The organism is Pseudomonas sp. DWP3-1-2, assembly GCF_049896285.1.
GTDB lineage: Bacteria > Pseudomonadota > Gammaproteobacteria > Pseudomonadales > Pseudomonadaceae > Aquipseudomonas.
Genome location: NZ_JAFCTZ010000013.1, coordinates 1 through 56880, shown reverse-complemented (window position 1 = coordinate 56880; position 56880 = coordinate 1). Strand labels below are relative to the sequence as shown.

57 protein-coding genes and 4 tRNA genes (1 of these 61 only partly in view) are annotated in these 56880 nt (G+C 55.8%); 7 read left to right on the top strand and 54 right to left on the bottom strand.

From position 1 onward, the window contains the following. Positions 1-3801 carry the 3' portion of a DEAD/DEAH box helicase gene (locus ACP7B0_RS21185; protein ID WP_426143604.1) on the top strand. The gene continues 525 nt to the left of window position 1, outside the view, so the window shows 3801 of its 4326 coding nt (coding positions 526-4326); its start codon lies off the left edge, out of view; it ends in the stop codon at positions 3799-3801. Between the two features lie 327 nt (positions 3802-4128). On the opposite strand, the gene ACP7B0_RS21180 is transcribed toward ACP7B0_RS21185, so the two are convergent. After that, the gene (locus ACP7B0_RS21180; protein ID WP_426143671.1) at positions 4129-6282 is read right to left on the bottom strand and encodes a mechanosensitive ion channel family protein; all 2154 of its coding nucleotides are present in this window, start codon (positions 6280-6282) and stop codon (positions 4129-4131) included. A gap of 208 nt (positions 6283-6490) precedes the next feature. Between ACP7B0_RS21180 and ACP7B0_RS21175 the strand changes: the two genes are divergently transcribed. The 4 genes from ACP7B0_RS21175 (at position 6491) to ACP7B0_RS21160 (ending at position 10805) form a co-directional block, all read left to right on the top strand. Beyond that, entirely contained in the window at positions 6491-8842 is a 2352-nt protein-coding gene (locus tag ACP7B0_RS21175; protein WP_426143602.1) for an FdhF/YdeP family oxidoreductase, read from the top strand. 57 nt (positions 8843-8899) lie between these two features. Continuing rightward, a complete protein-coding gene (locus tag ACP7B0_RS21170) occupies positions 8900-9379 on the top strand; it encodes a DUF1348 family protein (RefSeq protein WP_426143601.1) in 480 nt (159 codons plus the stop codon). 335 nt (positions 9380-9714) lie between these two features. Beyond that, the gene (locus ACP7B0_RS21165; RefSeq protein ID WP_426143599.1) at positions 9715-10119 is read left to right on the top strand and encodes a hypothetical protein; all 405 of its coding nucleotides are present in this window, start codon (positions 9715-9717) and stop codon (positions 10117-10119) included. Then, entirely contained in the window at positions 10116-10805 is a 690-nt protein-coding gene (locus tag ACP7B0_RS21160) for an RES family NAD+ phosphorylase (protein ID WP_426143597.1), read from the top strand. Before ACP7B0_RS21165 ends, ACP7B0_RS21160 begins: the two co-directional genes overlap by 4 nt. A gap of 40 nt (positions 10806-10845) precedes the next feature. On the opposite strand, the gene ACP7B0_RS21155 is transcribed toward ACP7B0_RS21160, so the two are convergent. Further along, entirely contained in the window at positions 10846-13230 is a 2385-nt protein-coding gene (locus tag ACP7B0_RS21155; protein WP_426143595.1) for a TIM-barrel domain-containing protein, read from the bottom strand. Then, positions 13227-14549, bottom strand: a complete 1323-nt coding sequence (locus tag ACP7B0_RS21150) for an MFS transporter (protein WP_426143593.1) — start codon at positions 14547-14549, stop codon at positions 13227-13229. The genes ACP7B0_RS21155 and ACP7B0_RS21150 overlap by 4 nt, the downstream gene beginning before the upstream one ends. Positions 14550-14759: 210 nt before the next feature. Here ACP7B0_RS21150 and ACP7B0_RS21145 point away from each other — a divergent pair, with 210 nt between their 5' ends. Then, positions 14760-15827, top strand: a complete 1068-nt coding sequence (locus ACP7B0_RS21145) for a LacI family DNA-binding transcriptional regulator (RefSeq protein ID WP_426143591.1) — start codon at positions 14760-14762, stop codon at positions 15825-15827. A 222-nt stretch (positions 15828-16049) separates the two neighbouring features. Here ACP7B0_RS21145 and ACP7B0_RS21140 read toward each other — a convergent pair whose 3' ends face one another. Next, positions 16050-16586, bottom strand: coding sequence for a single-stranded DNA-binding protein (locus tag ACP7B0_RS21140; protein WP_426143589.1), 537 nt, complete (start codon positions 16584-16586; stop codon positions 16050-16052). A gap of 9 nt (positions 16587-16595) precedes the next feature. Then, positions 16596-17990, bottom strand: coding sequence for an MFS transporter (locus tag ACP7B0_RS21135; RefSeq protein ID WP_426143587.1), 1395 nt, complete (start codon positions 17988-17990; stop codon positions 16596-16598). 179 nt (positions 17991-18169) lie between these two features. Between ACP7B0_RS21135 and uvrA the strand changes: the two genes are divergently transcribed. Further along, positions 18170-21004 (top strand): excinuclease ABC subunit UvrA, encoded by a 2835-nt coding sequence (uvrA, locus tag ACP7B0_RS21130; protein WP_426143585.1) that lies wholly within the window; start codon positions 18170-18172, stop codon positions 21002-21004. Between the two features lie 113 nt (positions 21005-21117). Here the strand turns inward: uvrA and bfr are convergent, their stop codons facing one another. The 49 genes from bfr to birA all read right to left on the bottom strand — a co-directional run bounded on the left by bfr (position 21118) and on the right by birA (position 56648). Next, positions 21118-21582, bottom strand: coding sequence for a bacterioferritin (bfr, locus tag ACP7B0_RS21125; protein WP_426143583.1), 465 nt, complete (start codon positions 21580-21582; stop codon positions 21118-21120). Between the two features lie 156 nt (positions 21583-21738). Further along, positions 21739-23187 carry a catalase gene (locus ACP7B0_RS21120; protein ID WP_426143582.1) on the bottom strand — a complete coding sequence of 483 codons (1449 nt, stop codon included), beginning with the start codon at positions 23185-23187 and terminating at the stop codon, positions 21739-21741. 235 nt (positions 23188-23422) lie between these two features. Further along, complete coding sequence (gene rplQ / locus ACP7B0_RS21115; RefSeq protein ID WP_007896790.1) at positions 23423-23809, bottom strand: 50S ribosomal protein L17; 387 nt, start codon at positions 23807-23809, stop codon at positions 23423-23425. A 42-nt stretch (positions 23810-23851) separates the two neighbouring features. Continuing rightward, on the bottom strand, positions 23852-24853 hold the full coding sequence (locus tag ACP7B0_RS21110) for a DNA-directed RNA polymerase subunit alpha (RefSeq protein WP_003176403.1): 1002 nt from the start codon (positions 24851-24853) through the stop codon (positions 23852-23854). Between the two features lie 22 nt (positions 24854-24875). Then, entirely contained in the window at positions 24876-25496 is a 621-nt protein-coding gene (gene rpsD / locus ACP7B0_RS21105; protein WP_037017742.1) for a 30S ribosomal protein S4, read from the bottom strand. Positions 25497-25514: 18 nt separating this feature from the next. After that, positions 25515-25904: a 30S ribosomal protein S11 gene (gene rpsK, locus ACP7B0_RS21100; RefSeq protein WP_002555466.1), complete on the bottom strand. Its 390-nt coding sequence runs from the start codon at positions 25902-25904 to the stop codon at positions 25515-25517. A 30-nt stretch (positions 25905-25934) separates the two neighbouring features. After that, on the bottom strand, positions 25935-26291 hold the full coding sequence (gene rpsM / locus ACP7B0_RS21095; protein ID WP_002555467.1) for a 30S ribosomal protein S13: 357 nt from the start codon (positions 26289-26291) through the stop codon (positions 25935-25937). 128 nt (positions 26292-26419) lie between these two features. Further along, the gene (gene rpmJ, locus ACP7B0_RS21090; RefSeq protein ID WP_002555468.1) at positions 26420-26536 is read right to left on the bottom strand and encodes a 50S ribosomal protein L36; all 117 of its coding nucleotides are present in this window, start codon (positions 26534-26536) and stop codon (positions 26420-26422) included. 28 nt (positions 26537-26564) lie between these two features. After that, a complete protein-coding gene (secY, locus tag ACP7B0_RS21085; protein ID WP_426143581.1) occupies positions 26565-27893 on the bottom strand; it encodes a preprotein translocase subunit SecY in 1329 nt (442 codons plus the stop codon). After that, the gene (gene rplO, locus ACP7B0_RS21080; protein WP_020290695.1) at positions 27894-28328 is read right to left on the bottom strand and encodes a 50S ribosomal protein L15; all 435 of its coding nucleotides are present in this window, start codon (positions 28326-28328) and stop codon (positions 27894-27896) included. Between the two features lie 3 nt (positions 28329-28331). Then, positions 28332-28508 carry a 50S ribosomal protein L30 gene (gene rpmD, locus ACP7B0_RS21075; RefSeq protein ID WP_003186033.1) on the bottom strand — a complete coding sequence of 59 codons (177 nt, stop codon included), beginning with the start codon at positions 28506-28508 and terminating at the stop codon, positions 28332-28334. 2 nt (positions 28509-28510) lie between these two features. Then, a complete protein-coding gene (gene rpsE, locus ACP7B0_RS21070; RefSeq protein ID WP_003186035.1) occupies positions 28511-29011 on the bottom strand; it encodes a 30S ribosomal protein S5 in 501 nt (166 codons plus the stop codon). A gap of 3 nt (positions 29012-29014) precedes the next feature. Next, positions 29015-29365, bottom strand: coding sequence for a 50S ribosomal protein L18 (gene rplR / locus ACP7B0_RS21065; protein WP_020290696.1), 351 nt, complete (start codon positions 29363-29365; stop codon positions 29015-29017). Positions 29366-29375: 10 nt separating this feature from the next. Next, complete coding sequence (gene rplF, locus ACP7B0_RS21060) at positions 29376-29909, bottom strand: 50S ribosomal protein L6 (protein ID WP_081569208.1); 534 nt, start codon at positions 29907-29909, stop codon at positions 29376-29378. Between the two features lie 12 nt (positions 29910-29921). Then, positions 29922-30314: a 30S ribosomal protein S8 gene (rpsH, locus tag ACP7B0_RS21055; RefSeq protein WP_426143578.1), complete on the bottom strand. Its 393-nt coding sequence runs from the start codon at positions 30312-30314 to the stop codon at positions 29922-29924. A gap of 214 nt (positions 30315-30528) precedes the next feature. Beyond that, positions 30529-30834, bottom strand: a complete 306-nt coding sequence (rpsN, locus tag ACP7B0_RS21050; protein WP_004883679.1) for a 30S ribosomal protein S14 — start codon at positions 30832-30834, stop codon at positions 30529-30531. 13 nt (positions 30835-30847) lie between these two features. Beyond that, entirely contained in the window at positions 30848-31387 is a 540-nt protein-coding gene (gene rplE / locus ACP7B0_RS21045) for a 50S ribosomal protein L5 (RefSeq protein WP_065833639.1), read from the bottom strand. Positions 31388-31407: 20 nt separating this feature from the next. Then, positions 31408-31722, bottom strand: a complete 315-nt coding sequence (gene rplX / locus ACP7B0_RS21040; RefSeq protein ID WP_020290701.1) for a 50S ribosomal protein L24 — start codon at positions 31720-31722, stop codon at positions 31408-31410. An 11-nt stretch (positions 31723-31733) separates the two neighbouring features. Then, on the bottom strand, positions 31734-32102 hold the full coding sequence (rplN, locus tag ACP7B0_RS21035; protein ID WP_002555479.1) for a 50S ribosomal protein L14: 369 nt from the start codon (positions 32100-32102) through the stop codon (positions 31734-31736). A gap of 23 nt (positions 32103-32125) precedes the next feature. Then, positions 32126-32392 (bottom strand): 30S ribosomal protein S17, encoded by a 267-nt coding sequence (rpsQ, locus tag ACP7B0_RS21030; RefSeq protein WP_020290702.1) that lies wholly within the window; start codon positions 32390-32392, stop codon positions 32126-32128. Between the two features lie 2 nt (positions 32393-32394). Continuing rightward, positions 32395-32586 (bottom strand): 50S ribosomal protein L29, encoded by a 192-nt coding sequence (gene rpmC / locus ACP7B0_RS21025; RefSeq protein ID WP_002555481.1) that lies wholly within the window; start codon positions 32584-32586, stop codon positions 32395-32397. After that, positions 32586-32999 (bottom strand): 50S ribosomal protein L16, encoded by a 414-nt coding sequence (gene rplP / locus ACP7B0_RS21020; RefSeq protein ID WP_003444372.1) that lies wholly within the window; start codon positions 32997-32999, stop codon positions 32586-32588. The genes rpmC and rplP overlap by 1 nt, the downstream gene beginning before the upstream one ends. A gap of 12 nt (positions 33000-33011) precedes the next feature. Next, a complete protein-coding gene (rpsC, locus tag ACP7B0_RS21015; RefSeq protein ID WP_003176422.1) occupies positions 33012-33698 on the bottom strand; it encodes a 30S ribosomal protein S3 in 687 nt (228 codons plus the stop codon). A 13-nt stretch (positions 33699-33711) separates the two neighbouring features. Beyond that, positions 33712-34044, bottom strand: coding sequence for a 50S ribosomal protein L22 (rplV, locus tag ACP7B0_RS21010; protein WP_020290703.1), 333 nt, complete (start codon positions 34042-34044; stop codon positions 33712-33714). 13 nt (positions 34045-34057) lie between these two features. Further along, positions 34058-34333, bottom strand: a complete 276-nt coding sequence (rpsS, locus tag ACP7B0_RS21005; protein WP_426143576.1) for a 30S ribosomal protein S19 — start codon at positions 34331-34333, stop codon at positions 34058-34060. Between the two features lie 16 nt (positions 34334-34349). Beyond that, entirely contained in the window at positions 34350-35174 is an 825-nt protein-coding gene (rplB, locus tag ACP7B0_RS21000) for a 50S ribosomal protein L2 (RefSeq protein WP_020290704.1), read from the bottom strand. 14 nt (positions 35175-35188) lie between these two features. After that, positions 35189-35488 carry a 50S ribosomal protein L23 gene (gene rplW, locus ACP7B0_RS20995; protein ID WP_002555488.1) on the bottom strand — a complete coding sequence of 100 codons (300 nt, stop codon included), beginning with the start codon at positions 35486-35488 and terminating at the stop codon, positions 35189-35191. Beyond that, entirely contained in the window at positions 35485-36087 is a 603-nt protein-coding gene (gene rplD / locus ACP7B0_RS20990; RefSeq protein ID WP_231653214.1) for a 50S ribosomal protein L4, read from the bottom strand. The genes rplW and rplD overlap by 4 nt, the downstream gene beginning before the upstream one ends. Positions 36088-36099: 12 nt before the next feature. After that, positions 36100-36735, bottom strand: coding sequence for a 50S ribosomal protein L3 (gene rplC, locus ACP7B0_RS20985; protein ID WP_123720594.1), 636 nt, complete (start codon positions 36733-36735; stop codon positions 36100-36102). A gap of 81 nt (positions 36736-36816) precedes the next feature. Then, positions 36817-37128, bottom strand: a complete 312-nt coding sequence (rpsJ, locus tag ACP7B0_RS20980) for a 30S ribosomal protein S10 (RefSeq protein WP_003186070.1) — start codon at positions 37126-37128, stop codon at positions 36817-36819. 139 nt (positions 37129-37267) lie between these two features. Further along, positions 37268-38461 (bottom strand): elongation factor Tu, encoded by a 1194-nt coding sequence (gene tuf / locus ACP7B0_RS20975; RefSeq protein ID WP_426143575.1) that lies wholly within the window; start codon positions 38459-38461, stop codon positions 37268-37270. 32 nt (positions 38462-38493) lie between these two features. Further along, entirely contained in the window at positions 38494-40596 is a 2103-nt protein-coding gene (gene fusA / locus ACP7B0_RS20970; RefSeq protein WP_426143573.1) for an elongation factor G, read from the bottom strand. Between the two features lie 30 nt (positions 40597-40626). After that, complete coding sequence (gene rpsG / locus ACP7B0_RS20965; protein ID WP_002555493.1) at positions 40627-41097, bottom strand: 30S ribosomal protein S7; 471 nt, start codon at positions 41095-41097, stop codon at positions 40627-40629. A 123-nt stretch (positions 41098-41220) separates the two neighbouring features. Then, positions 41221-41592, bottom strand: coding sequence for a 30S ribosomal protein S12 (gene rpsL, locus ACP7B0_RS20960; RefSeq protein ID WP_002555494.1), 372 nt, complete (start codon positions 41590-41592; stop codon positions 41221-41223). Positions 41593-41793: 201 nt separating this feature from the next. Beyond that, a complete protein-coding gene (gene rpoC, locus ACP7B0_RS20955; RefSeq protein WP_426143572.1) occupies positions 41794-45993 on the bottom strand; it encodes a DNA-directed RNA polymerase subunit beta' in 4200 nt (1399 codons plus the stop codon). Between the two features lie 63 nt (positions 45994-46056). Beyond that, the gene (rpoB, locus tag ACP7B0_RS20950) at positions 46057-50130 is read right to left on the bottom strand and encodes a DNA-directed RNA polymerase subunit beta (RefSeq protein ID WP_426143571.1); all 4074 of its coding nucleotides are present in this window, start codon (positions 50128-50130) and stop codon (positions 46057-46059) included. A 220-nt stretch (positions 50131-50350) separates the two neighbouring features. Beyond that, on the bottom strand, positions 50351-50716 hold the full coding sequence (gene rplL, locus ACP7B0_RS20945; protein WP_426143570.1) for a 50S ribosomal protein L7/L12: 366 nt from the start codon (positions 50714-50716) through the stop codon (positions 50351-50353). Between the two features lie 78 nt (positions 50717-50794). Further along, entirely contained in the window at positions 50795-51295 is a 501-nt protein-coding gene (gene rplJ, locus ACP7B0_RS20940) for a 50S ribosomal protein L10 (protein ID WP_426143569.1), read from the bottom strand. Between the two features lie 195 nt (positions 51296-51490). Beyond that, positions 51491-52186 (bottom strand): 50S ribosomal protein L1, encoded by a 696-nt coding sequence (gene rplA / locus ACP7B0_RS20935; RefSeq protein WP_426143567.1) that lies wholly within the window; start codon positions 52184-52186, stop codon positions 51491-51493. Continuing rightward, on the bottom strand, positions 52186-52617 hold the full coding sequence (gene rplK / locus ACP7B0_RS20930) for a 50S ribosomal protein L11 (protein ID WP_002555500.1): 432 nt from the start codon (positions 52615-52617) through the stop codon (positions 52186-52188). Before rplK ends, rplA begins: the two co-directional genes overlap by 1 nt. Before the next feature lie 118 nt (positions 52618-52735). Then, a complete protein-coding gene (nusG, locus tag ACP7B0_RS20925; RefSeq protein WP_020290714.1) occupies positions 52736-53269 on the bottom strand; it encodes a transcription termination/antitermination protein NusG in 534 nt (177 codons plus the stop codon). Positions 53270-53278: 9 nt separating this feature from the next. Then, a complete protein-coding gene (gene secE / locus ACP7B0_RS20920) occupies positions 53279-53647 on the bottom strand; it encodes a preprotein translocase subunit SecE (RefSeq protein WP_426143565.1) in 369 nt (122 codons plus the stop codon). Positions 53648-53693: 46 nt separating this feature from the next. After that, positions 53694-53769 (bottom strand) — tRNA-Trp (locus ACP7B0_RS20915). A gap of 303 nt (positions 53770-54072) precedes the next feature. Further along, positions 54073-54148 (bottom strand) — tRNA-Thr (locus ACP7B0_RS20910). Between the two features lie 26 nt (positions 54149-54174). Beyond that, a tRNA-Gly gene (locus tag ACP7B0_RS20905) sits at positions 54175-54248 on the bottom strand. A 25-nt stretch (positions 54249-54273) separates the two neighbouring features. Further along, a tRNA-Tyr gene (locus tag ACP7B0_RS20900) sits at positions 54274-54358 on the bottom strand. 143 nt (positions 54359-54501) lie between these two features. Then, a complete protein-coding gene (locus ACP7B0_RS20895) occupies positions 54502-54942 on the bottom strand; it encodes a hypothetical protein (RefSeq protein WP_426143564.1) in 441 nt (146 codons plus the stop codon). 7 nt (positions 54943-54949) lie between these two features. Continuing rightward, positions 54950-55699 carry a pantothenate kinase gene (locus ACP7B0_RS20890; RefSeq protein ID WP_426143562.1) on the bottom strand — a complete coding sequence of 250 codons (750 nt, stop codon included), beginning with the start codon at positions 55697-55699 and terminating at the stop codon, positions 54950-54952. Continuing rightward, positions 55689-56648, bottom strand: coding sequence for a bifunctional biotin--[acetyl-CoA-carboxylase] ligase/biotin operon repressor BirA (gene birA / locus ACP7B0_RS20885; RefSeq protein WP_426143670.1), 960 nt, complete (start codon positions 56646-56648; stop codon positions 55689-55691). The genes ACP7B0_RS20890 and birA overlap by 11 nt, the downstream gene beginning before the upstream one ends. Positions 56649-56880: the final 232 nt, after the last annotated feature.

Sequence of the window (56880 nt, the reverse complement as noted above, 5' to 3'; positions counted from 1 at the left end):
GTCGATGAGATTCACGCCATCGCCGCCAGCAAGCGCGGCAGCCATCTGGCGTTGAGCCTTGAACGGCTGCAAGGCTTGTGCAGCCGCCCTTTATTGCGCATCGGGTTGTCCGCCACCCAAAAACCCATCGAGCGGGTCTCGCGCTTTCTGGTGGGGGCCGACCCGGTCACACGACCCTGTGCCATCGTCGATATCGGCCACGCCCGCCCACGGGATTTGGGCATTGAAGTGCCGCCCGTGGCGCTGGGCCCGGTCATGGCCAACGACGTCTGGGAACTGGTGTACGACCGCCTGGCGGCGCTGGCTCGGGAGCATCGCACCACGCTGATCTTTGTAAACACCCGGCGCATGGCCGAACGCATGGCCCGGCATCTGAGCGAACGTCTCGGCAAAGAAGCGGTGGCCGCCCACCACGGCAGCCTGGCCAAGGAACAGCGTCTGGATGCCGAACAACGCCTCAAGCGCGGCGATCTGCAAGTGCTGATCGCCACCGCTTCGCTGGAGCTGGGGATTGATATCGGCGATGTGGATCTGGTCTGCCAGATTGCGTCGCCGCGCTCCATCTCGGCGTTTTTACAGCGAGTCGGCCGTTCCGGGCACCACGTGGGCGGCACGCCGAAAGGTCGTTTATTTGCCACGTCCAGAGACGATCTGATCGAATGCGCCGCGTTGCTGGACTGCGTGCGTCGAGGCGAGCTGGACATCCTGCACATCCCCCAGGCGCCGCTGGATGTGATGGCCCAGCAAATCGTTGCCGAAGTCAGCTGCCAGGAATGGCAGGAACAAGCGCTGCTGGACCTGTTTCGTCAGGCTTCACCTTATGCAGCGCTGGACGCCGACCATTATCAGGCACTCCTGAGCATGCTGGCCGAGGGCTACACCGGTCGGCAGGGCGTGCGCAGCGCTTATATCCACCGCGATGCGCTGACCCGGACCTTACGCGGCCGACGCGGCAGCAAACTGACGGCCGTGACCAGCGGCGGCACGATTCCGGACAACGCCGACTACAGCGTGATCCTTGAACCCCAGGCGTTGAATATCGGCACGGTGAACGAAGACTTCGCGGTGGAAAGCATCGCCGGAGATGTCTTCCAGCTGGGTAACACCTCGTATCGCATCCTGCGCGTTGAAAGTGGCCGTGTGCGCGTGGAAGACGCCCAGGGCCAGCCGCCGACCATTCCATTCTGGCTCGGGGAAGCGCCGGGGCGCAGTGCTGAACTGTCATTGGCCGTTGCGCGCCTGCAAGGGGAGATCGACGCACGCCTCGGCGCTCATCCGGGGGACTTGCAGCCCTGCATCGACTGGCTCATAGATACCCTTGGGCTGAATCTGCCCAGCGCCGAACAACTGGTGGATTACCTGGCGCGCACCCGCTCGGTGTTAGGCGCACTGCCCTCTCAAGACACGCTGATCATGGAGCGTTTCTTCGATGAATCCGGCGGCACCCAGCTGATTATTCATACGCCGTTTGGCAGCCGCATCAATCGCGCCTGGGGCCTGGCGCTGCGCAAGCGCTTTTGCCGCACGTTCAATTTCGAGCTGCAAGCGGCAGCCAGCGAAGATGCCATCGTGCTGTCACTGTCCACCAGTCACAGCTTTGAACTGGACGAAGTCTGGAAGTATTTGCACGCCAACAGCGCCGAACACTTGCTGATACAGGCGGTGCTGGACGCGCCGCTGTTTGGCGTGCGCTGGCGCTGGAATGCGGGCACCGCGCTGGCGTTGCCGCGCTACTCCGGCGGGCGCAAAGTGGCCCCGCAACTGCAACGCATGAAAAGCGAGGACTTGATCGCTACGGTTTTTCCAGACCAGATCGCTTGCCTGGAAAATCTGGTGGGCGAACGGGAAGTCCCTGATCATCCGCTGATTGAGCAGACCCTCGATGATTGCCTGCACGAAGCCATGGACGCCGAAGGCTGGCTGGCATTGTTGCGGCGCATGGAGCGTGGCGACATTCGCCTGATTGCCCGGGACTTGCCGGCGCCCTCGCCGCTTGCTGCGGAGATTCTCAATGCGCGGCCTTATGCATTCCTCGACGACGCACCGCTGGAAGAGCGCCGCACGCAAGCGGTCCTAAACCGCCGCTGGAGCGATCCGCAGACCTCGGATGATCTGGGCGCGCTGGACGCTGAAGCCATCTCGGCTGTTGGCGAAGAAGCCTGGCCGCAGCCGCAGACCATCGACGAGATGCACGAAGCGTTGATGAGCCTCAGTTGCGTCGGCCATGCAGAAGCCCAGGCGCGACCGTCATGGCTGGAGTGGCTGGAAAAACTGGCGCGCTCCGGCCGTGTCACCCGGCTGCAGGTCAGCGCCGACCACGCGCTTTGGGTGCCGCTGGAACGTTTGACGTGCCTGCGCGCTGTTTATCCACAGAGTGAAATGCACCCGCCATTGGAGGCCCTGCCCGGCTTTGATCAAGAATGGGAACGCGATGAAGCGATTGTCGAAGTCATTCGGGCGCGCCTGAGCGGGTTCGGGCCATTGCCGGTGACCGAGATTGCTGCGCCCCTGGCGTTGAGCGCCAGCAGCGTGGCTCAGGCGTTGGCGCGCCTTGAAAGCGAAGGTTATGTGTTGCGCGGGCGCTTCAGCCCCGGCGCCACCGACGATCAATGGTGCGAGCGGCACTTGCTGGCGCGCATCCATCGCTACACCGTCAAACGTCTGCGCCGGGAAATCGAACCGGTTTCGTTGCAGGACTTCATGCGCTTTCTGTTCGATTGGCAGCATTTGTCCACCGCCACTCGCAGCCAGGGCCAGGCCGCGCTGCCGCACATCATTGCTCAGCTCGAAGGTTTCAGTGCCGCTGCAGGCGCGTGGGACAGTGATTTGCTGCCCGCACGACTCAAGGATTTTTCGCCCGGCTGGCTGGATGAAATCTGTCGCTCCGGCAAAGTGGTCTGGACGCGAATCGCCCCGCGCAGCAAAACCGGAGCGGCAGCGCTGCGCAGCACACCGATTGTGCTGTTGCCGCGCAATCAGGTGAACCTGTGGAGCGGGCTGACCGAGCCATCGGCCGTGACAGACCTGTCGCTCAAAGCGCAGAAAGTGCATGCCGCGCTGGCCAGTCAGGGAGCCCTGTTTTTCGACGAACTGGTGACCGAAGCGCACCTGCTGCGCGCCGAGCTGGAAATCGCCTTGCAGGAATTGGTCGCCGCCGGGCTGGTCAATGCCGACAGCTACGCCGGTTTACGCGCCCTTATCACACCCGCCAGCAAGCGGTCGGCCCATACCAGCCGGCGCAACCGGGGGGCGTTTATAGGCGGTATGGACGACGCGGGACGGTGGGCGTTGATCAGACGCGCGCCAGCGGAGACCATCGTGGCCGAGAACAAACGCCCACAAGCCACTGACCCCGCGACGCTGGAGCACATTGCGATGACGTTGCTGCGCCGTTACGGCGTGGTGTTCTGGCGTTTGCTGGAGCGTGAAGCCGATTGGCTGCCGAGCTGGCGTGAACTGCTGCGCACCTTTCATCGTCTGGAAGCACGCGGGGAAATACGCGGCGGGCGTTTTGTCAGCGGGTTAGCGGGCGAGCAGTTTGCGTTGCCCGAAGCAATTCCCGTCCTGCGGGAAATCCGCAAGCGCCCGCTGGATGGCAGTCTGATCAGCTTGAGCGGTGTGGACCCCTTGAATCTGGCGGGCACCTTGCTGCCCGGACAGAAAGTGCCCGCATTGGTGGGCAGTCGCCTGGTTTACCGCGACGGCATCCCCGCCGCCGCGATCATTGCGGGCAAACCGGTGTATTGGCTGGAGCTGGAGGGCGAAGCACTGGCGCAGCTTCGGGAGCGATTGTTGCGTTAGGGGTTTCGCCAACACATCCCAGGGCTCTGTTGGAGCGAGGTTTGCCGCGAAGGCGTCTTCAGCGAGTAATAGGTGTCTACGGACCTCTCAACTCCGTGGGACCGGCTTTAGCCGGGAAGAGGCCGGTATGTTCGCTGCATTTGTTGCGTCAAGGATGCAGCCTTCCCGGCTAAAGCCGGTCCCACGACAATCTAGACAGCAGTCATTCGTTGTGGCTTTCCTTATCAGTCAAGCGCTTGCCCGCGAAGGCGATGCATCGGGTCATTAGCGGCTGCGAATGTACCGACCTCTTCGCGGGCGAGCCTCGCCCAATGGAGCCGAGCAGGGCTACACCGCAGGACTCTCCGACCCATCCCGATTCACCACATTAGGCTTGGCCGGCGCTGGCTGACCGTCACCTTCAATAGCCAATTGCGGTCCGGCACCTGCATACGGACTGACCACGGGCTGAGGATAAGTCTGGGCGAAACGGACATCAGGGGCCTTATCCACAAGCTTTTTCAAGCGCTCGTTGAATGCCCTGCCCACGGCATACTGCCCGCCCGAGACCGTGCGGAACTGCGCGGTCAACACGACGCCATTCAGATCCATGTGGTCCACGCCAAACACCTCCAGCGGACCTTGCAGGTTGCTTTTGAGCAACACGTCGTCCGTGATCGACTGCCCGGTTTCGCGGATCAAGGACAGCGCGCTGTCGATGTCGGTGTCATAGGTGAACTGCACGGAGAAGAACGCATAGGCGAACTGGCGTGACTGGTTGGTAACGGCCTTGATCTGACCGAACGGCACCGAATGCACAAAGCCCTTGCCGTCGCGCAAACGCACGGTGCGGATGGTCAGGCTTTCAACGGTGCCGGAATGCCCGGTGGACAGCACGACCCAGTCACCGACGGAAAAGGTGTCCTCGATGATGATGAACAACCCGGTAATCACGTCCTGAACCAACTGCTGCGAACCAAAACCGATGGCCAGGCCGACGACCCCGGCACCGGCCAGCAGCGGTGCGACGTTGATACCCAGATTGGCCATGGTCGTGATTGCGCAAATCACCACCAGGACGATTTTTATGGCATTGCGCAGCAGCGGCAGGATGGTTTTGATGCGGGTGCTTGGCTGCCGGGAAGAACGCTGATTGAGCGGGGTGTTCAACGCCCCCTGAATAGCCGTGTCCAGCACCACCCAAAGCAGCCAGGTCACCAGAAAAATCAGGCCGATGCTACTCAGGGAATCACTGATGACGCGCCCCACGCTGTTGCGCTGGGCAAACTCGAACAGCGAAAAACCCCAGATCCGACCCAGTATTTCGATGAAGCTGATCGCCAGTACGATGCGCGCCAAGGCGTGCAGCAAACCGAGCAGCCGCTCTTTATAGACATGCCCGCTTCGTTCCGGCCGCGCCGCAGGTTTGAACAGGTGCTGGAAAACCGTACTGAGAAACACCGTGGCGATCAGCAACACGGTCGTGAACAATGCACAGCGCAAGGCTTTCTGGCTGTCTTCGCCGGCGCCGATCAAGTTGATCGCCGACACCAGGATCATCAGCAGAATCGGCAGGTACCACAGATTGGAAAACACCTTGAGCGACTCTTGCAGCGCTGGCTGATTCAAACGGCTGCGCAAGGGGCGATTGCGAATCAAGTGCGCAATGGGACGCCGGACCTTGATGATCAGCATGCAAAACACCACTGACGCCACCAGCCCCGTGAACACCGCGACGCTGGTGGCGACATTGTTACCCAACTGGCGGCCGATCTGCGGGCTGGTCAGCGCATCACTCAACGCGGCCAGGAAGCCGACAATAAACAACGGCTGCGGGCTGTAGCGCCGAATCATACGCACCGCAGCACGCTTGTGGCCGGCATTGAACATAACGATCACGCACAGCAGCACCGAGGTGGAAACGATGCCGCTGCTGGTGGAATACGTCAGACAAAGCGCCAGCGCTCGCCCCACGGAGGCGTCCAGGAAATGGCTGACATAAAGGGTCAGCGGCAGACAGACAATGGCCGGCAGCGTGTACGGCAGAACATAGCTGAGCAAGGCTTGACTGCGCTGACGGACCGAGAGGAAGGGCCGTCGGTTAAGGCGAATGGCGAGAAAGCCGCCCAATGTCGTGAGGATCGCAAAGGCACCGATCCACACCACCGACAGCGTCAGGAAATCCCCGGCCACCCCCCACTGCGAGCGTGAGGACGGTTTGGTGACCAGATTCCCCAATTCATTCGCGGCGCGATCGGCCCGCAGACGCCAGGAGTCGAGCAAATGACCGTCAAGATCAAGCTGGTCCTGAACATCATCGATGCCTGAACTGATAGCGCCTAACAAGCCTCCCTGAACCAGGATTTCCGGCGCGGCGGGTTCGATCGTGGCAGGGGCCGCACCTGTGGCCGTGGCGGTGACTGCGGCGGCCGTAGGTGCAGTTGCAGTTGCGTCGGCGGCCTGCAGATTGAAGCTGCCCGCGCACAACACAACGCAGAGCATGATGATGGACCTGAGATTCGGCAAAGCGCTGTTCGCTCCTGTGTTGATCAATGCCGCTAGAACTGATCCGTTTTTACCCGGCAAGTTCGTTTTTGGCCATCACTTTGAACCGATGAGCCGCTGGTAAAGCCGCACCGAACCTTTGTCCAAACCGCTGCGTCACAGCTGGATATGACTGACTCACTGGCAGTCCGGAGGATACGTTTCGATGCTCATTCACCCCAAAGCCCATTACCGACCCTACACCTCTGCTGCCGGTGGCTGGGGTTCGGCCAAGTCCGTGATGCAGATTCTCTGGCGCGAACAAGCGATGACCAAAGGCCCGGTCGCGCTGTTCAAGCAAAACAAACCGGGCGGTTTTGCCTGCGTCAGTTGCGCCTGGGCCAAGCCTGGCAAACCCCATCATCTGGAGTTCTGCGAAAACGGCGCCAAGGCCACTGCCTGGGAACTGACCTCACGCAAGACCAGCCCGGCGTTTTTCGCCCGACATTCAGTCACCGAGCTGCTGCAATGGCCGGACTACGACCTTGAGCAACACGGCCGCCTGACCCATCCGCTGCGCTATGACCCGCACACCGATCATTACCGCGAAACCAGCTGGGAGGAAGCCTATCGGGACATCGCCGTGCAACTGCGGGCAATCGAGCCGGACAGCGTCGCGTTTTATGCATCAGGCCGTGCGTCCCTGGAAACCTCGTTCATGTACCAACTGTTCGCCCGCGCCTATGGCACCAACAACCTGCCCGACAGTTCGAACATGTGCCATGAAAGCACTTCAGTGGGCTTGCAGGAAAGCATCGGCGTGCCGGTCGGCACCGTGACGCTTGATGATTTCGCGCACACCGACTGCATCTTTTTCTTCGGCCAGAACGTTGGCAGCAACAGCCCGCGCATGCTGCACCCGCTGCAAGAGGCACGTCAACGCAACGTGCCTATCATCACCTTCAATCCAATCCGCGAGCGGGGCCTGGAGCGCTTCGTCAATCCGCAATCGCCCAGGGAAATGCTCGGCCCGGATTCCACCATAGTCAGCACGCAGTACCATCAGGTTGCGATTGGGGGCGATACGGCCGCCATCACCGGCATCGCCAAAGCGTTGTTCGAGATGGACATGGCCGCGCTGGTCAAAGGCGATCCGCCGATCATCGATCTGGCGTTCATCGCCGAACACACCCAAGGCTTCGCCAGTTTCGTGGCCATGACCCGGGCAACAGCGTGGGAAACGCTGGAGCGGCGTTCAGGCTTGAGCCGCAGCGCCATGGAAGCGGCGGCGACGGTCTACGCACGCAGCGAACGCGTGATGATCGTCTACGGCATGGGCATGACCCAACATCGCCATGGCGTTGAAAACGTGCAGATGCTGGTCAATCTGTTGTTGCTGCGGGGCAACATCGGCAAGCCTGGCGCGGGAATCTGCCCGGTGCGCGGTCATTCCAACGTACAAGGCCAGCGCACCGTGGGCATCACCGAAGACCCGACCAAAGTCCCGGTGGATAAAATTCAGGCGCTGTACGGCTTCAAGGTCCCGGAGAAAAAAGGCCGCGCGACGGTCGAGACCTGCGAAGGCATTCTCGATGGCAGCCTGCAAGGCTTTATCGGGCTGGGCGGCAACTTCCTGCGAGCGATCCCCGATACGTCGCGAATGGAACCTGCCTGGAAAAAGCTGCAACTGAGCGTACAGATCGCCACCAAGCTGAACCGCACTCATCTGGTCACCGCGAAAAACACCTGGCTGCTGCCCTGTCTGGGCCGTATTGAACTCGACCGACAAAACGGTCAGGAGCAAAGCTACAGCACCGAAGACAGCACAGGCTGTATTCGCGGCTGGAAAGGCCAGAGCGAACCGGTCAGCGAGCACCTTCGCGCCGAAACGGCAATTATTGCCGGGTTGGCACAGGCGACGCTGTCTGGTGTCGAGCGGATTGACTGGGAAGCGTGGCGCTGCGATTACGCCAAAATCCGCGACGCCATCGGCCAGGTCTACCCGGAGATTTTCCATGACATGAACACACGCATGTGGGAACCCGGTGGCTTCCATCGTCCCTTGCCGACGTCGCAACGGGAGTGGAAAACCGAAAGCCAGCGTGCCCAATTCATCACCCCGACCCGGCTCAGTGAAGACGACGATGTTGAGTTGCCGCCACAGCGGCGCGATGTCTTGCAACTGATGACGATCCGCAGCAACGACCAGTTCAACACCACGATCTATGGCTATGAGGACCGGTTCCGGGGAATCAGCGGCACTCGCACGGTAATTTTCATGAACCGTAACGACATCGTGCGCCTGGGTTTTGCGCCGGGCGAATGGGTGTTGCTGACCACCGCAGTCGAGACCGAAACAACACGACAGGTCGGGCCCATGCAAATCATCGCTTATGACATTCCCGAAGGTTGCAGCGCGGCCTATTATCCGGAGTGCAACCCGCTGGTGCCGCTTTGGCACTACGCCGAACGCAGTAAAGTCCCGGCCGCCAAGTCGATCCCGATCACGCTGAGCCCGACATTGCCAGGTCCAAAGGAACGCGAGCGCGCCGTGCCCGAAACGGATCAGGTGGCTTGATCGCCCCAGTCGATGACCTTCACATCCCACAGCCGCCCATTATTTAGAGGCTTCGTCATGTCATCCCATACCGAAACACGCCCTCCTCTGCCGCCGTTCACACGTGAATCGGCCATCCAGAAGGTCCGCCTCGCGGAAGACGGATGGAACAGCCGCGACCCGGAGAAAGTAGCGCTGGCGTATACCCTGGACACCCAGTGGCGCAATCGCACGGAATTTGCGACCAATCGCGAAGAAGCCAAGAATTTCCTCACGCGCAAATGGAACAAGGAGCTGGATTATCGGCTGATCAAGGAGCTGTGGGCCTTCACCGATAACCGCATCGCCGTGCGTTATGCCTATGAATGGCACGATGATTCGGGCAACTGGTTCCGCTCCTACGGCAATGAGAACTGGGAGTTCACCGAAGACGGTTTGATGGCCAACCGTTTTGCGTGCATCAACGACATGCCCATCAAAGCGTCAGAGCGCAAATTCCATTGGCCGCTGGGCAGACGCCCGGATGATCACCCGGGGCTTTCGGAATTGGGCTTGTAAGCACTGTCGCCATTCGGTCCATTGGAGGCTTGCCCGCGAAAGGGCCGGCACATCCGCTACACCTCTTGCGTCTGACCTGAATCCTTCGCGGGCAAGCCTCGCTCCTACCGTGGACCGTATTTCATCCGCGAAGAGGCCAGTGATAACTGCGTTCAAAGAGTGAAATACCCGTTGGAGCGAGGCTTGCCCGCGAATCAGGCACTTCGGTGAGCCAGACTCGCCCCGTTATCGTTCTTCGTGGGCAAGTCTCGGTCCAACGATCGCTGGCGGAACTTGAATCTGTAGACTATATTTGATATAGAATGCGCCTACAGATACAAATGAGGTCAATATCAATGTCGGTAGCCCTTCAACCCCAGGCATTCACTAAAGCGCAGTGCGCTGCAGGTTTGCGTGCCGCCGTGGCCATTCTTGAGAAATGGCAGGCTTCGGGTGAGCAAACGTGCCGCATTCTGCGAATTTCGCGCAGCACGTATGTGCGGGCCAACCAGCACGACTCTGCCTGGGCGGTGAGCCTGGACGCGGATCAAATGCATCGTATCAGCCTGGTCCTCAACATTCATGCCGCCCTGCGGCTGGTGTTCGACAACCCGGATAACGTCTACGGCTTTGCCTCCATGGCGAACCATAACGAGTTTTTCAACGGTCGCTCACCGCTGGAGATCATGGCTCAGGGCGATATGATTTCCCTGTACGAAACCTTCCGGCGCATTGACGCGCTACGCGGTGGGCTCTGGTGAAACCTGACCCGCTGAAAGCACTGACTGGCGAGCAATTGCAGGCCTATCGACTGGTCAATTCAAAGTTTCCGCCTATCGCGTTATTCGACGATGTCGCCGATGCGGAAGAATTTGAAGCGCTGTATCAAATCCAGGCCCTCACGAACCCTAGGCTGTTGAATGAAGCAGGGCGTCTGGAGTTGATTCCCTTGGCCGACATCCCGTTCGGCATCACGGGCTGCTCCTACGCCACCGCGCCTTTTACCCATATCAACCCGAGCGGGTCTCGATTCAGTGATGGCCGTTATGGGGTACTGTATCTGGCCGACACACTGGATACCGCCCTGGCTGAGGTGCAGTACCACCAGAACGAATACTGGTCGAAAGTAGAAAGCCTGAGCTACGAGCGATTTGTGTTCCGTGGGCTGTCCTGCGCGTTCAACGACGCCGGGATGCTCGACGCCTCCCACCTTCCCATGACGGACCCCATTTACGACCCGGACGACTATACACACGCCCGACGTCTGGGGCGGGAAGTCCGCAACACAGGGAGTAACGGCTTACGCTATCGCTCGGTCCGCGCCCCCGGCCAACTCTGCTGGGCGCTGATGAAACCACGCCCCGTCTCATCCATTATCCAGACGGCTCATTACGAGATGGTCTGGAACGGACAAATAACCAGCGTGAGCCAGATCAGCGAAGTGTAAAAAGGGCCCGTGACGGTGGAGTCGCGGGCCTCGCTGGGAGTCAATGAAGTTGATGATCCGGGATTTCGGTGAGTTTTAAAGTGCGGCGGCTATGGCCATTGATTCTCAAGGCTCTTGCATCCGTTACCTTCAAGGACACTTCAAGTTGCTCCCATGCAGGACAAAAACGCCCTGATTTAAAGAGCTTCACATCAATAAAGTCTAAGCCATATTCAATCTTCCATCGAATTTCAAGGCTATTTCCGCTTTTCCACTCATGACTGATCCCGTCATCTTCAAATAGCACGCCGCTGGCCGACCCTGAAGGCGCAGGAAAAATCACAAGTTCACGATGCCGATCAAGAGAAGGGTCATTGAGTTTGTGGCATTCACCGGTCGGTATCGCAGCGCCCCCTCGCACCAACAATGGCAAACGTTCCAGAGGTGCATCCAGAGAAACGTATTGGCCGCCTTCAAACCAGTCACCTGTGTGCCAGTCGCACCATCCCGTCGCGTTCAGGGGTAGCCACACCTCGCGCTTGCGTGCGCCTTCCTCTACCACGCTGGCCACCAGGATTTCTCGGCCCAGAAGAAACTCGTCGTTTTCTTCGAACGTTTGAAGGTCGTGCTCGTGGTCAAGAAACGTAGGCCGCAAAATGGGCTCATCCTCGTTACTCGCTTGCCACAGCAACGTATAGAAATATGGCATCAATCTGTATCTGAGCCGAATGGCGTCACGCACCGCATCGGTGACCGTTGGATGCATCCACGGCTCATTAACGGTGCCATCGTCGTTCCAGGAGTGAATGGTGAAGCGCGGGTGCATCACACCATTCTGCACCCAGCGAACAAACAGCTCGGGATCCGGTTTATTACCGGAGAACCCGCCCACATCGTGTCCCACGTTGTATAACCCCGACAGACTCATGCCCAGGCCCATGCGGGTGTTGTAGCGGATCGTTTTCCAGTGGGTGCGGTTATCACCGCTCCAGGTCTGAACATAGCGCTGCATGCCGGCACAACCGGAGCGTGAGATGAGGTAGGGACGCTCTGATGGTGCAAACCGCTGTTGCGCCTCTAAAGAGGCTCTCATCATCAGCAATGCCATGACAGGGCGAATATGTTTGATTGCTATCTCGCGCCCGAATCCCTGGCAGCGCGCCTCACCGTCCCACACTTCGAATTCATTGTTATCGTTCCATGTGCAATCAATGCCCAGCTCCAAAAGCTGTGACGTGACATTTGACTGCCACCAGCTCACGGCGTCCGGGTTGGTGAAATCCAGATGGGAGCCCTCATCGTCCCAGAAGACCGACCGCTCTGGCACATCACCTTCCGAGTCGGTAATAAACAATCGTTGCTCGGCCACCTCGGCGTACCGCGGATGGTCCTGCAGGAGACAAGGCTTGATATTGGCGATCAGCCTGACCCCAGCCTCACGGTATGCCTGAGCCAGCGCCTTTGGGTCCGGGACTTTTTCATGGTTCCAGTTGAACACATAGCGTTTGTCGCCAATGGACGTATAACCGGATGACAGTTGAAAAGAGTCACAGGGAATATCGTGCTGACGGCAGAGTTCAAGAAACTCCAGCAACTGCTCCTGAGCATTTTCGGCATCGGTGTAATGCATGGTTGAGCCGCTGTAGCCCAGGCTCCATTTAGGTAGAAACACGGTGCGCCCGGTCAGGCGAACGAAAGACTTCGTTACATCCAGTATGCGAGGGCCTGCCAGCACCCAGTAGTCGAGGTCCCCGGCATCCGCTTTATACCGCCGATAGGGCCGATGATAATTATCAAGTTCGTTGCCCAGATCAAACAGGCTGGTGTTCAGGTTGTCATAGAACATCCCGAAACTCGCGTGCTCCTGATGCGTGATGACAAAGGGAATGTGCTTGTAAAGCGGGTCGGTGCTCGCAGCGTCATAGCCCATTGCGTCCAGATTACGCATTTCAAAACGCCTGCCGGTGCGATTCAAATCGCCGGTTTTTTCGCCGAGCCCGTAGTAGCGATGCTCCGGCGCGCGAAGCTGATAATGTTCTACGCCATTCCCCTGAGCATTGAGCGAATAGGCACCGGTAGGCCGGTCCGAGACCAAGGGCCTCCAGGTCTGGCCATCATGGTATTCCCACTGTAACCACAGCGGATGATTCACCGTGACACGCAGCTTTTCGGTCGTGAGCACCAGTCGGTCCTGAAACTCTTCGACCCGGTATTGGGGCAACGAAAAATCCGCTACAGACTCGCGAGACCGGCCCTCCCAGGCGACGTCTTCCCGGGGCTCAATACTCCAGGTCCGATCCAGCGCCAACGTGCCTGCGCGCATCAGCAAAACACGTGCTAAACCGTCTTCAAGGATATAGATCCTGAAGAGATGTCGGCCCTCGACCAGGAGTTCGATGTACCCCTCTTCCTGGGCCTGTAACTTCCAGACTTTAAGTGATTTCATCGTGTACGCACCGCTTTAGGTTTGGTCGCTCTGTCTGCGATAAACAAAATCATGAAAAAAGCACCTATGAAATCAAAGAGCCCCATTGCAATGAACAATGGGTTGAATCCGATTTTGTCCACGCTGACACCAATGATCAGCGAGAAAATAAAGCTGGCAATCCAGGCGCATGAGCCCCGCATCCCGTTAACCGTCGCCAACTCATCTCGATCAAAGGTCTCGACTACCAGAGCGCTCAACATGCAAGAAATAATCTGGTGGCCAAAACCTCCGACTGAAATAAGCGCAATGGCAACATAGGGGTCTTTAACCTGAGTCATCACGGCTAACGAAAACATCAGAAACGCGCCCGTGATTGAACTGGCGACGATTGAGTTCACCCGTGTGCATTTGAAAAACCGATGATAAGCGCGTGACAGGTAACCGCTTGCAATACTGCCCAGGTCCGCCGCCAGAAACGGAACCCAAGCAAACAATACGATTTGTTTAAGGTCCATTCCTCTTTCGTTGGCCAGGTACAAGGGCACCCAAAAACTCATGACGGCCCATGCCGGTTCTGCCATGAAGGCGGGAAGCGCGATACCGTAAAAACGTTTGTCCCGGCCAATCTTTTTCAACGCTTTAAAAAATGGCATTTGCTGGCCGGTTTTTTCGCCGTCTTGCTGAATATGCTCCAACTCACTGGGCGATAAGCGAGGGTGAATAGTAGGCGCGTGATAGAGCCATCCCCAGACGGCGGCCCATATCAGGCCGATCACCCCTGAAATCAGAAATGCGCCCTGCCAGCCCAGAGAGACATGCGCCAGATAAATAATGGGAGGGGCGAGCATGGCACCCAAGGAAAACCCGACCCCTGCCCAGCCCGCCGCGACAGGTCGTTCTTTTTTGGGAAACCAGTCCCCTATCGCCTTGGCATTCGCAGGGGTAGCCGCAGCTTCCGATGCCCCCATGAAAAACCGCAGAATTGCCAGATGCACCCAACTCGCGGCCCCGGCATGAAGAAGGCACATCACCGACCATATGACGGCGCATACCAGAAAACCGAGTTTGAGTCCGATAGCATCGATCAGCCATCCGCAGATGGGCTGGAAAATTGTATAAGCCAGTTGAAAAGAAGCCACCACCCACGAGTACTGTTCCGTTGACATGTTGAACGTGGTTTTGAGTTCCGGCGCCAGGATGCCCAATGAATTGCGGGTTATATAGTTAACGGTGACGCCAAGCAGAAACAGAGAAAGCATCCACCAACGCAGGTGCGGGATGAATTTTCGCTTGGCCGAAAGTCGAGCATTGCGTTCGATATCGATATCGATAGTCATCAATTCTTCGCCTGTACCGGATTTTCCGGCGTTTTGTTTTTATTTGAGGCTCAACGCTATGGCACCTGCTCAGGGTACGTACAGAGGCAAAGATGTATAGATTTACATTCCTGACGAACATGGCTTGGCAAATGCCAAGGAACGCTAGGTTCAGTGGCCTTTTTCTGCTATGAAAGCTTTTACATAAATTGTCTCAATGGATAAGCCGCGGTGGGGAAATTACGCATTGCTGAAATCGCCGCCCAGACGGGGCTGTCCATCGCGACGGTATCGCGGGTGCTTGCTGGCAAATCCAATACCCGTCCGGCCACGAGACAAAAAGTGTTGGCTGCGGCACGCCAGCATGGCGTGATGGAAGACCTCGCCAATGGTCGTTTCCTGCTCAACGGGCTGACCCTCTTCGCCCCCTCGCGTGCCTTCAACGTCCGCTCCGATATCTTCTACTACAAAGTAATCCAGGGCATTACGCAGGCAGTCGCGCAGCATGATGTTCGAGTCCGCTACTGTGAACTCGAAGAGATCGATAGCGACGCATTATTGTTTCTGGAAAAGATGAATCAGAAGGACACCGATGCCGCGATCCTGATTGGTATCGATGATCCGCACATACACCAACTTGCCGCCGATCTCAGCAAGCCAACGGTGCTGATCAACTGCATTGATCGCAGCATGCGCCTGCCCTCGATCTCGCCCGACCACTATTTAATCGGTCATTTCTCGACTAACTATCTGTTTCAGATGGGCCACCGAAATGTACTGACACTCCAGTGCCTCAGGCGGTACACGATGGACCTTCGAATGCGTGGCATTCGTGACGCATGGAAGGAGCAGAATCTCGAGTTTGTCGAAGCGAAACATCAGATAATTGCCGAAGGCTTCGGCAGTGCCGAATCTGAAGCGCGGGTGACAGACTTCCTGGCAGGTTGCGCACCTGACGACCGACCGACCGCCATCCTGGCCGGCGGTGACTTTATGGCAGCCGGGGCAGTTAAAGCGCTTCAGAATGCGGGCTTGAGGGTTCCTCAGGACGTTTCAGTGATGAGCATGGACGGATTCAACCTGGCGGACATCAATGATGTACCGCTCACGACACTTCACGTGCCTCGCGATGAGTTAGGCGCAGAAGCGATCAGGGTATTAAGGCAGCAGCTTTTCGAACCGCAATCGCCTCGCGGCAATCTGCTTCTCGGCGGCCAGCTCATCACCGGCAGCTCAGTGCGCCGCATCAAACACAGCGCCAAGCAAACGCCTGTTTATCAGAAGATCATTTATGATTAATCCCTTCGCGGCTTATATCTCCAGCTGCCCCATTATTATTTCGGCCTTGGTCGTTGCAGCCTGTGACAGCGAAACAAACCGTAGGCCAGCCTTACGCCTGACGAAAAAAAACCCTCCTGGCTTTTCAGCAAAGAGGGTTTTTATCTGACTTTCAAAGATCAGCGAGCAAGGCGTTTCAGCGTCTGAAGACCCCGATCAGCTTGCAACTCGACCTTGGGCAGGTCAGAACGGAATATCATCATCAAAGCTGTCGAAGTCCGCAGCCGGCTGCGGCGCTTGTTGCGGAGCCGGGCGGGATTCGCGCTGCGGCTGGGCTTGTGGTGCGGATTGCTGTGGGCGCGATTGCTGAGGACGCGGAGCGGCGTTCTGCTGATAACCCCCGCCACCTTGACCCTGTGGAGCGCCGTCGCCTTGAGGACGGCCACCCAACAGCTGCATGGTGCCTTGCATGTCGACGACGATTTCAGTGGTGTAGCGCTTGATGCCGTCTTTTTCCCACTCGCGGGTTTGCAGCTTGCCTTCGATGTAAACCTGGGAGCCCTTGCGCAGGTACTCGCCGGCGATTTCGGCGACTTTGCCGAACATCGAAACGCGGTGCCATTCAGTCTTTTCGACCTTCTGACCGGTTTGTTTATCGGTCCATTGTTCGCTGGTCGCCAGACTCAGGTTGGTCACGGCGTTACCGTTAGGCAAGTAGCGAACTTCGGGATCCTGGCCGCAAGTGCCGACCAATATGACTTTGTTAACCCCACGGGCCATAACGTTCTCCTAGGCTTCGCACGTTTCGGTCGATGGATTGACCATTCGTTCCAGAGACGCGCGATCCAATAGTTCTGTGTCTAATTTGATATAGATGGCCGCCTCTTCAGCAACCACCACTGCATCCGTTACACCTTTTACAGCCTTCAACCGCGTTGCCAGGCCTGCATCACGCTGCGCCTGCGGCGACAACGGCAAGCGAAGGCTCGTCACGTAAGGCGGTTCACGCATGGTAAATGCAACCGCAAGCCAGATCGCAGCCATGGCAGCACTGCCGAGGAAAACCACGTCGAGCCCGCCATGCTGGAACAACCAGCCGCCGAGTATCCCACCTGCGGCCGAACCAAGAAACTGGCTAGTGGAATAAACCCCCATTGCCGTGCCTTTTCCGCCAGCCGGTGAAACCTTGCTGATCAGTGACGGCAGTGAGGCTTCCAGCAGGTTGAACGCGATGAAGAATACCACTGTACCGATCAGCAACGCTCGTAAGGTATCGCCATACGCCCAGAAGAATAGCTCAGTGAACATCAGCACGCCCACGGCGCCAATGAGCACACGTTTCATCTGACGCTTTTTCTCACCATAAATAATGAACGGAATCATTGCGAAAAATGAGATCAGCAGCGCCGTCAGGTACACCCACCAGTGCTGTTCCTTGGGCAAGCCGGCTTTTGTGACCAGTGCCAGAGGCAGGGCAACGAAGCTTGACATCAGCATCGCGTGCAACACGAAGATACCTAAATCCAGACGCAGCAAGTCTGGATGGCGCAATGTCGGGCCTATAGCCTGACGCGCCACACCGGACTCCCGATGCGCCAGCGTAACGGTGGTTTTCGGGACAACGAACGCAATGATGGCAATCCCTACCAATGCCATGGCGCCAGTCGCCAAAAACAGTCCCGACAGCCCGAACGCACGGGTCAGCAGCGGGCCGACCACCATCGCCACCGCAAACGACAGACCAATGGTCATGCCGATCATGGCCATGGCCTTGGTGCGATGTTGTTCGCGTGTGAGGTCCGACAACAAGGCCATCACCGCCGCAGAGATCGCCCCCGCGCCCTGCAGGATGCGACCGGCGATAATGCCCCAGATCGAGTCGGCATTGGCTGCCAGCACGCTGCCCAGCGCGAAGATAATCAGCCCGAAATAAATCACTGGCCGTCGTCCGATCCGGTCGGAAAGAATACCGAATGGAATTTGCAGCACCGCCTGGGTCAGGCCATACGCGCCGATGGCCAACCCGATGAGCGCGGGGCTGGCGCCCGCCATGTCCATGCCGTAGGTCGCCAGAACCGGCAACACCATGAACATGCCAAGCATACGAAACGCAAACACCAGGGCCAGACCACCGGCTGCGCGGGTCTCGCCGCTACTCATTCGTTCGCTGTGGGGATCGTGCATGGAAAAACCTCATGTGAACCGGCGGCGATTCTACCAGTCCCATCGATTGACGGGGTATATCGCGACGCTATGACGCGCTATAGATGACAAGGTCTTCATGTTCGACCTCGATAGTGTGCATCCATCCAGTGTTTGACCGTATACTCCTATGTTTTCGACGCCCGCCAAGCGAGGCCGCTTTGGACAAGATCCTGATTCGTGGGGCTCGAACCCACAACCTGAAAAATATTGACCTCACCCTGCCACGCGACAAACTGATCGTGATCACCGGGCTTTCCGGCTCTGGCAAATCGTCGCTGGCCTTCGACACGCTCTATGCCGAAGGGCAGCGGCGCTATGTCGAATCCCTTTCTGCCTACGCCCGTCAATTCCTCTCGATGATGGAAAAACCGGACGTCGACACCATCGAAGGCTTGTCGCCTGCGATTTCCATCGAGCAAAAATCGACTTCTCACAACCCGCGCTCGACAGTGGGGACGATCACCGAGATCTACGATTACCTGCGTCTGCTGTATGCACGCGTCGGCCAACCGCGTTGCCCGGACCACGACATTCCGCTGGAGGCGCAGACCGTCAGCCAGATGGTTGACCTGGTCATGGCACAACCGGAAGGCAGCAAGTTGATGCTGCTGGCGCCCGTAGTGCGTGAACGTAAAGGCGAGCACCTTTCGGTTTTCGAGGAATTGCGCGCCCAGGGTTTTGTGCGGGCCAGGGTCGACGGCCGCCTGTGCGAGCTTGATGAGCTGCCCAAGCTGGACAAACAGAAGAAGCACTCCATTGATGTGGTCGTCGACCGCTTCAAAGTGCGCCCCGACCTTCAGCAGCGGCTGGCCGAGTCTTTCGAGACCGCGCTGAAGCTGGCGGATGGCATCGCGCGGGTCGCCCCGATGGACGACGAGCCGGGTGAAGAGATGATCTTCTCGGCGCGCTTTGCATGCCCCATCTGCGGCCACGCGATCAGCGAGCTGGAGCCCAAGCTGTTCTCCTTCAACAACCCGGCTGGCGCATGCCCGACGTGCGACGGCCTGGGCGTGAAGCAGTTCTTCGACATCAAGCGCCTGGTCAATGGCGAACTGACCCTGGCCGAGGGCGCGATACGCGGTTGGGACCGGCGCAATGTCTACTATTTCCAGATGCTGGGCTCCCTGGCCAAACATTATGGCTTCAGCCTGGAAGTACCCTTTAAAGAGCTGCCCGCCGATCAGCAGAAAGTCCTGCTCAATGGCAGCGGCTCGCAAAGCGTGGACTTCCGTTACTTGAACGACCGTGGCGACATCGTCAAACGCGCCCACCCGTTCGAAGGTATCGTGCCAAACCTCGAGCGTCGGTACCGTGAAACGGAATCTGCGACGGTTCGCGAGGAGCTGGCCAAGTTTCTCGGTACTCAACCTTGCCCGGATTGCCGTGGCACCCGACTGCGTCGCGAGGCGCGTCATGTCTGGGTGGGCGAAAAAACCTTGCCGGCAGTGACCAACATGCCGATTGGCGATGCCACCGATTATTTCGGTGTGCTGAAACTGACTGGCCGCCGCGGGGAAATCGCCGACAAGATCCTCAAGGAAATCCGCGAGCGCCTGCAGTTTCTGGTCAACGTCGGGCTTGATTATCTGACGCTGGATCGCAGCGCTGACACGTTGTCCGGTGGCGAGGCCCAGCGCATTCGCCTCGCAAGCCAGATTGGCGCAGGCCTTGTGGGGGTGATGTACATCCTCGACGAGCCGTCCATCGGCCTGCATCAACGGGACAATGATCGTTTGCTCGGCACGCTCAAGCACTTGCGTGATATCGGCAACACCGTGATCGTGGTCGAGCACGACGAAGATGCTATTCGCCTCGCCGACTACGTGGTCGATATCGGCCCGGGTGCGGGCGTGCATGGCGGCCACATCGTCGCCGAAGGTACACCGGCTGAGGTGATGGCCCACCCGGACTCACTCACCGGCAAGTACCTTTCCGGTCGGGTCAAGATCGAGGTTCCGGCCAAGCGCACACCTCGCAACAAGAAGCTGTCGCTGTCGCTCAAGGGTGCGCGGGGCAACAACCTGCGCAACGTGGACCTGGAGATCCCCATCGGCCTGCTGACCTGCGTCACGGGTGTGTCCGGCTCGGGCAAATCCACGCTGATCAACAACACACTGTTCCCGCTCAGCGCCACAGCACTCAATGGCGCCACCACGCTGGAAGCCGCGACCCACGACAGCATCAACGGCTTGCAACACCTCGATAAAGTCGTGGACATCGACCAAAGCCCGATCGGCCGCACCCCGCGCTCCAATCCTGCGACCTACACCGGGCTGTTCACGCCCATTCGCGAGCTGTTTGCAGGCGTCCCGGAATCACGCTCCCGTGGTTATGGCCCAGGGCGGTTTTCGTTCAACGTCAAGGGCGGCCGTTGCGAGGCTTGCCAGGGCGATGGCCTGATCAAAGTGGAAATGCACTTCCTCCCGGATATCTACGTGCCGTGCGACGTTTGCAAAAGCAAGCGCTATAATCGCGAGACCCTGGAGATCAAATACAAGAGCAAAAACATCCACGAAGTGCTGGAAATGACCATCGAAGAAGCGCGTGTGTTCTTTGATGCCGTACCGGCCCTGGCACGCAAGCTGCAAACGCTGATGGATGTGGGCTTGTCGTACATCAAGCTTGGGCAGTCAGCGACAACCTTGTCCGGCGGCGAAGCACAGCGGGTCAAATTGTCCCGGGAGCTTTCCAAGCGCGATACCGGCAAGACCCTGTACATCCTCGACGAGCCGACCACTGGCCTGCACTTTGCGGACATTCAGCAACTGCTGGACGTTCTGCATCGTCTGCGTGACCACGGAAACACCGTGGTGGTGATCGAGCACAACCTGGATGTCATCAAGACCGCTGACTGGCTGGTAGACCTCGGACCTGAAGGCGGCTCCAAGGGCGGACAGATCATCGCGGTGGGCACGCCTGAGCAAGTCTCCGAGATGAAGCAATCCTACACAGGACACTACCTCAAGCCTCTGCTACTCAGGGACAAAGCCTGACCCATCTGGCCGGTATCTATAACCGGCCATTTTCAGCGCTCACGAAAAAGCCCCTGTCACTCACTCGTGCAGGGGCTTTTTTGTATCTGGCTGGTCAGCCCGTCAATCGCTGATCAGAACTGCGACTGCAGGTAATTTTCCAGACCGATACGCTTGATCAGACCCAACTGCTGTTCAAGCCAATAGGTGTGATCTTCCTCGGTATCCGCCAACTGGATGCGCAGGATGTCGCGACTGACGTAGTCCTTGTGCAGCTCGCAGAGCTCGATGCCCTTGCAAAGCGCGGCACGGACCTTGTATTCCAGGCGAAGATCGCTGGCGAGCATCTCAGGGACCGTGGTGCCTATGTCCAGATCATCAGGACGCATGCGCGGCGTGCCTTCAAGCATCAGAATGCGGCGCATCAACGCATCTGCGTGCTGAGTCTCTTCTTCCATTTCGTGATTGATACGCTCATAGAGCTTGCTGAAGCCCCAATCCTCGTACATCCGCGAATGGATGAAATATTGGTCGCGCGCAGCCAGTTCGCCAACCAGCAACGTCTTGAGATAATCGATTACATCCGGGTGACCTTGCATCGCCCTACATCTCCCTGCTCTAAAGTGTGGAGTTTGAACCAACTGCACGCGAAGGTCACTTCCAAAACTGCAAATAAGGGGTCAAAAGCAGCGAAAGTCGGACAACCGGATACGAAAAACCGCCCAAATGAGGGCGGTTCTGTTTATCACTTCGAGTTAGCCCAGCTGAACACCCAACGCGTCGGCAATGCCCTGACCATAAGCAGCATCTGCTTTATAGAAGTGCTGCAACTGACGCTGCACGACATCGCTGGAGACGCCAGCCATAGCACCGGCAATATTGCCGATAAGCAACGCTTTCTGATCCGCGTCCATCAGGCTGAACAATTTGCCGGCCTGACTGTAGTAATCGCCATCTTCACGGTGATCGTAACGATCAGCCGCACCACTCAATGCCAAAGCGGGCTCGGCATAACGAGGATCCTGCTTCGGTGCATTGGCGTAGCTGTTTGGCTCGTAGTTAGGCGCCGAACCGCCATTGGTACCGAATGCCATGGCGCCATCACGCTGATAGCTGTGGACCGGATTGCGCGGAGCGTTGATCGGCAGTTGCTGATGATTGGTGCCCACGCGATAGCGATGAGCGTCAGCGTAGGCAAATACGCGACCCTGAAGCATGCGGTCAGGAGAAAGCCCCACGCCCGGCACCATGTTGCTAGGACCAAACGCAGCCTGCTCAACCTCGGCAAAGTAGTTCAACGGGTTACGATTGAGCTCGATCTCACCCACCTCGATCAGCGGGTATTCTTTTTGCGACCAGGTTTTAGTCACATCAAACGGGTTCTCGTGATGCGCCGCAGCCTGGGCCTCGGTCATCAACTGGATGCAAACCGTCCACTTCGGAAAGTCACCCTTCTCAATCGCCCCAAACAGATCACGCTGCGCGTAATCAGGATCAGTGCCCGCGAGACGCGCAGCATCTGCCGGTGACAGGTTCTTGATGCCCTGCTGAGTCTTGTAGTGCCATTTGACCCAGTGACGCTCACCCGCAGCGCTGATCAGGCTGTAAGTGTGACTGCCGAAGCCGTGCATGTGGCGGTAGCCGTCCGGGATCCCACGATCAGAGAACAGAATGGTGACCTGGTGCAACGCTTCTGGCGAATGGGACCAGAAGTCCCACATCATTTGTGCGCTCTTCAAATTGGACTGCGGCAGACGTTTCTGGGTGTGGATGAAGTCCGGAAACTTCAGCGGGTCACGGATGAAAAACACCGGCGTGTTGTTCCCCACGATGTCCCAGTTACCTTCTTCGGTGTAGAACTTCAACGCAAAACCGCGAGGATCGCGCTCGGTGTCAGCCGAACCACGTTCACCACCCACGGTGGAAAATCGCAGAAAAATCGGGGTCTGCTTGCCCACCGCGTCAAACAACCTGGCGCTGGTGTATTGGGAGATATCACGGGTAACCGTGAACGTACCGTGGGCGCCCGAGCCTTTGGCATGCACTCGACGCTCCGGGATATTTTCGCGGTTGAAGTGGGCAAGCTTCTCGATCAGATGAAAATCATCAAGGAGCAGCGGTCCACGCGGACCGGCAGAGCGGGAATTCTGGTTGTCGGCGACAGGTGCGCCACTGGCGGTTGTAAGCGTTTTACTCTGGCTCATGCAATCTACTTCCTCTGTCAGTCTTTGAACTGCCGGCTAATTGGCTGGAAGGGAGTATTGATCATCGACGTTACACCTACAAATTCATTAATTTGTAGCTGTCGATAGAAAATTACTAACTCCCTCCCGTGCGCATCATGCAGAGAGCCCGACAGGCAAGCTTGTACGAACCGTGCTTTTCTTACAGGCACAAAAAACCGGGCACAAGGCCCGGTTATTTGTTCAGACTGACGTCTTACTCAGCGGATACAGCTTCACCGCCAACTGGACGATCAACCAGCTCGACATACGCCATAGGCGCGTTGTCGCCAGTGCGGAAACCGCACTTGAGGATGCGCAGGTAGCCACCCTCACGGGTTGCATAGCGCTTGCCCAGGTCGTTGAACAGCTTACCAACGATTGCTTTCGAACGAGTACGGTCGAAAGCCAGGCGGCGGTTAGCCAGACTGTCTGTTTTAGCCAAAGTGATCAGCGGCTCAGCAACGCGGCGCAGTTCTTTAGCTTTAGGCAATGTAGTTTTGATCAGCTCGTGCTCGAACAGCGACACCGCCATGTTTTGAAACATGGCCTTACGGTGGGAGCTAGTCCGGCTCAGGTGACGACCACTTTTACGATGACGCATGGTTCATTCCTTACCAAACACAACGTTCGGTGATTACGACGATCAGGCTGTCGCCTTGTCGTCCTTCTTAAGACTTGCCGGTGGCCAGTTGTCGAGGCGCATGCCGAGGGACAGACCACGGGAGGCCAGGACGTCCTTGATCTCAGTCAAGGATTTCTTGCCAAGGTTTGGAGTCTTCAACAGTTCTACTTCGGTGCGCTGAATCAGATCGCCGATGTAGTAAATGTTCTCCGCCTTGAGGCAGTTGGCCGAACGTACAGTCAGTTCCAGATCGTCAACCGGACGGAGCAGGATCGGATCGATCTCGTCTTCCTGTTCGATTACCACTGGTTCGCTGTCACCTTTGAGGTCGACGAACGCAGCCAACTGCTGTTGCAGAATGGTTGCAGCACGGCGAATAGCCTCTTCAGGATCCAGAGTACCGTTGGTTTCCAGATCAATAACCAGCTTGTCCAGGTTAGTACGCTGCTCGACACGGGCGTTTTCCACCACGTATGCGATACGGCGAACCGGGCTGAACGAAGAGTCAAGCTGCAAGCGACCAATGCTGCGGCTTTCGTCTTCATCGCTCTGACGCGAGTCTGCCGGTTCATAACCACGACCACGAGCTACGGTGAGCTTCATGTTCAAGGCGCCGTTAGACGCCAGGTTAGCGATTACGTGATCGGGATTAACGATCTCGACATCATGATCCAGCTGAATATCGGCAGCGGTAACCACCCCCGAACCCTTCTTCGACAAGGTCAGCGTAACTTCGTCTCGACCGTGCAGCTTGATAGCCAGACCTTTAAGGTTCAACAGGATTTCAATGACATCTTCCTGTACACCTTCGATGGCGCTGTACTCATGGAGTACACCGTCAATCTCGGCCTCGACTACTGCACAGCCGGGCATGGAGGACAACAGGATGCGGCGCAGCGCGTTGCCCAGGGTATGGCCAAAACCACGCTCGAGAGGCTCGAGTGTGATTTTAGCGCGGGTTGGACTGACAACCTGCACATCAATATGGCGGGGTGTCAGGAACTCATTTACCGAAATCTGCATGGATGCACCTATTTTCTAGCCCTTACTTGGAGTAGAGCTCGACAATCAGGCTTTCGTTGATGTCGGCGGACAGATCACTACGAGCAGGAACGCTTTTGAAGACGCCCGACTTTTTCTCAGTGTCTACTTCTACCCATTCTACGCGGCCACGTTGGGCACACAGATCGAGAGCCTGGACAATGCGCAGTTGATTCTTAGCCTTCTCGCGGATAGCAACCACGTCACCAGCACGAACCTGGTACGAAGGAACGTTAACGGTTTTGCCGTTGACGCTGACCGACTTGTGCGAAACCAGTTGACGGGATTCAGCACGCGTCGAGCCGAAGCCCATGCGGTATACGACGTTATCCAGACGGCATTCGAGCAGTTGCAGCAGGTTCTCACCAGTAGCGCCTTTCTTGCCGGCAGCTTCTTTGTAGTAACCGCTGAACTGACGTTCGAGAACGCCATAGATGCGACGTACTTTCTGTTTCTCACGCAGCTGTGTGCCGTAATCGGACTGACGACCGCGGCGTTGGCCGTGGATGCCTGGAGCTGCTTCGATGTTGCACTTGGATTCGATAGCGCGAACGCCGCTCTTCAAAAAGAGATCGGTGCCTTCACGACGAGCAAGTTTGCATTTTGGACCAATGTAACGAGCCATTTCTTACAGTCTCCTGGATTACACGCGGCGCTTCTTCGGCGGACGGCACCCGTTGTGCGGGATTGGCGTCACGTCGGTGATGCTGGCGATCTTATAGCCACAGCCGTTCAAAGCACGGACAGCAGACTCACGACCTGGACCTGGACCCTTGACGTTAACGTCGAGGTTCTTCAGACCATATTCCAGCGCAGCTTGACCAGCACGTTCAGCAGCTACTTGAGCAGCGAACGGGGTGGACTTACGTGAACCGCGGAAACCCGAACCACCGGAGGTAGCCCAAGAAAGAGCGTTACCTTGACGGTCGGTGATGGTGACGATTGTGTTGTTAAAAGAAGCGTGGATGTGGGCGATGCCATCAACCACCGTCTTTTTAACTTTTTTACGAGGACGAGCAGCAGGTTTTGCCATGACTAAATTCCTGTCGTTGCGCTGGTGCGATTACTTGCGGATCGGCTTACGCGGACCTTTGCGAGTACGCGCGTTAGTCTTGGTACGCTGACCGCGCACTGGAAGACCACGACGATGGCGCAGACCGCGGTAGCAGCCCAAATCCATCAAGCGCTTGATTTTCATGTTGATTTCGCGACGCAGGTCACCTTCAGTGGTGAACTTCGCCACTTCGCCACGCAGCTGTTCAATCTGCTCGTCGCTCAGATCTTTGATCTTTACCGCCGGGTTGACCCCAGTGGTTGCACAAATTTTCTGTGCAGTGGTGCGACCAACACCATAGATGTAGGTCAACGAGATAACAGTATGCTTGTTATCTGGAATGTTAACGCCTGCAATACGGGCCATTCAGTGGGACTCCAATTGACAGCTACCTACGCCCCGGAAGCCAAGAAATAGGGCGCGAGATAATATCGCTGTAATAACAAATAATCAACCCAGCAGCGCACTAGCTGCTGGGCTTTAGCAGATCACACTCAGCCTTGGCGCTGTTTGTGACGTGGTTCCGCGCTGCAAATTACTCGAACAACACCTTCGCGGCGAATAATCTTGCAGTTACGGCACAGCTTTTTCACCGATGCACGAACTTTCATCACCAACTCCTCGAACCTTATGGGTGCTTCAGCGCAGCATGCCGCTGCCGTAGCCCTTCAGGTTGGCTTTCTTCATCAGGGATTCATACTGGTGCGAAACGAGGTGCGATTGTACTTGCGACATGAAGTCCATCACAACCACTACCACGATCAGCAACGAGGTCCCGCCAAGGTAGAACGGTACGTTTGCTGCAACCACCAAAAACTGTGGAAGCAGGCAGACGGCCGTCATATATAGAGCACCGAACATGGTCAAGCGAGTCAAAACGCCATCAATATAGCGCGCAGACTGCTCGCCTGGACGAATACCCGGAATAAAGGCACCGGACTTCTTCAGGTTTTCCGCTACGTCTTTCGGATTGAACATCAACGCCGTATAGAAGAAGCAGAAGAAAATAATCCCTGCACTAAACAGCAGAATATTCAACGGCTGACCAGGAGCGATCGACTGCGAGATGTCCTGCAACCAGCCCATACCTTCAGACTGACCAAACCAGGAACCCAACGAAGCCGGGAACAGCAAAATGCTGCTCGCGAAGATGGCCGGAATAACGCCAGCCATGTTCACTTTCAACGGCAAGTGGCTTGTCTGCGCAGCGAAGACCTTTCGGCCCTGCTGACGCTTGGCGTAATGGACAGCAATACGACGCTGACCACGCTCAATAAAGACCACAAACCCGATGATCGCTACTGCCAGCAACCCGATCGCAACCAGAGCGAAAATGTTGATATCACCCTGACGAGCAGCCTCGAAAGACTGCCCGATAGCTCTCGGAAGACCGGCGACGATACCTGCGAAAATCAGCATCGAGATACCGTTACCGACACCGCGCTCGGTAATCTGCTCACCCAACCACATCATGAACATCGCTCCCGCCACAAAAGTGGTGACAGCCACAAAATGGAAGCCGATATCTGCAGAAAACGCGACGCCCTGGCTAGCCAGGCCAACGGACATGCCGATAGCTTGAACCAGAGCCAGGACCACGGTGCCATAGCGGGTGTATTGGCTGATCTTACGACGACCAGCCTCACCTTCCTTCTTCAACTGCTCCAGTTGCGGGCTGACGGCGGTCATCAGCTGCATGATGATCGATGCCGAAATGTACGGCATGATCCCCAATGCAAAGATGCTCATCCGTTCCAGCGCGCCACCGGAAAACATGTTGAACAAGCTAAGAATGGTCCCCTCATTCTGTCGAAACAGGTCTGCGAGTCGGTCAGGGTTGATACCTGGTACCGGGATGTGTGCGCCTATTCGGTAGACGATAATCGCCAGGAACAGAAAACGCAGACGAGCCCAGAGTTCAGACATACCGCCTTTGCCGAGCGCTGAGAGAGCACCTTGCTTAGCCATTTATTCCTCGAACTTGCCGCCAGCTGCTTCGATAGCCGCACGCGCACCTTTGGTGGCTGCGATACCTTTGATGGTGACAGCGCGAGTAACCTCACCGGACAACATGATTTTCACACGTTGTACGTTTTGGTTGATCACGTTGGCATCCTTCAGGGACTGCACAGTTACAACGTCGCCTTCCACTTTAGCCAGCTCGGACAGACGCACTTCTGCGCGGTCCATGGCCTTCAGGGAAACGAAGCCGAATTTTGGCAGACGACGATGCAACGGCTGTTGGCCGCCTTCAAAGCCCGGAGCAATGGTGCCACCGGAGCGGGAGGACTGACCTTTGTGGCCACGGCCACCGGTCTTGCCCAAACCACTACCGATACCACGGCCCGGACGATGCTTTTCGCGACGGGAACCCGGCGCTGGACTCAGATCATTGAGTTTCATCGATTAACCCTCGACTCGCAGCATGTAGTAAGCCTTGTTGATCATCCCGCGATTCTCGGGAGTATCCAGCACTTCTACAGTGTGACCGATGCGACGCAGACCCAGACCCTTCACACACAATTTGTGGTTAGGAATGCGACCGGTCATGCTTTTGATCAGCGTTACTTTAACGGTAGCCATGATCAGAAGATCTCCTTGACACTTTTGCCGCGCTTGGCAGCAATAGATTCTGGAGATTGCATAGCTTTCAAACCTTTAAATGTGGCGTGAACCACGTTTACAGGGTTAGTAGAGCCATAGCACTTGGCCAATACGTTCTGAACGCCAGCAACTTCCAACACTGCGCGCATAGCGCCGCCAGCGATGATACCGGTACCTTCAGAGGCAGGCTGCATGTACACCTTCGAAGCGCCGTGAGCGGACTTCATTGCGTACTGCAGGGTAGTGCCATTCAGATCAACCTGGATCATGTTGCGGCGAGCAGCTTCCATCGCCTTTTGGATCGCAGCAGGCACTTCACGTGACTTGCCACGGCCAAAGCCAACACGCCCTTTACCATCACCCACCACGGTCAACGCGGTGAAAGTGAAGATACGGCCGCCTTTTACAGTCTTGGCAACGCGGTTAACTTGAACCAGCTTCTCGATGTAGCCTTCGTCGCGTTTTTGGTCGTTATTTGACATAACTTAGAACTCCAGCCCGCCTTCACGAGCAGCATCAGCCAGCGCCTTGACGCGGCCGTGGTACTTGAAGCCAGAACGGTCAAAAGCCACTTGCGATACACCGGCGGCTTTCGCACGCTCAGCGACCAGCTGGCCAACCTTAGTGGCCGCGTCGATGTTGCCGGTGGCACCATCACGCAGTTCTTTGTCCAAAGTCGAGGCGCTTGCCAGGACTTTGCTGCCGTCGGCCGAAATGACCTGGGCATAAATGTGCTGCGAAGAGCGGTACACGCAGAGACGCACGACTTCTAGCTCGTGCATTTTCAGGCGTGCTTTCCGAGCGCGACGCAGTCGGGTAACTTTCTTGTCGGTCATTTGCTATGCCCTACTTCTTCTTGGCTTCTTTACGGCGGACGACTTCGTCTGCGTAACGCACACCTTTGCCTTTGTACGGCTCAGGACGGCGGAAGTCGCGGATCTCAGCGGCCACTTGACCAACCAACTGCTTGTCGATACCGCGAATAACGATATCGGTCTGGTTGGGAGTCTCAGCGGTGATGCCTTCCGGCAGTTCGTAATCCACTGGGTGCGAGAAGCCAAGAGCCAGGTTCAGCACTGTGCCTTTTGCTTGCGCTTTATAACCAACACCGACCAGCTGGAGCTTACGCTCGAAGCCTTGGCTTACGCCCTGGACCATGTTGTTAACCAGTGCACGAGTGGTGCCGGCCATTGCGCGAGTTTGCTGATCGCCATTGCGAGCAGCGAAACGCAGCTCACCAGCTTCTTCAACAATCTCAACGGACGAATGGATGTTCAGATCTAGAGTGCCCTTGGCACCCTTCACCGAAAGCTGCTGGCCGACGAGTTTAACTTCGACGCCTGATGGCAACTTAACGGGGTTCTTAGCTACGCGTGACATGCTTATCCCCCCTTAGAACACTGTGCAAAGCACTTCGCCGCCGACACCGGCAGCGCGCGCAGCACGATCCGTCATCACACCTTTGTTGGTGGAGACGATAGACACACCGAGACCGCCACGAACTTTCGGCAGATCATCGACGGACTTGTACTGACGCAAGCCTGGACGGCTGACGCGCTTCACTTCTTCGATGACTGGACGGCCTTCGAAGTATTTCAGCTCGATGGACAACAGCGGCTTGGATTCGCTGCTGATCTGATAACCCGCAATGTAACCTTCGTCTTTCAGGACTTTGGCTACAGCTACCTTCAACGTGGAAGACGGCATGCTTACGACGGGCTTTTCAGCCATCTGGGCATTACGGATACGAGTTAGCATGTCCGCTAACGGGTCCTGCATACTCATGGGCTAGACGCTCCTAATACAAAATAATTAGCCTTACGGCTACAGCTTATCGCCGAGAAACTCCGGGCAAATGAAAAACACGGGCTCAGGCGAGCCGGCAATTCTAGTCGCACCCCAGAAATGAATCAAGCCCCAATAGGGGCTTGATTCAAATTCAGGCTTCGTTCCGACCAAACGCGTATGCGCCCGGGCGGAACTCAGCGAGAAAGACGACTTACCAGCTGGCTTTGACCAGACCTGGAACGTCACCACGCATTGCAGCTTCACGCAGCTTGTTACGGCCAAGGCCGAACTTGCGGTAAACGCCGTGCGGACGACCAGTGATGCGGCAGCGGTTACGCATGCGCGAAGCGCTTGCGTCACGTGGCTGCTTCTGCAGAGCTACGGTAGCTTCCCAACGCGCTTCTGGACTTGCGTTCAGATCAACGATGATTGCTTTAAGCTCAGCACGCTTCTTGGCGTACTTGGCAACGGTGAGCTGACGCTTCAGCTCACGATTCTTCATGCTCTTCTTGGCCATTTTCCTACTCCAATCAGTTGCGGAACGGGAATTTGAAAGCACGCAGCAATGCGCGACCTTCTTCATCCGTCCGAGCAGTGGTGGTCAGAGTAATGTCCAGACCGCGCAGAGCATCGATCTTGTCGTAATCGATTTCCGGGAAAATGATCTGCTCTTTTACGCCCATGCTGTAGTTACCACGACCATCGAAGGACTTGGCATTCAGGCCGCGGAAGTCGCGAACCCGAGGCAGGGAGATCGACAGCAGACGATCCAGGAACTCATACATACGATCGCGACGCAGAGTGACCTTGACGCCAATCGGCCATCCTTCGCGGACTTTGAAGCCAGCGATGGATTTGCGGGCGTAAGTCACAACGACTTTCTGACCGGTGATTTTTTCCAAGTCAGCTACAGCGTGCTCGATGACTTTTTTGTCACCGATCGCTTCGCCCAGGCCCATGTTCAGGGTGATCTTGGTAACGCGCGGAACTTCCATCACGTTCGAAAGCTTAAGTTCTTCCTTAAGTTTCGGAGCGATTTCCTTCCGGTAAATCTCTTTTAGTCGTGCCATGGTCTTCTACCTAGCAGTGTTCAAGCATCAACCGCTTTTTGGGTCGACTTGAAGACACGAATTTTCTTGCCGTCTTCAACTTTGAAACCAACGCGATCAGCCTTGTTGGTTGCGCCGTTGAAAATGGCGACGTTAGAAGCGTGCATTGGCGCTTCTTTCTCGACGATACCGCCTTGTACGCCCGACATCGGGTTAGGCTTGGTATGGCGCTTCACCAGGTTGATCCCACCAATGACCAGACGGTCATCAGCAAGAACCTTGAGCACCTTACCGCGCTTACCTTTGTCTTTGCCGGCGATCACGATGATCTCGTCGTCACGACGAATCTTTTGCATGTCGGATCTCCTTACAGCACTTCTGGGGCGAGCGAGACGATCTTCATGAACTTCTCAGTACGAAGTTCACGGGTCACTGGCCCAAAGATACGGGTGCCAATCGGCTCTTGCTTGTTGTTCAGAAGAACAGCAGCGTTGCCGTCAAAGCGGATGATGGAGCCGTCAGCACGACGAACACCGTGGCGAGTGCGGACTACAACAGCAGTCATCACTTGGCCTTTTTTCACCTTACCGCGCGGAATTGCTTCCTTGACGGTCACTTTGATGATGTCACCGATACCAGCGTAACGACGATGGGAGCCACCCAGCACCTTGATGCACATAACGCGGCGTGCGCCGCTGTTATCGGCCACATCGAGCATGGATTGAGTCTGAATCATATAATTTCTCCGACCCCTAGTCCTTAGACTTCCACAGCGCGTTCGAGAATATCAACCAATGCCCAAGACTTGGTCTTGGCCACCGGACGAGTTTCACGAATAGTGACTTTGTCGCCGATGTGGCACTGGTTGGTTTCGTCGTGCGCGTGCAGCTTAGTCGAACGCTTAACGTATTTACCGTAGATCGGGTGCTTAACGCGACGCTCGATCAGAACGGTGATGGTTTTGTCCATCTTGTCGCTGACAACACGGCCAGTCAGCGTACGGACATTTTTCTCAGCTTCAGCCATGATCACTTACCTGCCTGCTGGTTGAGCACAGTCTTCACGCGAGCGATGTCGCGCTTAACTTGCGAGAGCAGGTGAGACTGCCCCAACTGGCCAGTTGCCTTCTGCATACGCAGATTGAACTGGTCGCGCAGCAGGCCGAGCAGTTGCTCGTTCAGCTGCTGTGCTGATTTTTCACGAAGTTCATTCGCTTTCATCACATCACCGTCCGCTTAACAAAGGAGGTGGCGAGTGGCAGCTTTGCAGCAGCCAGGGCGAAAGCCTCACGCGCCAGCTCTTCAGTAACACCCTCGATTTCATACAGGACTTTGCCTGGCTGAATCTGGGCAACCCAGTACTCCACGTTACCCTTACCTTTACCCATACGAACTTCGAGGGGCTTTTTGGTGACAGGCTTGTCCGGGAATACACGGATCCAGATTTTACCGCCACGCTTAACGTGACGGGTCAGTGCACGACGCGCTGACTCAATCTGACGAGCAGTGAGACGACCACGAGCAACAGACTTCAGCGCATATTCGCCGAAGCTGACTTTGCTACCGCGCAGTGCCAAGCCACGGTTGTGGCCAGTCATCTGCTTGCGGAACTTCGTACGCTTTGGTTGCAACATTTGGCGTACCCCTTACTTAGCAGCTTTTTTACGAGGCGCAGGTGCTTGTGGTTTCAGTTCTTCTTGGCGACCACCAATTACTTCGCCTTTGAAGATCCAAACCTTTACACCGATCACACCATAAGTGGTGTGAGCTTCGTAGTTGGCATAGTCGATGTCGGCACGCAGGGTGTGCAGTGGCACACGCCCTTCGCGATACCATTCAGTACGTGCGATTTCAGCACCGCCGAGACGACCGCTCACTTGGATTTTGATGCCTTTGGCACCAATGCGCATGGCGTTCTGAACAGCGCGCTTCATAGCACGACGGAACATTACGCGGCGCTCCAGCTGCTGAGCTACGCTCTGCGCAACCAGCATACCGTCGAGCTCCGGCTTACGGATCTCTTCGATATTGATGTGCACAGGCACACCCATTTGCTTGGTCAGGTCCTGACGCAGTTTCTCAACATCTTCACCTTTCTTCCCGATAACGATACCTGGACGAGCGGTGTGGATGGTGATACGTGCTGTCTGAGCCGGACGATGGATATCGATACGGCTGACGGACGCGCTTTTTAATTTGTCTTGGAGGTACTCACGCACTTTCAGATCAGCGAACAAATAGTCCGCATAAGTCCGACCGTCTGCGTACCAGACGGAGGTGTGCTCCTTGACGATTCCCAGGCGAATGCCAATGGGATGTACTTTCTGACCCATCTCTTCGACTCCGTTACTTGTCAGCAACCTTGACAGTGATATGGCAAGACCGCTTGACGATGCGATCAGCACGGCCTTTGGCACGTGGCATGATGCGCTTCAGCGAACGCCCTTCGTTGACGAAAACAGTGGCGACCTTAAGGTCATCAACGTCTGCGCCTTCGTTGTGCTCGGCGTTGGCTACGGCCGACTCCAGCACTTTCTTCAGGATCTCGGCAGCTTTCTTGTTACTGAAAGCCAACAGGTTGAGCGCTTCGCCCACCTTCTTCCCGCGGATCTGGTCGGCGACCAAGCGGGCTTTCTGGGCGGAGATTCGAGCGCCCGACAACTTAGCGGCTACTTCCATCGTTCCTTACCCCTTAACGCTTGGCTTTCTTGTCTGCCACGTGCCCACGATATGTGCGGGTACCGGCAAACTCGCCTAGTTTATGGCCGACCATGTCTTCGCTCACGAGAACTGGGACATGAAGGCGACCGTTATGCACTGCAATGGTCAAACCGACCATTTGTGGCAGGATCATCGAACGACGCGACCAGGTTTTCACCGGCTTGCGATCATTCTTTTCCGCCGCCACTTCGATCTTCTTCAGTAGGTGAAGATCAATAAAAGGACCTTTTTTCAGAGAACGTGGCACTGTCGTATCCCTCTATTTACTTGCGACGACGGACGATCATTTTGTCGGTACGCTTATTACCACGAGTCTTCGCGCCCTTAGTCGGGAAGCCCCACGGCGATACCGGATGACGACCACCAGAGGTACGACCTTCACCACCACCATGTGGGTGGTCAACCGGGTTCATGGCAACACCACGAACGGTTGGGCGAACGCCACGCCAGCGTTTGGCACCAGCTTTACCCAGGGAACGCAGGCTATGCTCGGAGTTCGAGACTTCGCCCAGCGTTGCACGGCATTCCGACAGCACTTTGCGCATCTCACCGGAGCGAAGACGCAGAGTAACGTACACACCCTCACGAGCGATCAGCTGAGCCGAAGCACCAGCAGAGCGAGCGATCTGAGCGCCTTTACCTGGCTTCAGTTCGATGCCATGAACGGTGCTACCAACTGGAATGTTACGCAGCTGAAGAGCGTTACCTGGCTTGATCGGCGCCAAGGCACCTGCGATCAGCTGGTCACCAGCACTAACGCCTTTAGGGGCGATGATGTAGCGACGCTCGCCATCTGCGTAAAGCAGCAGGGCGATGTGAGCGGTACGGTTTGGATCGTATTCAATACGCTCGACAGTGGCAGAGATGCCATCTTTGTCGTTGCGACGGAAGTCGACCAAACGATAATGCTGCTTATGACCACCACCGATATGACGGGTAGTAATACGGCCATTGTTGTTACGACCACCAGTCTTCGATTTCTTCTCGAGCAGCGGTGCGTGAGGAGCGCCTTTATGCAGCTCCTGGTTGACCACCTTGACCACAAAACGGCGGCCAGGGGAAGTCGGTTTGCATTTAACGATTGCCATGATGCACCCCTTCCTTACTCAGCACTGCTGCTGAAATCGAGATCTTGGCCTGGCTGAAGGGAGATAACCGCCTTCTTCCAGTCATTACGCTTGCCCAGACCGCGAGCAGTGCGCTTGCTCTTACCCAGAACATTCAGGGTAGTAACACGCTCAACTTTCACGCTGAACAGGCTTTCGACGGCCTTCTTGATTTCCAGCTTGGTTGCATCAGTTGCAACCTTGAAAACGAACTGGCCTTTCTTGTCAGCCAGAACCGTGGCCTTTTCGGAAACGTGCGGGCCAAGTAGAACTTTAAATACGCGTTCCTGGTTCATCCCAGCAGCTCCTCGAATTTCTTCACGGCCGACACAGTGATCAACACTTTGTCGTATGCGATCAGACTAACTGGATCGGAACCCTGAACATCACGCACATCTACGTGCGGCAGGTTACGAGCAGCCAGGTACAGATTCTGGTCAACAGCATCGGACACGATCAAGACATCAGTCAGACCCATGCCGGTCAGCTTGTTCAGCAAATCTTTGGTTTTCGGTGCTTCAACAGCGAAGTCCTGAACCACAACCAGACGATCAGTACGAACCAGTTCAGCAAGGATGGAGCGCAGTGCTGCGCGATACATCTTCTTGTTGAGCTTCTGAGAATGGTCCTGTGGACGTGCTGCGAAAGTGGTACCGCCGCCACGCCAGATTGGGCTACGGATAGTACCGGCACGAGCACGGCCAGTACCCTTCTGACGCCATGGGCGCTTACCGCCACCAGAAACGTCGGAACGGGTCTTTTGCTGCTTGCTACCCTGACGACCGCCAGCCATGTAGGCCACGACTGCCTGGTGAACCAGCGTCTCGTTGAATTCGCCGCCAAATGTCAGTTCGGAAACTTCGATTGCTTGAGCGTCATTTACATTTAATTGCATGTCAGCTTCCCCTTAACCGCGAGCCTTGGCTGCTGGACGTACAACCAGATTGCCGCCAGTAGCGCCAGGAACAGCACCCTTGACCAACAAAAGATTGCGTTCAGCGTCCACGCGCACTACTTCCAGGGACTGCACGGTCACGCGCTCAGCGCCCATATGACCGGACATTTTTTTGCCCTTGAATACACGACCAGGAGTCTGGCACTGGCCGATAGAGCCTGGGACGCGGTGGGACACGGAGTTACCGTGGGTATTATCTTGCCCGCGGAAGTTCCAGCGCTTGATCGTGCCCTGAAAGCCTTTACCTTTGGACTGACCGGTTACATCAACCAGTTGACCAGCGGCGAAGATTTCGGCGTTGATCAGATCGCCCGCTTGGTACTCGCCTTCTTCAAGGCGGAATTCCATTACGGTGCGACCAGCGGCAACGTTCGCTTTCGCGAAGTGACCAGCCTGAGCAGCTGTAACACGCGAAGCACGACGCTCACCGACAGTAACCTGCACTGCACGATAGCCATCGCTTTCTTCGGTTTTGAACTGAGTGACGCGATTCGGCTCGATCTCAATGACCGTAACCGGAATGGAGACACCTTCTTCGGTGAAAATACGGGTCATACCGCATTTACGACCGACTACACCAATAGTCATGTTGTAAACCTCATGAGTGTACGGGGCTTTCACCCGCTATGGCCGCCCATTTCAGAGCGTTACACGACTAAGACCCGAGTCTTAGCCGAGGCTGATCTGAACTTCCACACCGGCCGCAAGATCAAGCTTCATAAGAGCGTCAACGGTTTTATCCGTCGGCTGGACGATGTCCAGAACGCGCTTGTGAGTACGGATCTCATACTGGTCGCGCGCGTCTTTGTTGACGTGCGGAGAAACCAGAACAGTGAACCGTTCTTTACGGGTAGGAAGTGGAATCGGACCACGCACTTGTGCACCAGTACGTTTCGCGGTTTCCACGATTTCCTGGGTGGATTGGTCGATCAGGCGATGGTCAAAAGCCTTCAACCTGATACGGATTTGCTGATTTTGCATTGGATTTCAGACTCCAGATTGCTGTTCCCACCGAGCGCAATACGCCCGTTAAAAGGAGGCGCAATTCTATAGACGAGCTGACAGGGTGTCAACCCAATAAAAAAGCCCCCGCAAGCGGGGGCTCTTTTTGAATCACTGCTTACGCAATGATCTTGGCTACGACGCCAGCGCCGACGGTACGACCGCCTTCACGAATAGCGAAACGCAGACCATCTTCCATCGCGATGGTTTTGATCAGGGTGACAACCATTTTAACGTTGTCGCCTGGCATTACCATTTCAACGCCTTCCGGCAGTTCGCAGTTACCGGTCACGTCAGTGGTCCGGAAGTAGAACTGTGGACGGTAGCCTTTGAAGAACGGAGTGTGACGACCGCCTTCTTCTTTGCTCAGAACGTATACTTCAGCTTCGAACGTGGTGTGCGGCTTAACCGAACCTGGCTTAACCAGAACCTGGCCACGCTCAACGTCGTCACGCTTGGTACCACGCAGCAGAACGCCGCAGTTCTCGCCTGCACGACCTTCGTCGAGCAGCTTACGGAACATTTCAACACCGGTGCAGGTGGTGACGGTAGTGTCACGCAGACCAACGATTTCCAGTGGATCCTGAACCTTGACGATACCGCGCTCGATACGGCCAGTTACAACAGTACCGCGACCGGAGATCGAGAACACGTCTTCGATTGGCATCAGGAACGGCTTGTCGATAACACGAACTGGATCTGGAATGTAGCTATCCAGAGTCTCAACCAGCTTACGAACGGCAGTGGTGCCCATTTCGTTGTCGTCTTGGCCGTTCAGAGCCATCAGAGCGGAACCGATGATGATCGGAGTGTCGTCGCCCGGGAAGTCGTAAGTGCTCAGCAGATCGCGCACTTCCATCTCAACCAGTTCCAGCAGCTCAGCGTCGTCAACCATGTCAGCCTTGTTCAGGAAGACAACGATGTACGGAACGCCAACCTGACGGGACAGCAGGATGTGCTCACGGGTTTGTGGCATCGGACCATCAGCGGCCGAACAAACCAGGATAGCGCCGTCCATCTGAGCAGCACCGGTGATCATGTTCTTCACATAGTCAGCGTGACCTGGGCAGTCAACGTGAGCGTAGTGACGGATCAGCGAGTTGTATTCAACGTGCGCAGTGTTGATGGTGATACCACGAGCCTTTTCTTCCGGAGCGCTGTCGATTTTGTCGAAAGCAACAATGGCCGAACCGAAAACCTCGGAGCAGACGCGAGTCAGAGCAGCAGTCAGAGTGGTTTTACCGTGGTCAACGTGACCAATGGTGCCAACGTTGACGTGCGGTAGTGAACGATCAAATTTTTCTTTAGCCACGACAGTGAACTCCTAGCCTAAAGGGGGCTGAATCAGCCTTGTTTTTTAACGATAGCTTCGACGACATTCGACGGAGCTTCGGAGTATTTGGAGAATTCCATAGAGTAGCTCGCGCGACCCTGAGACATGGAACGGACGTCGGTCGCATAACCGAACATCTCACCCAACGGAACTTCGGCGCGGATAACCTTGCCGGAAACCGTATCTTCCATACCCTGGATCAGACCACGACGACGGTTCAGGTCACCCATCACGTCACCCATGTAGTCCTCAGGTGTAACAACTTCAACCTTCATGATCGGCTCAAGAACAACACCGCCACCTTTGGAGGCGAGTTGCTTGGTCGCCATAGAGGCTGCCACCTTAAACGCCATCTCGTTGGAGTCGACGTCGTGGTAAGAACCATCGAAAACCGTAGCCTTCAGGCCGATAAGCGGATAGCCGGCAACAACACCGTTCTTCATCTGCTCTTCGATACCCTTCTGGATGGCCGGGATGTATTCCTTAGGAACCACACCACCTACCACTTCGTTCACGAATTGCAGACCTTCCTGACCTTCGTCAGCAGGGGCAAAACGAATCCAGCAATGGCCAAACTGGCCACGACCGCCGGATTGGCGCACGAACTTGCCTTCGATCTCACAAGCCTTCGTGATTTTCTCACGATAGGAAACCTGTGGCTTACCGATGTTGGCTTCGACGTTGAACTCACGGCGCATCCGGTCAACCAGGATGTCCAGGTGCAATTCGCCCATGCCAGAGATGATCGTTTGACCAGTCTCTTCATCAGTTTTGACGCGGAAAGACGGGTCTTCCTGAGCAAGTTTGCCCAGAGCAATACCCATTTTTTCCTGGTCATCCTTGGTCTTGGGCTCAACGGCAACCGAAATAACCGGCTCCGGGAAGTCCATACGAACAAGAATGATTGGCTTGTCAAGAGAGCACAAAGTGTCGCCAGTGGTGACGTCCTTCATGCCGATCAAAGCCGCGATGTCGCCAGCGCGTACTTCTTTGATCTCTTCACGTGTGTTCGCGTGCATTTGCACCATACGACCAACGCGCTCTTTTTTACCTTTTACAGAGTTCAAAACGCCATCACCTGAACTCAATACGCCCGAGTAAACGCGCGCAAAAGTCAGAGTACCCACGAATGGGTCGGTAGCGATTTTGAAAGCCAAAGCCGAGAAGGGTTCGCTGTCATCTGCATGACGCTCCATTGCGACTTCTTCGTCATCCGGGTCGGAACCCTTGATGGCTGGAATGTCCACAGGAGCAGGCAGGTATTCGATGACCGCATCGAGAACCAGGGGAACGCCCTTGTTCTTGAACGACGAACCGCAAACAGCCAGAACGATTTCGCCAGCGATGGTACGTTGACGCAGAGCAGACTTGATTTCTTCGATGGTGAGTTCTTCACCTTCGAGGTACTTGTTCATCAGCTCTTCGTTGGCTTCAGCGGCAGCTTCAACCATGTTGCTGCGCCACTCTTCAGCCAATTCCTGCATATCTGCTGGAATCGCTTCGCGACGGGCAACCATACCTTTGTCAGCATCGTCCCAGTAAACCGCTTCCATGGAGATCAAATCGATCTGACCCTGGAAATTGTCTTCTGCGCCGATAGCCAGCTGGATAGGCACCGGAGTGTGACCCAGACGCTGTTTGATCTGACCGATCACGCGCAGGAAGTTTGCACCGGCACGGTCCATCTTGTTGACATAAACAAGACGCGGAACGCCGTATTTGTTGGCTTGACGCCATACGGTTTCCGACTGCGGCTCAACACCCGAGGTACCGCAGAACACAACGACCGCGCCATCGAGCACGCGCAGGGAGCGCTCTACTTCAATGGTGAAGTCCACGTGACCCGGGGTGTCGATGATGTTGAAGCGATGACGGTCGAACTGCTTGTCAGAGCCAGCCCAGAATGCAGTCGTAGCAGCGGAGGTAATGGTAATACCCCGCTCCTGCTCCTGCACCATCCAGTCCATGGTCGCGGCGCCATCATGCACCTCGCCCATCTTGTGATTTACGCCAGTGTAAAAAAGGACGCGCTCGGTGGTGGTGGTTTTACCAGCATCCACGTGAGCGACGATACCAATGTTACGGTAGCGGTTAATCGGAGTAGTACGAGCCATAAAGCCCTCGCAAAATTAGTGACGCTGAAATTAAAAGCGGTAGTGCGAGAAAGCTTTGTTGGCTTCAGCCATACGGTGCACGTCTTCACGCTTCTTAACTGCAGCACCTTTGCCTTCGGCGGCGTCCAACAGTTCGCCAGCCAAACGCAGAGCCATAGACTTCTCGCCACGCTTGCGCGCGAAGTCTACCAGCCAGCGCATTGCCAGCGCATTACGACGGGACGGACGAACTTCGACCGGGACCTGATAAGTAGCACCGCCTACGCGGCGCGACTTCACTTCGACCAGCGGAGCGATGGCGTCGAGTGCTTTTTCGAAGATTTCCAGGGGATCGGAGTTCTTGCGTTCTTTAACCTTTTCCAGCGCGCCATAAACGATACGTTCGGCAACGGCTTTCTTGCCGCTTTCCATAACGTGGTTCATGAACTTGGCCAGAATTTGGCTTCCGTATTTTGGATCGTCAAGCACTTCGCGCTTGGCTGCTACGCGTCTTCTTGGCATGGATAAGCCCTCAAACGGTCTTCAGGTTAGCTCGGGACCACCATCCATCGAGGATGCGCCCGACCTTACTCTTATCGACTCAGAAAAATAGAAATCTGCATTTTTGTCACAGGAAGCCGAGTACTACTTAGGCTTCTTGGTACCGTACTTCGAACGACCCTGGTTACGACCCTTGACGCCGGAAGTATCCAAAGAACCGCGAACGGTGTGATAACGAACACCTGGCAAGTCTTTTACACGACCGCCACGAATCAGGACCACGCTGTGCTCTTGCAGGTTGTGACCTTCACCACCGATGTACGAGGAAACCTCGAAACCGTTGGTCAGGCGCACACGGCATACTTTACGCAGTGCCGAGTTAGGTTTTTTTGGCGTGGTGGTGTACACACGAGTGCATACGCCACGACGTTGCGGGCAGTTCTGCAGCGCAGGCACGTCGGATTTCTCGACGATACGCTTACGCGGCTGACGTACCAGCTGGTTGATAGTTGCCATCTACTAGCTCCACTGTTGTCTTGCGACGCTATTGTCTTACAAGAAAAGCAAGATGACAGGACGTAAGTCCTGCCAAATTTAGGGGTACAAGAGTCTAAAGAGGATCTTGGCCCCAGTCAAGGCAAAGCCCCGGCTCTCCTCCAGCGACCGCGGCAGAATTTACCTGCCGCCGCACCAGAAAGAAAGACCAGGGCCCTACTCTCAATTACCGCTTGAGTTCAACGCTTCAGTCAATGCTGCTTCGACTTCGCTAGCGCTGACACGCAACGGTTTGTCTACTTCACGACGACGCTTGCGCTCGCTGTGATAAGCCAGACCGGTACCGGCCGGGATCAAACGACCCACAACAACGTTTTCCTTCAGGCCGCGCAGGTAATCGCGCTTGCCTGTTACGGCCGCTTCGGTCAGTACGCGGGTAGTCTCTTGGAAAGAGGCCGCGGAGATGAACGACTCGGTGGACAACGATGCCTTGGTGATACCCAGCAACACACGAGTGAATTTTGAAACAAATTTCTCGTCATTGGCCAGACGCTCGTTCTCTACCAGAACGTGAGTCAGCTCCATCTGATCACCTTTGATAAAGGTGGAATCACCGGACTCGGCAATTTCAACCTTACGCAACATCTGACGCAGAATGGTCTCGATGTGCTTATCGTTGATTTTCACGCCTTGCAGACGGTAAACGTCCTGGATCTCGTTGACGATGTACTTGGCCAGCGCACTGACACCCAGCAGACGCAGGATGTCGTGTGGATCGCTAGGACCGTCGGAGATAACTTCGCCGCGGTTCACTTGCTCGCCTTCGAAGACGTTCAGGTGACGCCACTTTGGAATCAGCTCTTCGTACGGATCGCTACCGTCGTTCGGCGTAATCACCAGACGACGCTTGCCTTTGGTTTCTTTACCGAACGCGATGGTGCCGCTGACTTCAGCCAGAATCGAGGCTTCTTTCGGACGACGGGCTTCGAACAAGTCGGCAACACGCGGCAGACCACCGGTGATGTCACGGGTCTTCGAAGTTTCTTGCGGGATACGGGCGATAACATCACCGATCGCAACCTGCACACCATCCGCTACGCCGACCAGCGCGTTAGCCGGCAAGAAGTACTGAGCCGGTACGTCGGTACCTGGCAGCAGCAGATCCTTGCCATCGACACCCACCATCTTCACTGCCGGACGGATATCTTTGCCCGCAGCTGGACGATCTTTCGCGTCGAGTACTTCAATGTTGGTCATACCGGTCAATTCGTCTGTCTGACGCTTGATCGTGATGCCCTCTTCCATGCCCACGTAGGTCACGGTACCTTTCATTTCGGTAACGATTGGGTGAGTGTGCGGATCCCACTTGGCCACGATCGAACCAGCGTCGACCTTGTCGCCTTCCTTCACCGAAATCACTGCACCGTAAGGCAGCTTGTAGCGCTCACGCTCGCGACCGTAGTCATCAGCGATCGCCAGTTCACCGGAACGGGAAACCGCAACCAGGTGACCGTCGACACGTTCAACGTGCTTCAGGTTGTGCAGGCGGACAGTACCGCCGTTCTTCACCTGAACGCTGTCCGCAGCGGAAGTCCGGCTTGCCGCACCACCGATGTGGAACGTACGCATGGTCAGCTGGGTACCCGGCTCACCGATGGACTGGGCTGCAATAACGCCGACCGCTTCACCGATGTTCACCTGATGCCCGCGAGCCAGGTCACGACCGTAGCACTTGGCGCAGATACCGTAGCGAGTTTCGCAGCTGATCGGCGAGCGAACGATCACTTCGTCGATGCTGTTCAGCTCGATGAACTCGACCCACTTCTCGTCTACCAGCGTACCGGCAGGAACGATCACTTCGTCAGTGCCAGGCTTGAACACGTCACGGGCGATGACTCGACCCAATACGCGCTCGCCCAACGGCTCAACAACGTCACCGCCTTCAATGTGCGGAGTCATCAGCAGACCGTGTTCGGTGCCGCAGTCGACTTCAGTCACAACCAGATCTTGAGCAACGTCAACCAGACGACGAGTCAGGTAACCGGAGTTAGCTGTCTTCAACGCGGTATCCGCAAGACCCTTACGAGCACCGTGAGTGGAGATGAAGTACTGAAGTACGCTCAAACCTTCACGGAAGTTCGCAGTGATCGGCGTTTCGATGATGGAGCCGTCCGGCTTGGCCATCAGACCACGCATACCCGCCAGCTGGCGGATCTGAGCAGCAGAACCCCGAGCACCGGAGTCAGCCATCATGTACATCGAGTTGAAGGATTCCTGATCAACTTCGACGCCGTGACGGTCGATAACACGTTCTTTGGACAGGTTCGACATCATCGCTTTCGAGACTTCGTCGTTGGCCTTGGACCAAAGGTCGATCACCTTGTTGTACTTCTCGCCCTGGGTTACCAGGCCTGAGGCGTACTGACTTTCGATCTCTTTAACTTCTTCGGTTGCAGCGTCGATGATGCGAGCTTTTTCATCCGGGATAACGAAGTCGTTAACGCCGATGGAAACACCCGAGATCGTCGAGTAGGCAAAGCCGGTGTACATCAACTGGTCAGCGAAGATAACGGTCTCTTTCAAACCAACCACGCGGTAGCACTGGTTGATCAGCTTGGAGATCGCCTTTTTCTTCATCGGCTGGTTGACCACGTCGTACGACAGGCCGGCCGGAACCACCTGGAACAGCAACGCACGGCCAACAGTGGTGTCGACGATACGGGTGTTCTTGACGCTGCCACCATCACGATCGTTGACCGTTTCGTGGATGCGGACCTTGACCTTGGCATGCAGTGCGGCTTCGCCAGCACGGAATACACGGTCAACTTCCTGCAGATCCGCGAACACACGACCTTCGCCTTTGGCGTTGATCGCTTCACGAGTCATGTAGTACAGACCCAATACAACGTCCTGCGACGGAACGATGATTGGCTCACCGTTGGCTGGCGAAAGGATGTTGTTGGTCGACATCATCAACGCACGCGCTTCGAGCTGAGCTTCCAGCGTCAACGGTACGTGAACGGCCATCTGGTCGCCGTCGAAGTCGGCGTTGTACGCAGCACAGACCAGAGGGTGAAGCTGGATAGCCTTGCCTTCGATCAGAACCGGTTCAAACGCCTGGATACCCAGACGGTGAAGCGTTGGCGCACGGTTAAGCAGAACCGGGTGTTCGCGAATCACTTCAGCAAGAACGTCCCAGACCTCTGGCAGCTCGCGCTCAACCATCTTCTTGGCAGCTTTGATGGTCGTGGCCAGGCCACGCATTTCCAGCTTGCCGAAAATGAACGGCTTGAACAGCTCGAGCGCCATTTTCTTCGGCAGACCGCACTGGTGCAGACGCAGGGTCGGACCAACGGTAATTACCGAACGACCCGAGTAGTCAACACGCTTACCGAGCAAGTTCTGACGGAAACGACCCTGCTTACCCTTGATCATGTCAGCCAGGGATTTCAGAGGACGCTTGTTGGAACCGGTAATAGCGCGGCCACGGCGACCGTTGTCGAGCAGCGCATCGACAGCTTCCTGCAACATACGCTTTTCGTTGCGCACGATGATGTCCGGAGCGGACAGATCAAGCAGGCGCTTCAAACGGTTGTTACGGTTGATCACTCGACGATACAGATCGTTGAGGTCGGAAGTCGCGAAACGACCGCCATCAAGCGGAACCAATGGACGCAGATCTGGCGGCAGAACCGGCAGAACGGTCAGGACCATCCACTCAGGCAGGTTGCCCGAGCCCTGGAAGGCTTCCATCAGCTTCAAACGCTTGGACAGCTTCTTGATCTTGGTTTCGGAGTTGGTTTGCGGAATTTCTTCGCGCAGACGGCCAATCTCGTGCTCCAGATCGATAGCGTGCAGCAATTCACGGACAGCCTCGGCACCCATGCGGGCATCGAAATCATCACCGAATTCTTCCAGCGCTTCGAAGTACTGCTCGTCGTTCAGCAACTGACCCTTTTCAAGGGTGGTCATGCCCGGATCGATAACGACATAGCTCTCAAAGTAGAGAACGCGCTCGATATCACGCAGGGTCATGTCCATCAGCAAGCCGATACGGGACGGCAGGGACTTCAGGAACCAGATGTGAGCAACCGGCGAAGCCAGTTCGATGTGAGCCATGCGCTCACGACGGACTTTAGCCAGCGCAACTTCAACGCCGCACTTCTCGCAGATCACACCACGGTGTTTCAGGCGCTTGTACTTACCGCACAGGCACTCGTAATCCTTGACCGGGCCAAAGATCTTGGCGCAGAACAAGCCGTCACGCTCAGGCTTGAACGTACGGTAGTTGATGGTTTCCGGCTTTTTAACTTCACCGAACGACCACGAACGGATCATCTCAGGCGATGCCAATCCAATACGGATGGCGTCGAACTCTTCGACTTGACCCTGGTTTTTCAGCAAATTCAGTAGGTCTTTCAAGGCCTTTCCTCCTGGCGGAGCAGAGGGCAGTCATACAGACCCACCCTCGATTCGCGTCACGTGTTATTCGGTTTCGAGATCGATATCGATACCGAGCGAACGGATTTCTTTGATCAACACGTTGAAGGACTCGGGCATGCCCGGCTCCATACGGTGATCGCCGTCCACGATGTTTTTGTACATCTTGGTACGACCGTTCACATCGTCCGACTTCACTGTGAGCATTTCTTGCAGAGTGTAAGCCGCGCCGTATGCTTCCAGCGCCCACACTTCCATCTCTCCGAAACGCTGACCACCGAACTGAGCCTTACCACCCAACGGCTGTTGGGTAACCAGGCTGTAAGAACCAGTGGAACGCGCATGCATCTTGTCGTCCACCAAGTGGTTCAGCTTCAGCATGTACATGTAGCCAACGGTAACCGGACGCTCAAACTTGTTGCCGGTACGACCGTCGAACAGCTGCATCTGGCCGCTTTCTGGCATATCTGCCAGTTTCAGCATGGCCTTGATTTCGCTTTCCTTGGCACCGTCGAACACTGGGGTGGCCATTGGCACACCGCCACGCAGGTTTTTCGCGAGATCCAGGATTTCCTTGTCGGACAGGTCTTCCAGATTTTCCTGGCGACCGCCGATTTCGTTGTAGATCTCGGTCAGGAACTTGCGCAGGTCAGCAACTTTACGCTGCTCTTCCAGCATACGGTTGATCTTCTCGCCCAACCCTTTGGCCGCGAGGCCCAGGTGAGTTTCGAGGATCTGACCAACGTTCATACGCGAAGGTACGCCCAACGGGTTGAGAACGATGTCTACCGGCGTGCCATTGGCATCGTGCGGCATGTCTTCAACCGGCATGATCACGGAGACCACACCCTTGTTACCGTGACGACCGGCCATCTTGTCGCCAGGCTGGATGCGACGACGGATTGCCAGGTAAACCTTGACGATTTTGAGCACGCCTGGAGCCAGGTCATCGCCCTGCTGCAGCTTGCGCTTCTTGTCTTCGAACTTGTCATCCAGAAGACGACGACGATCAACGATGTAAGCCTGAGCTTTCTCGAGCTGCTCGTTCAAAGCATCTTCGGCCATGCGCAGTTTGAACCACTGCCCATGCTCAAGACCGTCGAGAATTTCGTCGGTGATGTCCTGACCTTTCTTCAGGCCAGCGCCGCCTTCGACCTTGCGGCCAACCAGAGCGGAACGCAGACGTTCGAAAGTTGCACCTTCAACGATACGGAACTCTTCGTTCAGATCCTTGCGGATCTCGTCGAGCTGAGTCTTCTCGATGGACAGTGCGCGAGCATCACGCTCAACACCGTCACGGGTGAAGACCTGGACGTCGATGACAGTGCCCTTGGTGCCGGTAGGCACACGCAGGGACGTATCTTTAACGTCGCTGGCTTTTTCACCGAAGATCGCACGCAACAGTTTTTCTTCCGGCGTCAGTTGGGTCTCGCCTTTCGGAGTGACCTTACCTACCAGGATGTCGCCTGCGCCAACTTCGGCACCCACATACACGATACCGGCTTCGTCGAGCTTGTTCAGTGCAGCTTCACCCACGTTCGGGATGTCTGCAGTGATCTCTTCAGGCCCAAGCTTGGTATCACGCGCCACACAGGTCAGTTCCTGAATGTGGATCGTGGTAAAGCGGTCTTCCTGAACAACACGCTCGGACAGGCAGATGGAGTCTTCGAAGTTGAAGCCGTTCCACGCCATGAACGCGATGCGCATGTTCTGACCCAGCGCCAGCTCACCCATATCGGTGGACGGACCGTCAGCCATGATGTCGCTGCGCTCAACCCGATCACCCTTGCTCACCAGCGGACGCTGGTTGATGCAGGTGTTCTGGTTGGAGCGGGTGTATTTGGTCAGGTTGTAGATGTCGACACCCGCTTCACCGGTCTCAACTTCATCATCAGCAACACGAACCACGATACGGCTAGCATCAACGGAATCGATAACGCCGCCACGACGAGCCACGACGCAAACGCCGGAGTCACGCGCTACGTTACGCTCCATGCCCGTACCCACCAACGGCTTGTCAGCGCGCAAGGTCGGAACAGCTTGACGCTGCATGTTCGAACCCATCAACGCGCGGTTGGCGTCGTCGTGCTCGAGGAACGGGATAAGCGATGCCGCAACCGATACAACCTGCTTCGGCGAAACGTCCATCAAGGTGACGTCTTCCGGCGCCTTGACGGTGAACTCGTTCAGGTGACGAACAGCTACCAGCTCGTCGATCAGAACTTTCTTGTCGTTCATGGCCGCAGAAGCCTGGGCGATGACGTGATCAGCTTCTTCAATTGCCGACAGGAACACGATCTCGTCGGTAACCAGTGCGTCTTTCACCACACGGTACGGGCTCTCGAGGAAACCGTACTGGTTGGTGCGAGCATAGGCCGCCAGGGAGTTGATCAGACCGATGTTCGGACCTTCCGGCGTTTCGATCGGGCAAACACGACCATAGTGCGTCGGGTGAACGTCTCGAACTTCAAAGCCGGCACGCTCACGAGTCAAACCGCCAGGGCCGAGTGCAGAAACACGACGCTTGTGGGTGATCTCGGACAGCGGGTTGTTCTGGTCCATGAACTGGGACAGCTGGCTGGAACCGAAGAACTCTTTGACCGCTGCCGCGACTGGCTTGGCGTTGATCAGGTCCTGAGGCATCAGGCCTTCGCTTTCTGCCATCGACAGACGCTCTTTGACCGCACGCTCAACACGCACAAGGCCAACACGGAACTGGTTCTCGGCCATTTCGCCAACACAGCGAACACGACGGTTACCCAGGTGGTCGATGTCGTCGACGATGCCTTTACCGTTACGGATATCAACCAGCGTCTTGAGAACGGCAACGATATCTTCTTTGCACAGAACGCCCGAACCTTCGATCTCGGTACGACCGATACGACGGTTGAACTTCATCCGGCCCACAGCAGAGAGGTCATAGCGCTCTGGACTGAAGAACAGATTGTTGAACAGGGTTTCTGCGGCGTCCTTGGTAGGCGGCTCGCCTGGACGCATCATGCGATAGATCTCTACCAGAGCTTCCAGTTGGTTGCTGGTGGAGTCGATCTTCAAGGTATCGGAAACGAACGGACCACAGTCGATATCGTTGGTGTACAACGTTTCGATGCGAACAACCTGAGCCTTGGCAATCTTCGCCAGGATTTCGGTATTCAGCTCGGTGTTGCACTCGGCAATGATCTCGCCAGTCGCCGGATGCACGATGACCTTGGCAGTGGTGCGACCCAGGACGTAGTCCAAAGGCACTTCCAGTTGCTTGATCCCGGCTTTTTCCAGCTGATTGATGTGGCGCGCAGTGATACGACGGCCTTGCTCAACGATGACCTTGCCTTTGTCGTCCAGAATATCCAGAACGGCAATTTCACCACGCAGACGCTGGGGAACCAGCTCCAGGCTGAGGTTTTCACCCTGCACATGGAATACGTTGGTGGTGTAGAAAGCGTCGAGCACTTGTTCAGTCGTATAACCGAGCGCGCGCAGCAACACGGACGCAGGCAGCTTGCGACGACGGTCGATACGAACAAATACGCAGTCTTTTGGATCGAACTCGAAGTCCAACCACGAACCGCGATACGGAATGATACGCGCGGAGTACAGCAGCTTGCCGGAGCTGTGCGTCTTGCCACGGTCGTGATCGAAGAACACGCCAGGCGAACGGTGCAGCTGGGAAACGATAACGCGCTCGGTACCGTTGATAACGAAGGTACCGTTCTCAGTCATCAGGGGGATTTCACCCATGTAGACTTCTTGCTCTTTGATGTCCTTGATCGCTTTGTTCGACGATTCTTTGTCGAAAATGATCAAGCGAACCTTGACTCGCAGAGGTACAGCGTAAGTCACACCGCGCAGCACGCACTCTTTGACATCAAATGCCGGTTCGCCCAAGCGATAACCTACATACTCCAGCGCAGCATTGCCGGAGTAGCTGATGATCGGGAAAACGGATTTGAAGGCTGCATGCAGACCGACGTCGCGGAACTGATCTTTGGTCGCTCCCGCTTGCAGGAATTCGCGATACGAATCCAGCTGGATGGCCAGGAGATACGGCACATCCATTACGTCCGGCAACTTGCTAAAGTCCTTGCGGATACGTTTTTTCTCAGTATATGAGTAAGCCATCAGCGTTCCCCAGCTTGGTCACCTGCTTGTTTGGCTCCTCCCGACGGGAGCAGCCAGAAAATCGTGCAAACCCCGTGGTTTGCTCCACCTTTCCGGTGGCTTTTTTGCACGTTAAAGACGCGGTACGAGCCATTCGTCTATAACGGAAAAAGGCCGGTGGCAAGAGCCACCAGCCATCAGCCTTTCGCTTAACGCTTGGGCTGGACACTCAAGTCGATACTTACTTCAGCTCGACTTTAGCGCCTGCTTCTTCCAAGGTAGCCTTGGCTTTGTCAGCAGCGTCTTTCGCAACTGCTTCCAGAACCATAGCTGGAGCGCCGTCAACTACTGCCTTGGCTTCTTTCAAGCCCAGACCGGTCAGCTCACGTACAGCCTTGATCACGTTAACTTTCTTCTCGCCAGCTTCCAGCAGCATGACGTTGAATTCAGTTTGCTCTTCAACAACAGCGGCAGCAGCAGCTGGACCAGCAGAAGCAGCAGCGGCAGTAACACCGAACTTTTCTTCGAAGGCTTTGATCAGCTCAACAACCTGCAGAACGGACATTTCGCCAACTGCGTTGATGATATCTTCTTGAGAGATAGACATGAATCTAATTCCTGAATTGGGGGACAGCCTGAACGGCCATCAAAATAAACAAAAAAACGCGAGAGGAAACGCTCAGCCTTAGGCTGCTGCAGCTTCTTTCTGATCGCGAATAGCCGCCAGAGTACGAGCCAACTTGCTGGTAGCGCCTTGAATCACGCTCATCAGCTGGGAAATTGCTTCGTCACGGGTCGGCAAGGTTGCCAGTACGTCGATCTGATTAGCCGCGAGGAACTTGCCCTCGAACGCAGCTGCCTTGATCTCGAACTTATCCTGACCTTTGGAGAATTCCTTGAACAAACGGGCAGCAGCGCCAGGATGTTCGTTGGAGAATGCAACCAGGGTCGGGCCGGTGAACACGTCGTTGAGCACGTCATATTGAGTGCCTGCAACGGCGCGCTTGAGCAGGGTGTTACGTACAACACGTACGTATACGCCAGCTTCACGAGCCTCTTTACGGAGTCCGGTCATAGCGCTTACTGTTACGCCGCGGGCATCAGCCACGACAGCGGACAGAGCAACTTGGGCAGCCTTGTTGACTTCAGCGACGATGGCCTTCTTGTCTTCAAGCTTAATTGCCACGGGTTTAACTCCTGCTTGTTACCGTTTCATCCAACCGAAGCCGGATGTCGTTTTGGTGTCTGATTCGGTAAGGAACCGGGAGCACCATCTGCGTAGGCTTGGGGTTTAAGACTTGCGTCGCCTACGGTCTTGGATAGCCCCCGCCAGGCAGGGACCCCAATTTTGTCGCTGGCGCTTTAACCCGCCAGCTTTGTCTTACGCGTCCAACGAACCTTGGTCGATAACCAGACCCGGGCCCATCGTGGTGCTCAAAGTAACGCGCTTGACGTAGATACCTTTCGAAGACGCTGGCTTGATACGCTTGAGATCAGAGATCAGCGCTTCAACGTTTTCTTTCAGCTTGACAGCGTCGAAACCGACCTTGCCAACCGAAGTGTGGATGATGCCGTTTTTGTCGGTGCGATAACGAACCTGACCAGCCTTGGCATTCTTGACGGCGTTAGCCACGTCAGGAGTAACAGTGCCGACTTTAGGGTTAGGCATCAGGCCACGTGGACCGAGAATCTGACCCAACTGACCCACAACACGCATCGCGTCCGGGGAGGCGATAACCACGTCGTAGTTCAGGTCGCCAGCTTTCATTTCGGCAGCCAGATCGTCCATGCCAACGCGATCAGCACCAGCAGCCAGAGCTGCTTCAGCAGCAGGGCCCTGGGTGAAAACGGCAACGCGAACGGTCTTGCCAGTGCCATGCGGCAGCACGGTAGCGCTACGAACGACCTGGTCGGATTTACGTGGGTCAACACCCAGGTTTACCGCAACGTCAACGGATTCGCTGAACTTGACAGTCGACAGCTCAGCCAACAGGGCTGCTGCGTCTGTGAAGTTGTAGGATTTGCCCGGCTCGATTTTCTCGGCGATTGCCTTTTGGCGCTTAGTCAACTTAGCCATTACACACCCTCCACGTTAAGGCCCATGCTACGAGCGGAACCGGCGATGGTACGCACGGCCGCTTCCATGTCAGCAGCTGTCAGATCCGCATTTTTTGCTTTTGCGATATCTTCCAGCTGTGCACGGGTCACGGTGCCAACTTTAACGGTGTTCGGACGCGCCGAACCGCTAGTCAGACCAGCAGCTTTCTTCAGCAGAACCGAAGCAGGGGTGCTTTTTGTTTCGAAAGTGAAGCTGCGGTCACTGTAAACAGTGATAATCACCGGAGTCGGCAAGCCTGGCTCAATACCCTGAGTACGGGCGTTGAAGGCCTTGCAGAATTCCATGATGTTCACGCCATGCTGACCCAGAGCCGGGCCGACAGGTGGGCTAGGGTTAGCCTGAGCGGCTTTCACTTGCAGCTTGATGTAAGCGGTAATCTTCTTGGCCATGAGGCACTCCAATTACGGGTTCGAACGCCAATCAAGGCTCCCCGGTTACTTGCACGTTTATCCCAGTGACGAAAAAACCCCACAGCCTAGGGCTACGGGGTGTGGGATTCTTGCCCAGTTAGACCTTTTCGACCTGACTGAACTCAAGCTCTACCGGAGTAGAGCGACCGAAAATGAGCACCGCGACCTGAATCCGGCTCTTTTCGTAGTTAACTTCTTCGACCGTGCCATTAAAGTCAGCGAACGGACCATCGGTGACGCGCACAACCTCACCAGGCTCGAACAATGTCTTAGGCTTCGGTTTATCGCTACCATCAGCCACGCGACGCAGAATCGCATCAGCTTCTTTATCGGTGATGGGAGCTGGTTTATCAGCGGTTCCGCCGATGAAACCCATGACGCGAGGCGTGTCCTTGACCAAGTGCCAAGTCCCCTCGTTCATGTCCATCTGAACCAGCACATAGCCTGGAAAGAACTTACGCTCACTTTTGCGCTTCTGGCCATTGCGCATCTCAACCACTTCTTCAGTGGGGACCAGAATTTCGCCGAAGCCATCTTCCATGCCTGCCAGCTTTACACGCTCGATCAACGAGCGCATCACATGCTTTTCGTAACCCGAATAAGCATGCACTACGTACCAACGCTTAGCCACGGGACACCCTTAGCCAACAATCAAGGAAACAAGCCAGCCGAGCAGGGAATCTAGCCCCCACAACAGCAACGCCATAACCAGGACAACAGCCACAACAATCAGTGTGGTCTGCGTGGTTTCTTGGCGAGTAGGCCACACGACTTTACGAATCTCGGCGCGGGCTTCCTTTGCCAAAACAAAGAATGCCTTACCCTTGACCGTCTGCAAGCCAACATAGGCAGCTGCAGCAGCGATCACAAGCAACACAAGAACTCGGTACAGGATCGGTTGAGCCGAATAATACTGATTACCGACAACACCTACGACCACCAACACGACCACGAGCAGCCACTTAAGCATATCGAAGCGAGAGTCTTGGACTTCTGCCTTGGGAGTCATCTACGGAGATCCTGTGAAAAGAAAGCCAGACACAACCTAATGAATCTGGCAGGTCAGGAGGGAATCGAACCCCCAACCTACGGTTTTGGAGACCGTCGCTCTGCCAATTGAGCTACTGACCTAAAAGCAAAATCAGGCCGACCACTATGCCAGCCCAACAAGAATTTTTCAAGAACTCGAAAGCCCTTTTCTGGCTAGCGCCTTGCGCGAGACAAGCAGGAGACCTACTCACCTACACCGCACCCATCCAATCTCACACCTGACGCACCTTCAAAAAACCGAAAATGCACTGAACAGAAAGAAAAGATAAACAGCGAATCAAACCACTTAACGCTTCAAATCACCAACATCAGTGCCCAACCCAAAAAGCCCGGAAAAACACTGATTTAAAATAAAGGCAGATATTTTCATATCTGCCTTTAATATGGAGCTCTTGAGCGGATTCGAACCGCTGACCTCACCCTTACCAAGGGTGTGCTCTACCAACTGAGCTACAAGAGCCAAACACCTTGCAAAAACAGCAAACTTGGAGCGGGTGGCGGGAATCGAACCCGCATCATCAGCTTGGAAGGCTGAGGTTCTACCACTAAACTACACCCGCCTAACTTGCTACTCAGCTTTGAATTTGGTGGAGGGGGAAGGATTCGAACCTTCGAAGTCGTAGACGTCAGATTTACAGTCTGATCCCTTTGGCCGCTCGGGAACCCCTCCTGAACGAGGCAGCATTTTCAACTCATGCTACCCTTCTGTCAACCTTTTTCTCATTAAAAACCTGAGGTTACAAACGTTGACCATTGCTCGACAGTACTTTGTATCAAACGCCGCACTGCTGAGCGGGCGCCATTCTATTCAAACTAATCCGTCGTGGCAATGCCTGAGCACGACATTATTTTGTTTTTTAGCTTGGGGAAATCATGAACCAAACCCGCAAGCAGCTCCTGATCCACCAGCCGGCGGCTACCAGGATCAATTTCCAGCCAATAAATGCTCTCGCCTTCCGGCTGAAAAGCTTGAAATCGAGCTCTGATGTCCAGACTAATCAGACGCTGCTCAAATGTCCGAGCGTCCTCCTGGGCAGCAAATCCACCCAGATAAAGACATTTATCTTCAGTATTATTCTGCACCAGCCCGGCATTACGAGCCGCATCCGACTCACTAAGAAGCTGGATATCTTGCCGTTCCGCCCGATATAACGACAAAGGAAGCACTTCCTTAGCCCGTAGCGGCGCCTCCTGCTGATGCCAGATATAGTAAAAGGCATTTAACATCAGCAATAACAAAAAAAACCAACGCATGGAAACCTCAAGGCAGAGGGCAGGCCAACGAAAGGCCGACAAAGATGAGATCCGGTATGAGCCTCGCACCCGGGAGCAAATCGCTTACCAGAGCTGCGTCCCCTCCCGTCACAAAAATTACAAAATCTTTGTCCAAATACTGGTATGCCATCTCGAGCTGGGTGGAAGCAAAACCCTTCAACATCAGATGACAGCCCCGCTCGACCGCTTCAACAGTGGAACGCCCAGGTAAAAAACTATCCAACGACTGGTTGGCATCGACAGCATCGTAACGAATTCGACGCGTATGCAATTTGAGCTGACTGCGCATCAGCGGCATACCAGGGCAAATAAACCCTCCCAGGTGACGGCCATCTGCCGCGACGAAATCGCTTGTCACTGCCGTGCCCAGGTCGATCACCAGGCAAGCCGTACCTGCAAGATGATACGCCCCTACGACCGCCAGCCATCTGTCCAGACCCAGCAGCCGATAATCGTCGTATCCGTTGCGAACACCCGCAAGCGCGTTAGCGGGAACCGCACACACCGTCTTAATTGCAAATCTTTCTGCGAGCGCCAAAGTTAACGTATTTGTTTCTTCGTTTGTGCGAACGCTCACCAGTCGACACTGCGTTAACTTCAACGCAGACATTTCAGAAAGGGTATCGAGAAGCGCTCCGTCAGAGTCAACAACCCCACCACAAACCGGCTCAATGCCCTTATCGGCAATGATTCGCCACTTTATGAAGCTATTCCCGCAATCCAGCTCAAGTATCATCGCGCAACCTCAAGCTGAGCTCACCACCACTGAAACTTTTTTGAACGCCTCCAACGTCAAGCAGCAGCGCACCTTGAGAATCGATTCCCAACACAACACCTTCCGTTGCTTCAAGTCCAGTAAAGAGAGAAACCGCCCTTCCTTGCCAAAGATGGTTTTTTTCCCACTCCTCTCGAAACGCGCCAAAACCTTGATCCTGATGCACTGCCAGGTAAGCGGCAATGTTGGTACTCAGCCTGGCGACCAGCTCGTTTCGATTCGATGGGATACCCGTTTCTATGTAGACAGACGTCCACTCCTGATCGACTTCGTCTGATGCGCGCATGTTCACATTCAACCCGACACCGATAACCACATGACATACGTCCGCCGGATCGCCCAAGAGCTCCAGCAGAACCCCGGCAATTTTGCGGCGCCCCACCAAGACATCATTGGGCCACTTAAGACCGACAGCGCTTACACCGACCTCCTTAAGGGTTTTCAGCACAGCCAGACCCACCAAAAGACTCAGCCCCTCTAACTGGCGCATGCCGCCTTCTATCCTGAGCGCAAGGCTGTAGTAGATGTTTTCGCCAAAAGGACTGACCCACTTTCGGCCTCGCCTTCCCCTCCCCGCCGTCTGGCGCTCAGCCAACACAATAAGAGGCACGGGGACTCTAAGATTGATAGACCGGATAGCAGCTACGTTTGTGGAGTCTATCGAATCAAATATCTGAACAGGCCAATCAAGGGAAGGGGCTGCTGCCTGTATCTCAGCTTCATTAAGCAAAGAGATTGGCTGAGCAAGCCTGTAACCCCGCCCCCGCACTTTGTGCACCTCAACCCCTAAAGCGCTCTCCATCTGCTGCAACTGCTTCCAGACGGCGCTCCGACTTACTCCGAGCGCGGCGCCCAAGTCCTGCCCGGAATGAAATTTCCCATCTTTAAGAAGCTTCAACAACGTCAGCATTTGGAAATCGCCTGTTAAAGAGGCACGCATCATAGCTATGCTCGTCAGCAATGCATAGAAACAGGGCGTGAGTTTTAAAAAGATCGCCCCGCCATCTCAAGCGATTGTTAACATTTTCGAGCGGACAAACAAAACCCCTGAACGCGTAAGCGATCAGGGGTTCTGGAATTTAATCTTGACGATGACCTACTCTCACATGGGGAAACCCCACACTACCATCGGCGATGCATCG

What these genes read in the sequence shown, in the direction of transcription:
- ACP7B0_RS21180 (WP_426143671.1), bottom strand. Translation starts at nt 6,282, where the DNA reads ATGCTCTGCGTTGTGTTGTGCGCGGGCAGCTTCAATCTGCAGGCCGCC.
- ACP7B0_RS21175 (WP_426143602.1), top strand. Translation starts at nt 6,491, where the DNA reads ATGCTCATTCACCCCAAAGCCCATTACCGACCCTACACCTCTGCTGCC.
- ACP7B0_RS21170 (WP_426143601.1), top strand. Translation starts at nt 8,900, where the DNA reads ATGTCATCCCATACCGAAACACGCCCTCCTCTGCCGCCGTTCACACGT.
- ACP7B0_RS21165 (WP_426143599.1), top strand. Translation starts at nt 9,715, where the DNA reads ATGTCGGTAGCCCTTCAACCCCAGGCATTCACTAAAGCGCAGTGCGCT.
- ACP7B0_RS21155 (WP_426143595.1), bottom strand. Translation starts at nt 13,230, where the DNA reads ATGAAATCACTTAAAGTCTGGAAGTTACAGGCCCAGGAAGAGGGGTAC.
- ACP7B0_RS21150 (WP_426143593.1), bottom strand. Translation starts at nt 14,549, where the DNA reads ATGACTATCGATATCGATATCGAACGCAATGCTCGACTTTCGGCCAAG.
- ACP7B0_RS21140 (WP_426143589.1), bottom strand. Translation starts at nt 16,586, where the DNA reads ATGGCCCGTGGGGTTAACAAAGTCATATTGGTCGGCACTTGCGGCCAG.
- ACP7B0_RS21135 (WP_426143587.1), bottom strand. Translation starts at nt 17,990, where the DNA reads ATGCACGATCCCCACAGCGAACGAATGAGTAGCGGCGAGACCCGCGCA.
- bfr (WP_426143583.1), bottom strand. Translation starts at nt 21,582, where the DNA reads ATGCAAGGTCACCCGGATGTAATCGATTATCTCAAGACGTTGCTGGTT.
- ACP7B0_RS21120 (WP_426143582.1), bottom strand. Translation starts at nt 23,187, where the DNA reads ATGAGCCAGAGTAAAACGCTTACAACCGCCAGTGGCGCACCTGTCGCC.
- rplQ (WP_007896790.1), bottom strand. Translation starts at nt 23,809, where the DNA reads ATGCGTCATCGTAAAAGTGGTCGTCACCTGAGCCGGACTAGCTCCCAC.
- ACP7B0_RS21110 (WP_003176403.1), bottom strand. Translation starts at nt 24,853, where the DNA reads ATGCAGATTTCGGTAAATGAGTTCCTGACACCCCGCCATATTGATGTG.
- rpsD (WP_037017742.1), bottom strand. Translation starts at nt 25,496, where the DNA reads ATGGCTCGTTACATTGGTCCAAAATGCAAACTTGCTCGTCGTGAAGGC.
- rpsK (WP_002555466.1), bottom strand. Translation starts at nt 25,904, where the DNA reads ATGGCAAAACCTGCTGCTCGTCCTCGTAAAAAAGTTAAAAAGACGGTG.
- rpsM (WP_002555467.1), bottom strand. Translation starts at nt 26,291, where the DNA reads ATGGCCCGTATTGCAGGCGTTAACATTCCAGATAACAAGCATACTGTT.
- rpmJ (WP_002555468.1), bottom strand. Translation starts at nt 26,536, where the DNA reads ATGAAAGTTCGTGCATCGGTGAAAAAGCTGTGCCGTAACTGCAAGATT.
- secY (WP_426143581.1), bottom strand. Translation starts at nt 27,893, where the DNA reads ATGGCTAAGCAAGGTGCTCTCTCAGCGCTCGGCAAAGGCGGTATGTCT.
- rplO (WP_020290695.1), bottom strand. Translation starts at nt 28,328, where the DNA reads ATGAAACTCAATGATCTGAGTCCAGCGCCGGGTTCCCGTCGCGAAAAG.
- rpmD (WP_003186033.1), bottom strand. Translation starts at nt 28,508, where the DNA reads ATGGCTACCGTTAAAGTAACGCTGATCAAAAGCATGACCGGTCGCATT.
- rpsE (WP_003186035.1), bottom strand. Translation starts at nt 29,011, where the DNA reads ATGTCAAATAACGACCAAAAACGCGACGAAGGCTACATCGAGAAGCTG.
- rplR (WP_020290696.1), bottom strand. Translation starts at nt 29,365, where the DNA reads ATGACCGACAAGAAAGTTACCCGACTGCGTCGCGCTCGGAAAGCACGC.
- rplF (WP_081569208.1), bottom strand. Translation starts at nt 29,909, where the DNA reads ATGTCACGCGTAGCTAAGAACCCCGTTAAGTTGCCATCAGGCGTCGAA.
- rpsH (WP_426143578.1), bottom strand. Translation starts at nt 30,314, where the DNA reads ATGAGTATGCAGGACCCGTTAGCGGACATGCTAACTCGTATCCGTAAT.
- rpsN (WP_004883679.1), bottom strand. Translation starts at nt 30,834, where the DNA reads ATGGCCAAGAAGAGCATGAAGAATCGTGAGCTGAAGCGTCAGCTCACC.
- rplE (WP_065833639.1), bottom strand. Translation starts at nt 31,387, where the DNA reads ATGGCACGACTAAAAGAGATTTACCGGAAGGAAATCGCTCCGAAACTT.
- rplX (WP_020290701.1), bottom strand. Translation starts at nt 31,722, where the DNA reads ATGCAAAAGATTCGTCGTGACGACGAGATCATCGTGATCGCCGGCAAA.
- rplN (WP_002555479.1), bottom strand. Translation starts at nt 32,102, where the DNA reads ATGATTCAGACTCAATCCATGCTCGATGTGGCCGATAACAGCGGCGCA.
- rpsQ (WP_020290702.1), bottom strand. Translation starts at nt 32,392, where the DNA reads ATGGCTGAAGCTGAGAAAAATGTCCGTACGCTGACTGGCCGTGTTGTC.
- rpmC (WP_002555481.1), bottom strand. Translation starts at nt 32,586, where the DNA reads ATGAAAGCGAATGAACTTCGTGAAAAATCAGCACAGCAGCTGAACGAG.
- rplP (WP_003444372.1), bottom strand. Translation starts at nt 32,999, where the DNA reads ATGTTGCAACCAAAGCGTACGAAGTTCCGCAAGCAGATGACTGGCCAC.
- rpsC (WP_003176422.1), bottom strand. Translation starts at nt 33,698, where the DNA reads ATGGGTCAGAAAGTACATCCCATTGGCATTCGCCTGGGAATCGTCAAG.
- rplV (WP_020290703.1), bottom strand. Translation starts at nt 34,044, where the DNA reads ATGGAAGTAGCCGCTAAGTTGTCGGGCGCTCGAATCTCCGCCCAGAAA.
- rplB (WP_020290704.1), bottom strand. Translation starts at nt 35,174, where the DNA reads ATGGCAATCGTTAAATGCAAACCGACTTCCCCTGGCCGCCGTTTTGTG.
- rplW (WP_002555488.1), bottom strand. Translation starts at nt 35,488, where the DNA reads ATGAACCAGGAACGCGTATTTAAAGTTCTACTTGGCCCGCACGTTTCC.
- rplD (WP_231653214.1), bottom strand. Translation starts at nt 36,087, where the DNA reads ATGCAATTAAATGTAAATGACGCTCAAGCAATCGAAGTTTCCGAACTG.
- rplC (WP_123720594.1), bottom strand. Translation starts at nt 36,735, where the DNA reads ATGACTATTGGTGTAGTCGGTCGTAAATGCGGTATGACCCGTATTTTC.
- rpsJ (WP_003186070.1), bottom strand. Translation starts at nt 37,128, where the DNA reads ATGCAAAATCAGCAAATCCGTATCAGGTTGAAGGCTTTTGACCATCGC.
- fusA (WP_426143573.1), bottom strand. Translation starts at nt 40,596, where the DNA reads ATGGCTCGTACTACTCCGATTAACCGCTACCGTAACATTGGTATCGTC.
- rpsG (WP_002555493.1), bottom strand. Translation starts at nt 41,097, where the DNA reads ATGCCAAGAAGACGCGTAGCAGCCAAGCGCGAAGTGCTTGACGATCCA.
- rpsL (WP_002555494.1), bottom strand. Translation starts at nt 41,592, where the DNA reads ATGGCAACTATCAACCAGCTGGTACGTCAGCCGCGTAAGCGTATCGTC.
- rpoB (WP_426143571.1), bottom strand. Translation starts at nt 50,130, where the DNA reads ATGGCTTACTCATATACTGAGAAAAAACGTATCCGCAAGGACTTTAGC.
- rplL (WP_426143570.1), bottom strand. Translation starts at nt 50,716, where the DNA reads ATGTCTATCTCTCAAGAAGATATCATCAACGCAGTTGGCGAAATGTCC.
- rplA (WP_426143567.1), bottom strand. Translation starts at nt 52,186, where the DNA reads ATGGCTAAGTTGACTAAGCGCCAAAAGGCAATCGCCGAGAAAATCGAG.
- rplK (WP_002555500.1), bottom strand. Translation starts at nt 52,617, where the DNA reads ATGGCCAAGAAGATTACCGCTTACATCAAGCTGCAAGTGAAAGCCGCT.
- secE (WP_426143565.1), bottom strand. Translation starts at nt 53,647, where the DNA reads ATGACTCCCAAGGCAGAAGTCCAAGACTCTCGCTTCGATATGCTTAAG.
- ACP7B0_RS20895 (WP_426143564.1), bottom strand. Translation starts at nt 54,942, where the DNA reads ATGCGTTGGTTTTTTTTGTTATTGCTGATGTTAAATGCCTTTTACTAT.
- ACP7B0_RS20890 (WP_426143562.1), bottom strand. Translation starts at nt 55,699, where the DNA reads ATGATACTTGAGCTGGATTGCGGGAATAGCTTCATAAAGTGGCGAATC.
- birA (WP_426143670.1), bottom strand. Translation starts at nt 56,648, where the DNA reads ATGCTGACGTTGTTGAAGCTTCTTAAAGATGGGAAATTTCATTCCGGG.